Genomic DNA, 57671 nt, shown 5'->3' on the forward strand with positions numbered 1-57671 from the left:
GACGACGGCGGCCTTGAAGACCAGGTTGGTCTGGGTGGGCACGCCGATCGTGTAGATCGTGGTGGTCAGGGTCTGGATGACGAGGGCGCCGACCACCGTGCCGCCGACGGAGAACCGGCCGCCCAGAAGCGAGGTGCCGCCGATCACCACGGCGAGGATCGCGTCGAGCTCGATCCACAGGCCGGCGTTGTTGCCGTCGGCGGCCGAGGTGTTGGAACTGATCATCAGGCCCGCGATGCCCGCGCACAGCGCGCAGAACATGTACACCATGATCTTGATGCGCCGGGACCGGATGCCGACCAGGCGGCTGGCCTCGGCGTTGCCGCCGACCGCCTCGACCAGCAGTCCCAGAGCGGTGCGGCGGGTCAGCCCGACGGTGACGACGACGACCGCGGCCACCACGAAGATCGAGAACGGCAGCGTCAGCCAGTAGCCGCCGCCGATCAGCTTGTACGGCTCGCTGTTGATGGTGATGATCTGGCCGTCGGTGATCAGCTGGGCGACACCACGACCGGCGACCATGATGATCAGGGTGGCGATGATCGGCTGGATGCCCATCCTGGCCACCAGGAAGCCGTTCCACAGGCCGCAGACGACCGCGGCCAGCAGACCGAGGCCCATGGCGAGCAGTACTCCGGACAGGGCGCTCTGGTCGGACTGGTCGCTGATGTACGAGCAGGCCAGTGCTCCGGTGATGGCGACCACGGCGCCGACGGACAGGTCGATGCCGCCGGTGGCGATGACGAGGGTCATGCCGACCGCCACCAGGATGAGGGGCGATCCGAACAGCACGATCGAGACGAGGCTGCCGTAGAGGTGGCCGTCCGCCATGCGGATGGAGAAGAAGTCGGGCGTGAAGGGGACGTTGACGAGCAGCAGGAGGACAAGTACCGCCACCGGCCAGAACAGGTGGTGGCGGGTCAGCGCTCGCCATCGGGAAGAGGTGGTCACTGGTGCTCTCCGCTCGCGATGGTCTCCAGGATCCGGCTCGTGGTGATCTCGGGCCCGTTGGCGATCTGCGCCACCAGCCGGCGGTCGCGCAGCACTCCGATGGTGTGACTGAGCCGGAGGACCTCCTCCAGTTCGGCCGCGATGTACAGGACGGACATGCCGTCCTCGGAGAGGGAGACGACGAGCTTCTGGATCTCCGCCTTCGCGCCGATGTCGATGCCCCGCGTCGGCTCGTCGAGGATCAGCAGCTTCGGCTGGGTGATCAGCCAGCGGGCCAGGAGCACCTTCTGCTGGTTGCCGCCGCTGAGCTGGCCCACCCTGGCCTCGGGGTTGGCCGGGCGGATGTCGAGCGCCTTGATGTACTTGGCGACGAGTTCGTCGCGCTGGGCGACCGGGATGGGCCGGGTCCAGCCGCGCGAGGCCTGCAGGGCCAGGATGATGTTCTCCCGCACCGTGAGGTCGGGCACCAGGCCCTCGCTCTTGCGGTTCTCGGAGCAGAACGCGACTCCGGCGCCTATCGCGTCGTTGGGGGCGCTCATCGAGACCTGCCTGCCCTCGATGGACACCTTGCCGCTGTCCGGCTGGTCGGCGCCGAAGAGCAGCCGGGCGAGTTCGGTCCGGCCCGATCCGAGCAGGCCGGCGAGCCCGATCACCTCGCCCTTCCTGATCTCCAGGTCGAAGGGGGCGATGCCGCCGGTCCGGCCGAGGCCCTCCGCCCGGACCAGGGTCTCTCCCGCGTGGGAGTGCAGCTGCTGGTCGTGGAGTTCGTCCAGCTGGCCCATGGCCTTGCCGAGCATGAGCTGGACGAGCCCGACCTGGTCGAGGTCGCGCACCATGTGCTCACCGACCAGGGTGCCGTTGCGCAGGACGGTCATCCGGTCGCAGACCTCGTAGATCTGGTCGAGGAAGTGCGAGACGAACAGGATCGCGACGCCCTCGTCCTTCAACCGCCGCATCAGGGCGAACAGTTGGAGGACCTCGTCCCGGTCGAGGCTGGAGGTCGGCTCGTCGAGGATGAGCACCTTGGTGCCCGGCCCCTCTCCGTCGCCGGTGCCCAGCGACCTGACGATGGCGACCAGTTGCTGCACGGCCAGCGGGTACGAGGACAGCGGGGCGCTGACGTCGATGTCGAGTCCGAGCCGCTCCACCAGCCCGGCCGCCTGTCGGCGCAGCTGCTTCCACTGGATGCGGCCCATGCGGGTCGGTTCGCGTCCGATGAAGATGTTCTCCGCCACCGACAGGTTCGGGCAGAGGTTGACCTCCTGGTAGACCGTGCTGATGCCGGCCTGCTGCGCCTGGAGCGGGCTGGTGATCCGTACGGACCGGCCGTCCAGCGTGATCGTGCCGCCGTCCAGGGGGTGGACGCCCGTGAGCACCTTGATGAGGGTGGACTTGCCCGCCCCGTTCTCTCCCATCAGGGCGTGGATCTCACCGGGGAAGAGCCGGAAGTCGACGTCCGACAGAGCCCGTACCCCCGGAAACTCTTTGACTATGCCCGCCATTTCCAGGACGGGCCGAGGCTCTGCCATACGTCTCCTAGCGAGGGACCACCGGCTTTGTCCGGTGGGGGAATTCACGTGTCTGGTGTGTGGTGCGTTCTGCGTCTCGCGCTCTGCCCGTCGCGCCCTGGGTGTCGCCTTCGGTCCGCCCCGAAAGGGGCCGGTCCGCGATGGTCCGCAGGGCCGGCCGACCGAGGGTCCGGTCGGCCGGAGGCTCCCTGCCGCTGGGCGCGGTCGGTCAGTACTTGCGGGTCGGGAGCGCGGCCTTGGCCTGGTCCTGCATGAAGTCGCTCTCCTCGGTCTTGATCCAGCGCTCGACCTTCTCGCCGTCCTTGACCTTCTTCACGACGTCCATCAGCTGGGGGCCGAGCAGCGGGTTGCACTCGACGATGGCGTTGATCTTGCCCTCGGACATCGCGACGAAGCCGTCCTTCACGCCGTCGATGGAGACGATCAGGATGTCCGTGCCGGGCTTCTTGCCGGCCGCCTCGATGGCCTGGATGGCGCCGATGGCCATGTCGTCGTTGTGCGCGAAGAGCACGTTGACGTCCGGGTTGGACTGCAGGAAGGCCGCCATGACCTGCTTGCCGCCGGCGCGGGTGAAGTCACCGGTCTGGCTGACGACGATCTTCCAGTCGGCCTTGTGCTCGGCGTCCATGATCTCCTTGAAGCCCTTGGCGCGCTCGATCGCCGGGGCGGCGCCGGTGGTGCCCTCCAGCTGGGCGATCTTCACCGCGCCCTTGTGGCCGGCCTTCGTCAGGACCTTCTCGAGGATCTTGGCGGCGCGGCGGCCCTCGTCGGTGAAGTCGGAGCCGACCAGCGTGACGTACAGGGAGTCGTCGGAGGTCTCCACGGAGCGGTCGGTGAGGACCACCGGGATCTTCTTGGCCTTGGCCTCCTTCAGCACCGCGTCCCAGCCGGTGACGACCACCGGCGAGAAGGCTATGACGTCGACCCCCTGGGTGATGTAGCTGCGGATCGCGGAGATCTGGTTCTCCTGCTTCTGCTGGGCGTCGGAGAACTTGAGGTTGTAGCCCGCCTCCTTGGCGGCGTCCTTCACCGAGGTGGTGTTGGCGCTGCGCCAGCCGCTCTCCGAGCCGACCTGGGAGAAGCCGAGGGTGATCGTCTTGGCGCCGCCCGTGGAGGAGGAGCCGGTGGAGCTGTCGTCCTCCTTGGCGCAGGCAGCCAGGCCGCCCGCGGCTGCCACGCCGACCGCCGCGGTGAGGAAGTTTCGTCTGCTGAGCATGTTCTTCTCCTTTGAAGAGCCGGTCCGGGGACGGACCTGCTGGTACTCGATGGGACCGGCCACGCTGCGTCCAGCCTGTCGATCATCGTTCGATATGTCGGCCACACCGCTGGGCAGGTGCGTCCGACCGGTCGGTCAGAGGGTCAGAGGGGTGCGCGCTCCGACTGGGCGGTGTACGGGAACGTACTGGCGCGCACGACGAGTTGGGGTTCGATCGCGATCCGGGAGGCGGCTGGTGGCCGGCCCTCGATCAGATCGAGGAGCAGTGCGATGCCTTGCTTGCCCACCGCCTCGAAGTCCTGCCGGACGGTGGTGAGCGGAGGAGCGAAGAACTCCGACTCCGGGATGTCGTCGAAGCCGACCACCGCGACGTCCTGGGGAGTCCGGACCCCCGCCTCGCGCAGGGCCCGCAGCACCCCCAGTGCCATCTGGTCGTTGGCGACGAAGACGGCGGTCAGCCCCCGGCCCACCCAGCCGGCCAGTTCCTGGCCCGCACGATAGCCCGACAGCGGACTCCAGTCCCCGCGCAGCAGCATGGGCGGCTCGATGCCCTCCGCTTCGAGGGTCGACCGCCAGCCGGCGGCCCGGTCGGCCGCCTCCTGCCAGTCCTCGGGCCCGGCGAGGTGCCAGACCGTGCGGTGGCCGGCGGCCAGCAGATGGGCGGTGGCCAGCCGCGCCCCGAGCTGCTGGTCCACGCTGACGCTGGGGATGTCCACGCCCGGCCCGCTGCCCACGACCACCACCGGGAACGGGTGGCGGAGTTCGGCCAGAGCCTCCACCGCCGACCGCTGCGGGGCGATGGCGACCACTCCTTCCACCCCGCCCTCGCTGAGGTGGTCCAGGGCCTCGGACAGCTCCTCCACGGTCAGTCTGCGCAGGCTGACCGTCGAGACGAGATAGCCCTCGGCGCGTGCCGCCTCTTCGAGCGCGAACAGGGTACTGGCCGGCCCGTAGAGGGTGGTGTCGGAGGCGACCACACCCAGCGTCCGGGTGCGCCGGGTCACCAGGGCCCGTGCGGAGGAGTTGCGGCGATAGCCCATCTCCTCGATCGCCCGCAGCACGCGGTCCCGTGTCTGCTCCCGCACGTTGGGGTGATCCCCCAGCACGCGGGACACGGTCTGGTGGGACACGCCGGCCAGGCGCGCCACGTCGGCCATGGTGGGCGGCCGAAGCTGCGTATGGGTCACGGCCGCACCTCCTTGGCGCTCGTCCGCCGATAAGTCCTGTGGGGTGGATGGTTGATCCCGCGCCGCCGGCTTCACGCCGGGATTCCGGTGGCTCCGACGGCGGGGGAACGGAAGGCGAGTTGGGGCACTAGGGGCACAACGCTCGTAACTCCCGTGTTTCTCGACGGAAACCGACTGGTGAAGCGGAGGTCATTGTGAGCGCTAACAATTCATGGCGGTCAAGAGGGTTGCAGCGGATGGTCGTCACGGTTCCATAACGCGCCTGATGGCCATGACACATATGCCCTGGTCACAGGCCTGGAGGCAGGAGAGGGCGCCTGCGCCGAGCGAGACTCGACGACGGCCGCTACGGCGGGAACGAGCCGGCCCCGCACCCGCGCCGGGCGATGTGCGCGCCACCGGGACGCCGGCCGCGCCGCCCTGGACGGCCGTCCAGCGGCGCCACCGCCCGCTCAGCCGCCCGGCCGGAGCCCTACGAGCACCACCACAGGACGCGCTCGCACGTTTCCGACGGCGACGGCGACGGCGACGGTTTCGGGGACGAGGTCGGACGGTCGGGCGGAGCGGAGTCCGGATCCGAGTCCGGGTCCGGGTCCGACGGGGTCGTCGATCCGGCGGTCGGCCCGGAGGGGCCGGGGGTGGCCGACTGCGCTTCCCCGTCCGGGGTCGGCGTGGCCTTGTCGTCCTTCGAGGATTCCGACGCCGACGGGGAGGCGGAGGGGCTCGGGGAGGAGGACGCCCCGGCCCCGCCCGCGTCCGTCCTGTCGTCCAGCGGTCGCTCGGACGGGCTCGGCTCCGCCGTCGACCCGTCGACCTCGGACGACTCTCCCCCGGCCGCCGCGGGGTTGCTGGGGGACGAGAACCCCGGTGCGTCCACGCCGAGTTCGGCCAGGCTCAGGCCGCCCGCCGCCAGGACGAAGCCGACGCCGACCAGCACCACGCGCCTGCGGCGCCGGCGGTGGGCCGAGGCCTTGCGGTCACGACGACTCGCGTCGGGTGCGGCAGCCGCGCCTTCGGGACCCCTCCGACCACCCCGGCCCTGCTCACGGCGGCGCGCGGCGCGCCCCTGAGCCTCGTCGGCTTCGACCTCGGCTTCGGCCCCGTGATCGTCATGATCGCCTCGACGACCTGGAGCGTCCGGGTCGTCGCCGGGCGCCTCTCGCTCCGGCGCGCCCTGCGGGTACGCCTCCGTCGCGTACGACGGCTCGTACGGCTCCTGCCCGTACGGCTGCTGCTGCCCGTACGGGGTCTCCGGCTCGTACGGGTCGGGCTGATACGCGCGTAGCTGTTCGGCAGGTGCGCCGCACCCCGGGCAGGCGAGGGCGCCATTGAGGTGCCTTCGGCACGGGTGGCAGTAGTCCATGACGCGGGAAGACTAGGTTCCCGGAGCGTCACGTTCCCGGGCTCGGCTGTGAAAGTTGTGTGGGAAACCGCCAAACCGGCACGCCAACCCGAGTGACCTGTGACACACCGCCGGTTCCCGGCTTCCGGAAGGAGCGCCGAAACTGTCGAATCGTTACCCGTTCGACCCATTGACACCCCGCTCACGCCATCCTTACTGTCTGCCCAGCATTTCGAACATGTGACGAAATCTCGAACAGCGAAGGGTGATTTCCGTGCGCATCACTGGAATCAGCACGCACGTGGTCGGTACGCCATGGCGCAACCTGACCTACGTCCTGGTGCACACCGACGAGGGCATCACCGGTGTCGGAGAGACCCGGATGCTGGGCCACACCGACGCGTTGCTCGGCTATCTGAAGGAGGCCGAGGTCAACCATATTCTCGGCTCCGACCCGTTCGCTGTCGAGGACCTGACGCGCCGGATGAAGTACGGCGACTACGGGCGCGCCGGCGAGATCGTGATGTCCGGTATCGCCGTCGTCGAGATGGCCTGCTGGGACATCAAGGGCAAGGCCCTGGGCGTGCCCGTCTGGCAGCTCCTCGGCGGCAAGGTCACCGACAAGGTCAAGGCCTACGCCAACGGCTGGTACACCACCGAGCGGACTCCGGAGGCCTACCACAAGGCCGCCCAGGGGGTCATGGAGCGCGGGTACAAGGCGCTCAAGATCGACCCCTTCGGCACCGGACAGTTCGAGCTGGACCACCAGCAGAGCCTGTACGCCGTCTCCCTGATCGAGGCGGTGCGCGACGCCATCGGCCCGGACGCCGAGCTGATGCTGGAGATGCACGGCCGCTTCTCCCCCGCCACGGCCGTACGCCTCGCTCACGAGCTGGCGCCCTTCAAGCCCGCCTGGCTGGAGGAGCCCTGCCCGCCGGAGAACCTGAAGGCCCTGGAGAAGGTCGCCGCGAAGGTCGACATCCCCCTGGCCACCGGTGAGCGCATCCACGACCGCATCGAGTTCCGCGAGCTCTTCGAGAGCCAGGCCGTCGACATCATCCAGCCCGACGTCGGCCACATCGGCGGAATCTGGGAGACGCGCAAGCTGGCCGCGACCGCCGAGACGCACTACATGCTGGTCGCCCCGCACAACGTCGGCGGGCCGGTGCTGACCGCCGCCTCCCTCCAGGTCGGGTTCAGCTCCCCGAACTTCAAGATCCTCGAGCACTTCAACGACTTCGCGGACTCGGAGATCAAGAAGGTCGTCAAGGGAGCGCCCGAGGTGATCGACGGCTACTTCCACCTCTCCGACGCCCCCGGCCTCGGCGTCGAGCTGGACGTCGACGCGGCCGCCGAGTTCCCGCAGCAGCAGGCCCGCTTCGACCTCTGGGCCGAGGGCTGGGAGCAGCGCAAGCCGAAGGGCGGCAAGTGAGCAGCGCTGTCGTCATCGAGGGGCCGGGCGAGCACCGGCTCACCTCGCACGAGCCCCGGCAGCCGGGCGCGGGTGAGGCCCTGGTCCGCGTGCACGCCGTGGGCATCTGCGGCAGCGACCGCGAGGTCTACCAGGGCAACCGGCCCGAGGGTTACGTCCGTTACCCGCTGACCCCGGGACACGAGTGGTCCGGGACGGTCGAGGCGGTCGGCGCCGGGGTGCCGGACTCGCTGACCGGCCGCAAGGTCGTCGGTGAGGGCTTCCGCAACTGCCAGGTCTGCGACCGCTGTCACGCGGGCGAGACGACGCTGTGCACGGACGGGTACGAGGAGACCGGCTTCACCCAGCCGGGGGCGATGGCCGCCACCCTCACCCTGCCGGCCCGGCTGCTCCACGCCCTCCCGGACGACGCCGATCTCACCGCCGCCGCGCTGCTGGAGCCCGCCGCCTGTATCGCGGCCGCCGCGATCAAGGCGAACGCCCGGCCCGGCGAGCGGGTCGCGGTGGTCGGCACCGGGACGCTGGGCATGTTCGCCGTCCAGTTCCTGAAGGCGGGGTCCCCGGCCGAACTGCTCGTCGTCGGCACCCGGAGGGACCGGGAGGCCCTGTCACGGCAGTTCGGGGCCACCGACTTCCGTACCCGCGACCAGGAACTTCCCGGCGACTTCGACGTGGTGATCGAGACCGCCGGGTCCGCGTCCGCCGCGCGCACCTCCGCGGCGCTCCTCAGACGCGGTGGCCGGCTGGTCCTGACGGGCATCCCGGCGCCGGGCGCGGACGGTCTCGACCCCACCGACCTGGTCGTCCGGCAGCTGGAGGTGCACACCGTCTTCGGTGCGCCGCCGGACGCCTGGGCGCACACCGTGCGGGTCTTCGCCGCCGGTCTGCTGGACCCGGCACCGCTGGTCACCCACGAGCTGCCGCTCGCCGAGTTCTCGCAGGCCATCGATCTGGTGGGGTCCGGCGATCCGAAGGTGGGCAAGGTCCTGCTCCACCCCTAGTCGTACGCCGGTACGGAGGCGACCTGACGGCCTCCCTACCGGCGTACACCCAAGTCCCGCACGACTTGAGCCGCGAACCTCGTCCGATACACCGAACACGAAGGACAGCTTGTGACGACCGACGCCTCCGCCACGGCCCCCCGTCGACCCGGTGAGCAGGCGCTCACCACGCTCGGCCTGGGCGCGCCCGCGCTCGATCCCGCCGACGCCTCCGTCCACACCTTCCCCGGCGGCGGCCGCTGGCGCACCGAGGTCCCTTCGTGCGAGGGTCCCGAAGCGCTGGCCGTCATCCTCAAGGAAGCCTCGCGCCTCGACGTGCCGATCCACCGGATCAGCCAGGGCAGCGGCGTGTGGATGCTGAGCGACGCCGAGATCACCGAGATGGTCGAGGCCACCGCCGAGCGTGACATCGAGCTCTGCCTGTTCACCGGGCCGCGTGGCACCTGGGACATCGGCGGCTCCACCCGGACCGACTCGCGCGGCGGGGGCCTGAGGGCCCGCGGGCACGACGCCGTGGCCGGATGCGTCGAGGACGCCGTGCGGGCCACGGAGCTGGGCGTCAAGTGCCTCCTCGTGGCCGACGAGGGCGTGCTGTGGACGCTGCACCGGGCCCGCCAGGCCGGCCTCATCCCGGCCGACACCACGCTGAAGGTGTCGGCGCTCATCGGCCCCGTCAACCCGGCTGCGTACGCGGTGTACGAGCGGCTCGGCGCCGACTCGCTCAACGTGCCCAGTGATCTGACGCTGGATCACCTCACGGAGATCCGCCGGGTCTCCGGCGCCCCCATGGACATGTACATCGAGGCCCCCGACGACCTCGGCGGCTACATCCGGATGTACGAGGTCGCCGAGCTGATCCGGCGCGGTGCACCGCTGTACCTGAAGTTCGGCCTGTCCAAGGCCCCGGGGATCTACCCGTACGGCCACCACCTGCGCGATCTGGCCCTGTCCACGGCCCGTGAGCGGGTGCGGCGCGGCCGGCTGGCCCTCGACCTGCTGGCGCGGCACGGGGCGGACGCGGACATGGCTCCGCTCGGCTCCCGGCTGCCCGGCGAACTCAGCAGGTTCGACATCCAGTCATAACGTTACGGAAACCCCGCTTCACAGAAGACGACACAGGCGCGCAGAATCCCACACACCGCTTCTCGGTCTTTCCCCGGCCCCGTTCCCGGGGCGTCCTCCGCAGCGCGAGACCGACCCCCTGCACACACATCAAGGATGATGATCATGCGTAACCGCAGAGCCTCCCTCGCCGCCATAGCCGGAGCCGCCTCCCTCGCCCTGACGCTGACCGCCTGCGGGCAGTCCGGTGAGGGCGGCAGCGAAGCGTCCTCGGACGGCGCGAAGGGCGGCACCATCGGCATCGCGATGCCGACCAAGTCCTCCGAGCGCTGGATCACCGACGGCGCCAACGTCGAGAAGGACCTCAAGGCCAAGGGTTACAAGACCAAGCTGGTCTTCGGCGAGGACGACCCCGACCAGCAGGTCTCGCAGATCGAGAACCTGATCACGCAGGGCGTCAAGGCGCTGATCGTCGCGGCCATCGACAACAAGTCGCTGAACAACGTGCTCCAGCAGGCCGCCGACGCCAAGATCCCGGTCATCTCCTACGACCGCCTGATCCTCGGCACGAAGAACGTCGACTACTACGCGTCCTTCGACAACGAGAAGGTCGGCCAGCTCCAGGCCACCTACCTCGTCGACAAGCTGGGCGTGGCCGGCGGCAAGGGCCCCTTCAACATCGAGCTGTTCGCCGGCTCCAACGACGACAACAACACCAAGTACTTCTTCAACGGCGCGATGAAGGTGCTCCAGCCGTACATCGACAGCAAGAAGCTGGTGGTCAAGTCCGGCCAGACCGCGCTCACCAAGGTCACCACGCTGCGCTGGGACGGCGCCACCGCCCAGAAGCGCATGGAGGACATCCTCACCTCGACGTACACGAGCGGCCGGGTCGACGCGGTCCTCTCGCCCTACGACGGCATCTCCATCGGCATCCTCGCCGCGCTGAAGTCGGACGGCTACGGCGCCAAGAACAAGCCGCTGCCCGTCATCTCCGGCCAGGACGCCGAGCTGGCCTCGGTGAAGTCGATCATCGCCGGTGAGCAGTCGATGACCGTCTACAAGGACCTGCGCAAGCTCGCCCAGGTCGCCACGGACATGGTCGACGCCTCCCTCAACGGCAAGAAGCCCGAGATCAACGACACCAAGTCGTACGACAACGGCACCAAGGTCGTCCCCGCCTTCCTGCTGCAGCCGGTGAGCGTCGACAAGAGCAACTACGAGAAGGAACTCGTCCAGGGCGGCTACTACACGGCGGACCAGCTCAAGTAAGCGTCGGCCCTTAAGGATTGGAAGGCACGACCATGGCGGGACCCGTCCTGGAAATGCGCTCGATCGTCAAGACCTTTCCCGGCGTCAAAGCGCTGTCGGACGTCACACTGACCGTCCGCCAGGGCGAGGTCCACGCCATCTGCGGTGAGAACGGCGCCGGGAAGTCCACCTTGATGAAGGTGCTCTCCGGCGTCCACCCCCACGGCAGTTACGAGGGCGAGATCCTCTTCGAGGGAGAGACCGTCCGGTTCAAGGACATCCGGGCGAGCGAGCAGCACGGCATTGTGATCATCCACCAGGAGCTGGCGCTGTCGCCGTATCTCTCCCTGGCGGAGAACATCTTCCTCGGCAACGAGCACGCCAAGGGCGGGTTCGTCAACTGGCGGGAGACCCTGCGGCACGCCACCGAGCTGCTGCGCCGGGTCGGTCTGACCGACCACCCGGAAACCCGCGTCACCGACATCGGCGTGGGCAAGCAGCAGCTCGTGGAGATCGCGAAGGCGCTGTCGAAGAAGGTCAAGCTCCTCATCCTCGACGAGCCGACGGCGGCGCTGAACGACGAGGACAGTGACAAACTCCTCGACCTCATCCTGGAGTTGAAGAACCAGGGCATCACCTCGATCATCATCTCCCACAAGCTCAACGAGATCCGCAAGGTCGCCGACTCGGTGACGATCATCCGCGACGGGCACTCCATCGAGACGCTCGACGTGAAGTCGCCCGAGACGACCGAGGACCGGATCATCAGCGGCATGGTCGGCCGCGACCTCGACCACCGCTTCCCCGAGCGCACCCCGCACGAGGCGGAGAAGGACGCGGCCCCTGCCCTGGAGATCCGCGACTGGACCGTGCACCACCCGATCGACCAGCAGCGCAAGGTCGTCGACGACGTGTCCATCCAGGTGCGGCGCGGGGAGATCGTCGGAATCGCCGGCCTGATGGGCGCCGGACGCACCGAGCTGGCCATGAGCGTCTTCGGACGCTCCTACGGCCGGTACGCGGGCGGCACGGTCCTCAAGGACGGCAAGGAGATCCGTACGAAGACCGTCGCGGAGGCGGTCGACCACGGGATCGCCTACGTCACGGAGGACCGCAAGCACTACGGCCTCAACCTCATCGACACGATCAACCGCAACATCTCCCTGACCGCCCTGAGCAAGGTGGCCAGGCGCGGCGTCGTCGACGAGCAGGAGGAGCGGCAGGTCTCCGAGGGCTTCCGCAAGTCCATGAACATCAAGGCGCCCACCGTCTTCGAGCCGGTGGGCAAGCTGTCCGGCGGCAACCAGCAGAAGGTCGTCCTCAGCAAGTGGATCTTCGCCGGTCCCGATGTGCTGATCCTGGACGAGCCGACGCGCGGTATCGACGTCGGAGCCAAGTTCGAGATCTACACGGTGATCGACAAGCTGGCCGCCGAGGGCAAGGCGGTCGTCTTCATCTCCTCCGAGCTGCCGGAACTGCTCGGTATGTGCGACCGCATCTACACGATGGCCGCCGGACGGCTCACGGGCGAGTTCCCGCGGGCCGAGGCCACGCAGGAAGTGCTGATGCGCCAGATGACGAAGGACAAAGAGGTAACGCGATGAGCACGGACGTGACGGACAAGAGCCCGGCGGCCGCGCCGCCCGGGAAGGGCGGGGGCTCAGCCACCGGCGGCGGGATGCTCCAGCTGGTGGTGGACGGCCTGCGCCGCAACATGCGCCAGTACGGCATGCTGATCGCGCTCGGCCTGCTCGTGGTCCTCTTCCAGGTGTGGACCGACGGCGACCTGCTGCTGCCGCGCAACGTCTCCAACCTGGTCCTCCAGAACAGCTACATCCTGATCCTCGCGATCGGAATGATGCTGGTGATCATCGCGGGTCACATCGACCTGTCGGTCGGCTCGCTCACGGCCTTCACCGGCGCCTTCGCGGCCGTACTGACCGTGCAGCACGATCTGGCGTGGCCCCTCGCACTGGTGCTGTGCCTGGCCGTCGGCGCGGCGGCCGGCGCGGCGCAGGGCTTCCTGATCGCCTACCTCGGCATACCCTCCTTCATCGTCACCCTCGCGGGCATGCTGATGTTCCGCGGCCTGACGGAGATGCTCCTGAAGGGGCAGACCCTCGGCCCGTTCCCCGACGGCCTGCAGAAGATGGGTAACGGCTTCCTGCCGGAGGTCGGCCCGGACACCAACTACCACAACATCACGCTGCTGCTGGGCTTCGCCCTGCTGACCTTCGCGGTTCTCCAGGAGGTCCGGGACCGCAAGCGTCAGCAGGAGTTCGCGCTCGAAGTCGTGCCCAGGAACCTCTTCCTGCTCAAGCTCGTCGCCATCTCCGCCGCGATCCTCACGGTCACGATGCTGCTCGCCAGCTACAAGGGCGCGCCGATCATCCTGCTCATCCTCGGCATCCTGGTGGTCGGCTACGGCTACGTGATGCGCAACGCCGTCTTCGGCCGTCACATCTACGCCATCGGCGGCAACCTGCCGGCGGCGAAGCTGTCCGGCGTGAAGGACAAGAAGGTCACCTTCCTCGTCTTCCTGAACATGGGCGTGCTCGCGGCCGTGGCGGGTCTGGTGGTCGCCGCCCGTCTGAACGCGGCGTCGCCGAAGGCCGGCCTCAGCTTCGAACTGGAGGCGATCGCCTCGGCGTTCATCGGTGGCGCGTCCATGAGCGGCGGTGTCGGCACCATCCTCGGTGCCATCATCGGCGGTCTCGTCCTCGGTGTGCTGAACAACGGCATGAACCTCCTCAGCGTCGGCACCGACTGGCAGCAGGTCATCAAGGGCCTCGCCCTGCTGATCGCGGTCGGGTTCGACGTCTGGAACAAGCGCAAGTCCGGTTCCTGAGCCACCGGAACTCCCTGAGCGGCTGAACGGGCCCCGCCGGAAGGCGGGGCCCGTTCCGTGTTCCCCGTCGGCTCGCCGCGGTTGCCCGCCGGTTCTCCGGCGGTTGAACAGCGCCGCCCGAGTCTCCGTATGTAAGGACGGCCCGCGCTCCCCCGCGCGGGCCACCCACATGACGACGGGCCCGGTCGTCCCCGCCGGGTCCGCCCCATACGGAGGTTCCATGGCCGACAACGTCACCTCGTTGTTCCGCAGCACCGCCGCGCACAGCCCGTCGATGGCGGCGCTCACGCGGGAGGGCGGCGACGAGGCCGGCCCGGTGGACTTCTGCATCCCCTGCAACCCCTACTTCCCCACCCCGCAGATGTTCGACGACATGTCGGCGCGGCTGCGGGACATCATCACGTACTACCCGAGCAGCGCCGACACCATCACCGCCGAACTGTGCAGCCTGCTCCAGCTCCCGCCGCAGGCCGTCGCGATGGGCAACGGCTCCACCGAGCTGATCACCTGGATCGACCACCTGCTGGTGCGCGAGTCCCTCGCCGTCCCCGTCCCCACCTTCGGCCGCTGGACCGACCAGCCCATGGAGACCGGCAAGCGGGTCGACATGTTCCCGCTCCAGGAGTCCAGCGGCTTCGCCCTGGACCTCGCGCAGTACGCCGAGTTCATCCGCGCACGCGGCACCCGCGTCGCCGTCATCTGCAACCCCAACAACCCCGACGGCGGGTTCCTGCACAAGCACGCCATCGTGCAGTTCATGGACGCGATGGCCGACCTCGACCTGGTCATCATCGACGAGTCGTTCCTCGAGTTCGCCGATGCCGAGGTCGAGCCCTCGGTGGTCCAGGAGGCGATGCTGCGCCCCAACGTCATCGTCCTGCGCAGCCTCGGCAAGAACTTCGGCCTGCACGGCATCCGCTTCGGCTACCTCGTCGCCAACCCGGCCCTGGCCGGCCGCGTCCGCTCCATGCTGCCCAAGTGGAACCTCAACTCCTTCGCCGAGCACGTGGTGTTCATGCTGAAGGAGCACGGCCCCGAGTACGCGCAGAGCCTGATGCAGGTACGCCGCGACCGCCTCGACATGTCCAGCCAGCTCTCCTCCCTCCCCGGCCTCACCGTCTACCCCTCCCAGGGGAACTTCCTCTTCGTACGCCTCCCCGTGGGCGCCGAGGGAACCGTGGTCCGCGACCGGATGCTCACCGAGCACCGGATCCTGGTCCGCGAGTGCGGCAACAAGATCGGCTCCTCCAGCCGCTTCCTGCGGCTCGTGGTGCGCCCCCAGGTGGACGTGCGTCGCCTGGTGTCCGGCCTGGAACAGGTGCTCTACGGGACCAGGAGGGGAGCCGCCGTGCCCGAGCTGAACCACGGGAACAACTACAGTTCGGGCACGGCGGCGGTGGACCGGCTGGTCGGGGCGACGAACGGGGCGGGGCTGCAGGGGCTTGCGGCGCAGGCTCAGTCGATGGGGGGCGGAATGCCGATGCCGGCGCCTGCGCCTGCGCCTCAGATGCCGATGCCGGCTGCGGCGCAGGTGTTTCCGCAATCGGTTCCGGCGCCGACGCCTGCGCCCATGCCGGCGGCTGCGGCTTCGATGTCACCGGTGCCGCCGCCGATGCAGATGCCCATGCCGACGCCGATGGCCGCGCCCATGCCCGCGGCTCCGGCGGCGGCGATGGCGCCCCCGATGGCACCGGCGATGGCCGCACCGGCGGCCGGGCCGATGGGTGGGCCCGGCGGGCAGACCCCGCCGGGGGTGCCCGCCCGCGGTGGCCTCACGGCCGCGCAGGTGCGGGGCACGAACGGCCTCTCCCCGGCGGCGACGACAGGCTGGCCGAACGCCCAGAACTGGCCCAACCCGGCGGGAATGGGCCAGGCAGGCTGACCCGGCTGAGGCACACCCCTGGGGGCTCCGCCCCCAGACCACGGCCTTTGCCCACCCACCACCCGACCCGGTGGGATAGAAGGTGACGGTCACGGCACTTCCGCGAGGGTCACCTCTCGGCCTGCCGAGACGGGTGGTGGGGTGGGCATGGGGCCGGGGGTCCAGGGGGCGGAGCCCCCCCCCTGGACGGGGGAGGAACTCCGGGGAGTCAGGACGGGGTCAGGCGCCACTGCTGGCAGGTGTTGTTCAGCCACGTCCACTGGCGGACGTCCGCCGCGTCTGCCGTAGAGCAGTTCGCCACGTCGGCGACCTTTCCGCTGGCCTGGTTCACGATACGGACGTAGTCACTGTCCGTCGCCAGGAACCGGAACCGCTGGCACGTGTTGTTGAGCCACGACCACTGACGGAGGTCGGCCCCGTCGGCGGTGGAGCAGTCGGCCGTGTCCATGACCTTGCCGGTCGCCACGTTCACGAGCCGGCTCGTGTCGTCGCCCTGGTCCTCCAGGCGCCACCGCTGGTTCGCGCCTCCGTTGCAGGCGTACTGCTGCACGTTGGCCCCGTCGGCGGTCGAACTCCCAGCCACCTCAAGGCACTTCCCGCTGTTCCGGTTCCGCACGGTGTACGTCGTCGAGGCAGCCGACGGCTCACCCGAGGGCCCGGTCTGACTGGCGCCCAGACGGACCGGCGTACCGAGGTTCGGCGTACCGTCGGAGTTCCAGGTGAACTTCTGCGCACGGGCCGTACGCCCGTTGTCGCAGCCTTCCGACGCCGCGTCGTTGGCGTGGTAGACGATCCAGCTCTCGGTGCCGTCGGGTGAGGTGAAGAAGCCGTTGTGGCCGGGGCCGTAGACACTGTTGGCGTCGTTGCGCTGGAAGACGGGGGTGGACTTCTTCGTCCAGGCGGACGCCGACAGGGGGTCGCTGCCGGTGAGGGTCAGCTGGCCGAGTTTGTAGTCGGGGGTCCAGCAGCCGCTCGCGGAGTAGATGAGGAAGGTCCGCCCGCCCCGCTGGAGGATCTCGGGCCCCTCGTTGACCGAACCGCCGCTGGTCTCCCAGGAGTTCGTCGGTGTCGAGATCGTGGAGAAGCCGGTCGCCAGGGTGTACGGGTTGGACATCCGGGCCGCGACGAGGTTCTGTGTCCCGCCGCTCGCGCTGCCGAACAGGTAGAGCTGGCCGTTGATCGTCGCGACCGTCGGATCCAGCATCCAGGCGGAGTTGAGCTGGTTGCGGTAGGTGTAGGGCCCGAGGGGGTCGGAGCCCGCGCTCTCCAGGACGTGGGTGCGCTGGGTGGGGTTGTAGTCGGTGACGTTCTGCCCGGCGACGTAGTACAGGTACCAGCGGCCGTTGAGGAAGTGCAGCTCCGGTGCCCAGATGTTGCAGCAGCGGCTCGCCGCGTCACCCTGCCAGACCTCGATGCTGGGCGCGGTGGCGAGTCCGGCGAGGGTGGCGGACTTCCGGACGGTGATGACGCTCGTCCAACTCGTCGCCACCATGTAGTAGTTGCCGTCGTGGTAGGTGATCCAGGGGTCGGCTCCCTTCTGCGTCTTGACGGGGTTGGCGAAGGAGGCCGCGCTGGCGGTGGGCTGCCCGACGGACAGGGCGAGCAGCAGCGCGGCCAGCAGGGTCAGTAGGCGACGGGCCATCCGCTGCTCCAGTTCAGAAGGTTGATGCCGAGTTTGGGGGTGCCGTTGTCGTTGCCGTCGTAGTAGTGGTAGACGATCAGGTCGCCGTCGGTGTCCTTCATGATCGACTGACCGCCGGGGCCGATGTACCGCCCGTGCGACTCCAGGACCGGTGTGCCGCCGTTGTTCATGAGGGCGACGCCGTTCTTGTCGTAGTACGGCCCGGTGACACTGGTGGCGCGGCCGACCTTGACCTTGTAGGTGGAGCTGGTGCCGGCGCAGCAGGTGTCGTAGGAGGCGAAGAGGTAGTAGTAACCGTTTCGCTTGACGATGTACGGCGCTTCGACTGCCTTGGTCCCGGTCGGGCGGGAGGCGAGGGAGTAGCGGGTGGTGTTGCTCGACAGCTGTTTCCCGGTGCCGGGATCGATCTGGATCATCTTGAGGCCCGTCCACCAACTGCCGAAGGACAGCCACCACTTGCCGTTGTCGTCGACGAAGAGGTTGGGGTCGATGGCGTTGTAGTCACTGGAGGTGGTGGAGGTGTAGACGGTGCCCTGGTCGGTCCAGGAGCCGGGCAGTCCGGTGGTCGAAGAGGCCAGGCCGATGGCGGACTTGCTGGAGCCGAAGGTGGAGACGGCGTAGTACATGAGGTACTTGCCACCCTGGTACGAGATGTCGGGCGCCCAGGCCTCGGTCGTCCCGTACGAGGACCACCAGCTCGGCTTCGTGGAGAAGGCGTCGCCGCCCGCGCTGAACGCGATGCGGTCGGTGGAGGTGCGGTAGGAGAGGCCGCCGCCGGTGGCGTAGAGGAGGTAACGGCCGCCGGAGGTGCGGATCATCGTCGGGTCGTGCACGACCGTGGACCCGGTGACGGTACCGGGGTTGGGGTAGGCGGAGGCGGCCGAGGGGACGAGGGCGAGCAGGACCGCGGCGGGGAGGGAGAACAGTGCGGCTCGCCGGGAGGTACGGGGAGTGCGGGGGGTACGGCGGGTACGTGAGGTGCGGCTCATGCGGACGCTCCTTCAGTGGGGTTCACTGTCCGAAGTTTCGAACAGCAGTCGCGTCGTCGGACGGGACCGTAGGATCGAACCCCTCACGCGTCAATGGTCCGCGCAGAACCGAAACTATTGCGAGAGCGCTTGCGCAACCCTGGTCTCGCCGATCCCCTTGTCCGGCAGGTGACTTGACGGGCCGTCACTTTGCCCAACTGACAGCCTGCCGACAGGAACGCCCCCTACGGTGCCGTGCTCATGACAGACATCTCAGGAGTCACCCCGGAAGTCACCCCGGAAGTACCCCACCGCCCCGTCGGGCGCCGGGCCGTGCTGATCGCCACCGGCGCCACCGCCGCCACGCTGGCCGTGGGCGCGACCACCGCCGCCCCCGAGGCGCCGCCCACGCAGGACCCCGCCCCCGTGGCCGCGGCGGCCGTGTGCACCCTCACGAAGGAGATGACCGAAGGGCCCTACCACCTCGACGGACAGTACGTCCGCGCCGACATCACCGAAGGCAAGGCGGGCATCCCGCTGAAGCTGACCCTCACCGTCGTCGACGACGACACCTGCGCGCCGCTCGCCGACGCCCTGGTCGAGCTGTGGCACTCCGACGCGCTCGGCGAGTACTCCGGCTTCGTCGGCAACAACGGCCACGAGGGGCCCGACAGCGGCACCTTCCTGCGCGGCGCCGTACTCACCGACTCCCGCGGCGTCGCGGCGATCACGAGCATCTATCCGGGCTGGTACCGGGGCCGCTGCGTCCACATCCACGTCAAGGTCCACACGAACGTCACCCTGACCTCGGACGGCCACTTCACCGGCGGCCAGGAGATCCACACCGGCCAGCTGTTCTTCAGCGAGGCGATCACGAACGCGGTCGCACGCGTCTCCCCGTACTCGACGAACACGGTCACCCGCACCACCCTCGCCCAGGACTCCATCTACGACGAGGGCGGCGCCGCCTCGGGCCTCCTCACCCTCACCGCCCTGGGCACCACGACCTCCGCGGGCTACGCCGGGACGCTCACCCTGGGCGTCGAACGCTGACCACCGCGCCGGGCGCCGCCGGAGCCCCCGGTGGCCCCGGTCGGCCTGAGAGACAGGTCCGTGAGCCAGGTCTGTCTCCGAGCCGAACTCGTCGAACGGGGCGATGTCCTCGCCCCCGCACGCGCCCGCGGACCGGGAACGGGGTTCATGACCGGGAGAGGAGACCTAGCCCTGCCGGATCTCGGCCGGCGCCACTTCCAAGCCTTCGCGACGCAAGCGCTCACTCCCCCAGGCACCGAGCGGCCCGAGCGCTTGGTTGAGCGTGTGCCCGTGCTCGGTCAGGGAGTACTCCACCCGTGGTGGCACCTCCGCATAGACCTTCCGGTGCACGAGTCCGTCCGCCTCCATCTCACGCAGGTGCTGGGTCAGCATCTTCTCGCTCACTCCGGACAGAGCGCGGCGCAACTCCGCGAAACGGCGTACGGGATGGGCGTCGAGTTCCCACAGGATCAGCCCCTTCCACTTGCCGCTCACCACATCGAGCCCAGCGTCGATGCCGCAGATGTAAGGCCCGCATCTCGGCGACTTCGCCATCACCGATCCCCCTTACGAAAAGGTAAGTACCGCAGAAAATAGTAGGTACTTCCGAGGTTAGCGGCGCTGTCCGAGCATGGACGGGTGAACGAACAACAGAACCGCACCACCAGGCAGAACAGCCCTGTCACCGTGATCGGGCTCGGCCCGATGGGCCAGGCGATGGCCCGCACCCTCCTCACCGCCGGCCATCCGGTCACCGTCTGGAACCGCACCGCCGGCCGGGCCGACGGCGTCGTCGCCGACGGAGCGACGCTCGCGGCGACACCCGGCGAGGCGGTCGAAGCGAGTGACCTCGTGATCCTCAGCCTCACCGACTACCAGGCGATGTACGACATCCTCGACAGCGCCACCGCATCACTCGCCGGCCGGACGCTGGTCAACCTCAGCTCGGACACCCCCGAACGCACACGCGAGGCGGCGACCTGGGCGGCGGGCCACGACGCCGCCTTCCTCACCGGTGGTGTCATGGCCCCCGCCCCGATGGTCGGCACGGAGGCGGCCCAGGTCTACTACAGCGGCCCCGACGAGGTGATGGAGAAGCACCGGTCGGCGCTGGCACGGCTCGGCACGCCAAGGCATCTGGGCCGGGATCCGGGCCTCGCCCAGATGATGTACCAGGCCCATCTCGCGGTGTTCCTCACCACCCTGTCCGCCTTGATGCACGCCACCGCCATGCTCGGCAGCACAGGCATGAAGGCCGCGGAAGCACTGCCGGAGCTGCTCTCCTCCGCCGACTCGATCGGCGCCTTCCTGAGGGCCGGCGAAGAGGCCCCCGGCGCCGCGCTGGACGCCGGAGAGCACCCCGGAGACCTCAGCACGGCCGCCATGATGGGTGCGACATCCGACCACATCGTCGAGACCAGCACCTCGATCGGCCTCGACCTCGCACTCCCCCTGGCCGTGCAGGCTCACTATCGGCGCGTGATCGAGAACGGACACGGCCAGGACAACTGGACCCGCATCATCGACAGCATCCGGGAGCCGCGCTGACCGAACGCGGCACCGGTCCCGGTCAGGCACCTGCTCTCCGTGCGACGCCGAGCCGGCCGGGTACGTCCACCTCCGCGCGCACCGTCCTGCCCGGCGGCGGGTCACGGTCCAGCACCTCCCAGCACCTTCGAACTGGCCTGGTTCAAGAGCAGCTGCAGCAGCGCCTCCGGGGACGACTGCATCGAGGTCGCCCTCTCCTGGCGTAAGTCCAGCTACAGCAGCGGCGGTTCCGGCGACTGCGTAGAAGTCGCCACCCTCCCCCACGACATCCACGTCCGTGACTCCAAGGACAAGGACGGCCCCCAACTCGCCCTCTCCCCCCGCCGCCTGGGCCGAGTTCGTCGCTCACGCGGGGCAGTGACCACAGGGCCGCCCGCGACCTCCGCGGGCGGCCCCTCCGTCTCACTTGCCCGGACACTCCTTCCAGGCCATGTGGTAGACCGTGCTGATGTCGCCGTCGGTCGAGTCCATGGTCATGAAGCTGACCTTGCCCGGTGCGGAGCTGCCCGCGTTGACGCGCAGCTCGGTGTTGATGTTGAAATTGCGCTGGACGCCGCAGGGAGCCCACACGAGCTGTGCCCAGTCGGTGGTGTCGGTCGCCTGCCAGTTGTCGTTGTAGGCGCCGCTGATGGGATGGTTCTTGTACACCGTGCTCGACGAGCCCTGGAAGTAGTACGAGGCCCGCTGTATCGCGCTGGCACCCGGCTGGAGCAGGGCGAAGCCCCGGTAGTCCGCGCTGGCGATGGCGTACGTGAAGCCCTGCGGGACGTGGACGATCAGGTTGAGCTGGCAGTTCTTGCGGAACGCCGTGGGGTCGGAGTTGCCGCCGGCCTGAGCGAGGTAGTCGCTGTAGGTGACGGTGAAGGCGGTGTTGTCCTCGGAGACGGCGATGGCGGCGGTGCCCGCCGGGCAGCCGGAGCCGTTCACCGTGGCGATGTTGATGACGATCTTGTCCGGGGGCGGGTCGACGAACCCGGAGGACGGGTTGTGGGCGGGTATCGCGGAGGTGATGAGAGCGGCGACAGCACCGCTCAGAAGGAGCCCACCTGTCATGGTCTCTCCCTGGGTCGGGGGGTGGCTGCGCCCGGGGGGTCGGCACGTCAACTCTGTGAGGAATCAAGGGAGTTGATGTGAAGCCCCGGGGCGTTCGCATCGTAGGGAGGCCCCCGGGACCCGGCCAGGCCGAACTCCGGCCATTCACCTCGACCCGTTCACACCGGCGCTCCGGCATCCCCGGGTCAACCCTTTTCACCCTCGCCCCAACTCCCCTCTGTAATCATTCCTGTTCGACCCGTTGACACCCTTCACACTCCCTCCTAAGGTCACGCCAGCATTCCGACCATGTGACGAGATTTCGAACAACGGAAGGCAAGCGCTCTCCGGAGCACCGGAATCAGCGCTCACGTGGCCGGAATGCCGTGGCGCGGCCCGACGTACCTACAGGTGCACGCCGGCAGGGGCATCACGAGAGTCGACGAGACCCGGATGCCAGGCCGCACCGCCGCACGTGTCCCCAGTTCGTTCTGTCCAGCGCGCCCGGGATCCCCCTGGTACGACACCGGCGCGCCGGGACCCCCCTCAACGACGAGAAGAACAAGGAACGATCACCATGCGCACTCGAAGAGCCGCCCTCGGCACCATCGCCGGAGCCGTCTCCCTCGCCCTCACCCTGTCCGCCTGCGGCGAGACCGGCGAGAGCAGCTCCGGCTCCGGGGACGGCACCATCGGGATCGCCATGCCGACCCGGGCCTCCGAGCGCTGGCTCACCGACGGCAAGAGCGTCGTCAAGGACCTCGAGGCCAAGGGGTACCAGACCAAGCTGGTGTACGGCGACGACGACCCCAAGGCCCAGGTCGCGCAGGTCGCGGAGCTGGTCAAGCAGGGCGTCGACGCGCTGATCATCGCGGCCATCGACAACAAGTCGCTGAACGGCGTGCTCCAGCAGGCCGCCGACGCGGACATCCCGGTGATCTCCTACGACCGGCTCATCCTCGGCTCCGCGAACGTCGACTACTACGTCTCCTTCGACAACGAGCAGGTCGGCCGGCAGCAGGCCCGCTTCATCATCGAGCAACTCGGCCTGGAGGACGGCAAGGGCCCGTTCAACATCGAGCTGTTCGCCGGGTCTCCCGACGACAACAACACCAAGTACTTCTACGACGGCTCGATGCACCTCCTCCAGCCGTACCTGGACAGCAAGCAGCTGGTCGTCCGGTCCGACGAGACCTCGCTGGACAAGATCACCACACTGCGCTGGGACGGGCCGACCGCGCAGAAGCGTATGAACCGCATCCTGTCCAAGTCGTACAACGGCAAGACGGTCGACGCGGTCCTGTCGCCGTACGACGGCATCTCCCTGGGCGTCCTGTCCGCGCTCAAGTCGTACGGTTACGGCTCCGACGGCAAGCCCCTCCCGATCATCACCGGTCAGGACGCCGAGCTGGCCTCGGTGAAGTCGATCATCGCGGGCGAGCAGTCGCAGACCGTCTACAAGGACCTCCGCGAACTCGCCACGGTCGCCGCGAACATGGCCGACGACATCCTCAAGGGCAGGACACCGAGGATCAACAACAGAAGGGGCTACAAGAACGGCGTGAAGGACGTGCCCGCCTACCTGCTCCAGCCGGCGAGCGTCGACAAGAGCAACTACAGCTATGTCCTCGCCGGCTACTACACCGCCGAAGAACTGAAGTAGCGGTCACCGCCACTGGTCCTACGGGTTCTCCCAGGCCGCCGGTTCCGCCGCCAGGTCACGGACCGGAGCCGGGAGGGCGTCGGCGGCGATGTCGGCCACCGTGACGCCCTCCAGGATCCTGCGGACGTTGGCGCGCAGGGCGATCCACAGGGGCAGCAGGGGCTGGGCGGTGCCCGTGTACGTCAGGCCGGTCGGGCGTTCGCCGCGGACGGAGACGATCGGGCCGTCGACCGCGCGGATCACGTCAGCGACCGTGATCCGCGCGGGGTCGCGGGCGAGCCGGTAGCCGCCGCCTCCGCCGCGACGGCTCTCGACGATGCCGCCGCGCCGGAGGTCTCCGAGGATCCCCTCCAGGAACTTGTGCGGGATGCCCTGTTCGGCGGAGATCGTCTCCGCCTTCACCGGGTCGCCGCCGCCCTGCCGTACGGCCAGTTCCAGTACCGCCCGCACCGCGTAGTCCGCCCGTGCCGAGATCCTCATACCGACATTGTGGGGGCAGGCGGCACCGTCCGGTTCAGGCCAGCCGGATCACGTTCCAGGAGAGCGGTTCCAGCGTCGCCGTCAGCGTCCCGTCCGTGACCGCCGTACCGTCCACCGCGTGCGGGGCGACCCGCTCGGGGTCGTCGAGCGTGTTGCGGGCGTCCGGGTCGGCGTCGGCGAGCGCGCTGTGCTCGACCAGCCGCGAGACCCCCAGACCGGCCACGGCCACCTCCAGCGGCAGCGCCTCCGTGCGGCTCCGGTTGACCGCGAAGACCGTCACCGAGCCGTCCTCCGCGCGGACGGCGGTCGCGTGCAGCAGATCCGCCTCGCCGTACTTCCGCGTCTGGTACGTCGGTGAGTCCACCCGGACGTCGAGCACCTCGCCCCGCCCGTACCGCGACGCCTGCGCGAACGGGAAGAACGTCGTCTGGCGCCACGCCGCGCCGCCCGGCTCGGTCATGATCGGCGCGATGACGTTGACCAGCTGGGCCAGGCAGGCGACGGCGACACGGTCGGCGTGCCGCAGCAGGGCGATGAGGAGCGAGCCGAAGACGACCGCGTCCATGACGCTGTAGTTGTCCTCCAGCAGGCGGGGCGCCTCGGGCCAGTCGTCCTGCGCGAACGTCGTCGCCTGCTCCTGCCAGCGGGACATGTACCAGACGTTCCACTCGTCGAAGGAGAGGTTGATCTTCTTCTTCGACTTCAGGCGGGCGCCCACGTGATCGCAGGTGGCGACCACGTTCTCGATGAAGGACTCCATGTCGACGGCGGAGGCGAGGAAGGAGTCCACGTCGCCGTCGAGGGGCTCGTAGTAGGCGTGCAGGGAGATGTGGTCGACCAGGTCGTACGTCTCCGCCAGGACCGTCGCCTCCCACTCCGCGAACGTCGGCATCGACTGGCCCGAGCTGCCGCAGGCGACGAGTTCGACCCCGGGGTCCTGCTGGCGCATCGCGCGGGCGGTCTCGGCGGCGATCCGGCCGTACTCCTCCGCCGTCTTGTGGCCGGTCTGCCAGGGGCCGTCCATCTCGTTGCCGAGGCACCACAGCCGGATGCCGAAGGGGTCCTTGTCGCCGTGGGAGGCGCGCAGGTCCGAGAGCGCCGTGCCGGACGGGTGGTTGGCGTACTCCTGGAGTTCCAGGGCCTCGGCCACGCCGCGCGTGCCGAGGTTGACCGCCATCATCGGCTCGGCCTGCGGGCCGACCTTCTTCAGGAAGGCGATGTACTCGGAGAGACCGAAACGGTTCGTCTCCGTCGAGTGCCAGGCCAGGTCCAGACGGCGGGGGCGGCTCTCCGCCGGGCCGACGGAGTCCTCCCACTTGTAGCCCGAGACGAAGTTGCCGCCGGGGTAGCGGATCGCCGTGACGCCGAGTTCACGGACCAGGTCCAGGACGTCCTGCCGCAGGCCCGCCTCGTCGGCGGTGGCATGGCCCGGCTCGTGGATACCGGTGTAGACACAGCGTCCGAGGTGCTCCACGAAGGAGCCGAAGAGACGGGGGTTGACCTGGCCGACGGTGAAGGCGGGGTCGAGGGTGAAGCGGGCGGTGCGCATCTTTTCCTTCCGAGGGGGTGCGGTTCGTCTGCGAGGGGCCGGGGAGCCGCGGTCCGGTCGTCCGGGCTCCGCGTTCTCAGGAGACCTTGGGCCAGCCGTTCTTCGTCCAGACCAGCCGGTTGAGCCCCAGCTTGGGTGTGCCTTCGTCGCGGGCGTCGTAGTAGTGGTACGCCAGCCAGTCCTGGCCCCGGTCGCGGAAGACCGACTGGCCGCCCGTGCCGACGTACCTGCCGTGGCCCTCCAGGAGCAGGTCGCCGCCGCCCTCCAGCATCGGCGTGCCGGAGCTGTCGACGTACGGGCCGGTGATCGTCGTAGCCCTGCCGACCTTGATCTTGTAGGTGGAGTTCACGCCCGCGCAGCACGCGTCGTACGAGGCGAAGAGGTAGTAGTAGCGGCCGTGCCGGACGATGTACGGGCCCTCGACCGCGTACGGGGCGTCCGGGCGGGTCGCCAGGTGGTGGACGGTCGGGCCGGGTACGGCCTTCCCGGTGGCCGGGTTCAGCTCGACCATCCGGATGCCCGTCCAGTACGAGCCGAAGGACATCCACAGCCTGCCGTCGGCCTCGACGAGCGCCGGGTCGATGGCGTTCCAGGAGTCGGTCGTCTCGGAGGAGAGGACCTTGCCGTGGTCGGTCCAGGTACCGGGCAGGCCGGTGCGGGACGTGGCGACGCCGATCGCGGAGTGGTTGGTGCCCCAGGAGGAGACGGCGTAGTAGAGCCAGTAGCGGCCGGCGCGGTAGGAGAGGTCGGGCGCCCAGGGATCGCCGGTGTCGTTGTACTCGTACCACCAGCTCGGCGGCTCGGCGAAGGCGTTGCCCGCGTCGTCCCAGTGCTTGCCGTCCTTGGACAGGCGGGCGCCGATGACGCCGCCCGTCGAGTAGGCGACGTAGCCGCCGGCGCGCAGCCGGATGACCGTGGGGTCGTGGATGATCTGCTGGCCGGTGATGGGCCGCGGGTCGGGAGGGGCGGCGGCCTGTGCGGTCGCGGGGAGGGGGGTCAGGAGGGTGAGGAGGGCCGCGGCGAGTACCGCCGCGATGCTGAGGCGCTTCAACTGCGTAGCTCCTTCGGGGGAGTTACTGGCCGTTTTTTGCCGTTACCTGCCGTTGCCTGCCGTCACTGGCCCGCGAGGCCGGTGTGTGCGACACCTGCCACGATCTGGCGCTGGAAGAAGACGAAGACGATGATCAGCGGCAGGCCCGCCATGAGACCGCCGGCCATGAGCTGGGCCCACTGGATGCCGTAGGAGTTCATGACGGTCGCGATGCCGTTCGGCATGGTCATCAGGTCGGGGTTGTTGGTCACCATGTACGGCCACAGGAAGTTGTTCCACGAGGCGATGAAGGTGAAGATGCCGACCGCCGCCAGTGAGGGGCGGGAGAGCGGGACCACGATGGTGAAGAACACCCGCCAGCGACCGGCGCCGTCGATGAACGCCGCCTCCTCCAGTTCGCGCGGGATGCCCTGGAAGAACTTGTAGAGGATGTAGACCATCGCGGCGGGCGCGCACTGCGGAAGGATCATGCCCCAGTAGGTGTCGACCATGCCCATCTGCTGGACGGTGGTGAACAGCGGCACGCCGAGCACGGCCGGGGAGACCATCAGGCCCGCCATCACCACGCCCATGAGGAAACCCTTGCCGCGGAACTCCGTGCGGGCGAAGCCGTAGCCGGCGAGCGCGGCCACCAGGAGCACCACTGCCGTCACGCACACCGAGACGACGAGGGAGTTCACGAACCAGTTGGTGATGTTGCCGGACTCGAACATGGCCGACCACGCCTGGCCGGTCCAGTCCTTGGGCAGCCAGTGCGGCGGCACCTCGACGGCCTCGGTCTCCGCCTTCAGGGAGGTGAACACCGCCCAGACCAGCGGCGAGAGGAACACCATGGAGACGGCCGCGCCGAGCAGGGTGAGCACGATCTGGCTGGGCGACCAGGTCCTGCGGGTCGTGGCCCGTACCGGGGCGTCGGCCCGTGCGGCGGGCTGCGTGGCGGTCTGTGCGGCGGTGGTCATCGGCCGCCCTCCTCACGGTTGCGCAGCAGCCACATCCGCGCGAGGGCGACGGCCGCGATGAGCACGAAGAAGATGATGGAGATCGCGGAGGCGTAGCCCACGCGGTAGCTGGTGAAGCCCTCTTCGAGGGTGTACTGCACGAACGTGCGGGTCGATTCCTCGGGACCGGTGCCGAAGTCCATCATCACGACCGCCTGGTCGAAGACCTGGAGCGAGGCGAGGATCTGGAGCGCGATGACGAGCCCGGTGATGTTGCGCAGCATCGGCAGCGTGATGTGGACCATGCGGTGCCAGGCGTTCGCGCCGTCCAGTTTGGCGGCCTCGTAGAGGTGCGCGGGGATGCCCTGGAGCGCGGCGAGGTAGAGCAGGAAGCTGAAGCCGACCGTCCACCACAGGGTGCAGATGACGACGGCGAGCATGGCGTACGACTTGTCGGTCAGCCACGGCGTCTCGATGCCGAAGACGTAGTTGATCATTCCCGTGCCGGGGTTGAACAGCCACTGCCAGAGGTTGGCGGCGACCGTGGACGGCAGCAGGAACGGGGCGAAGAAGCAGAGCCGCCACAGCCACTTGGCGCGCTCGATGTGGTGGGCCAGCATCGCGAGGAGGAAGGCGAGCACGGTGATGCACGGCACGACGAGCAGCGTGAAGTAGCCGCTGTGGCCGAGCGCGTCCCACACCAGGGGGTCGTTGACGGCCTCGCGGTAGTTGTCGAGGCCGACGAAGCTCGTGCCGTCGCCGGAGATGTTGGCGTCCGTGAAGCTGAGGTACACGCCGCGCAGCAGCGGCCAGATCACGAAGAGCGCGAACAGCGCCAGGAACGGGGCGACGAACCAGCCGCCGTGCTGGAACCCCTGCCTGCGGCGGACGGTGGCGCTCAGCGCGACGGTCCTCGCGCGCGCCGGGCGGATGACGGTCTCTGCGCCGGTCGTCGTCATGCGACCGCACCTCCCTGCGCGGCGGTTCTGCCGTCCATGGGGTTCTTCGAGGCGAGCAGCTCGGCGAGCGTGCCCTTCATGCGGCGGGCGGCGGCGTCCGGCTTGGCGGAGCCCACCGTCGAGGAGACGACGATCGGGCCGACCCGCTGGGCCAGGATGCCGGTGGAGCCCGCGAACCAGACCTTCGGCTCGGTGGCCTGGTGGTCCATCGCCGTGACGTACTCGCTCTGCGGGTTCATCTTCCGGTACGCCGGCGTGGACAGGGTCGGTGTGTACGCCGGGATGTGTCCGCCGGCCGCCCACTGCCGGGCGTGCGTGACGACGTAGGCGGCGAGTTGGTGCGCGGCCTCGTCGGCGGCGCCGCCGCGGCCGGACTGGTGCGGCAGGACGAAGGCGTGCGACTCGGCGTGGGTGGCCTGCTTGCCGAAGACGGGCGGCAGCGGGGTCGCGCCGTAGTCGAGCTTCGCGGCGTCGAAGACCGGCACCGACCAGTTGCCCTCCCAGGCGAACGGGGCGCCGTTGACGACCTGTTCGGCGCCCGCTCCGCCGCCGAACGCGGGGTTGGTGTATCCGTCGGTCAGGTGCCGGCGCAGGAACTCCAAAACCTGGGTCGCCTTGTCGGTGTCGAAGGTGACCTCGGTGTTGGCGGCGTTGAACCAGGTGCCACCGAGCTGGGTGTAGAAGGCGACGAAGAACCACCACTGGAAGTTCTGGTCGTTGTGCCACATGCCGAGGGTCTGAAGCCCCTTCTCGGTGGCGCCCTTGGCCTCCTTCAGCACGGCGAACCACTCGTCGGTGGACGTCACGGGCACCATCCGCCCGTCGGCGCCCAGCAGGCCCGCCTTCTTCAGCACGTCCTTGCGGTAGAAGCAGAGCTGGACGTGGATGTCGAGCGGGAGGGCGTAGAGCTTGCCGTCGATGACGCCCCGCTTCCACAGGGCGGGGTTGAAGTCGGCCTCGCGCACGCCGTACTTGGCGAGCAGCCGTACGTCCCAGGGGTCCAGGAGGCGGCCGGGCGAGAAGCCGGTGACCCGGCCCATGTGCATGACGCCGAGGTCCGGTGCGCGGTTTCCCGCGGCGGCCATGGCGAGCTTGGTGTAGAAGGGGCTGCCCCACTGGAGGGTGGAGTCCTTGACGTCGATGCCGGGGTTGTCCTTACGGAAGGCGTCCAGCATCGCGATCATGTTGTATCCGTCGCCGCCGCTGAAGAGGTTCCAGTAGCGCACCCGGGTGTCCGCTCCGGAGGCGAGCGCGTCGGCCCCGGTTCCGAGTGCCGCGAAGCCGAAGCTGCCCGCGACGGTCAGGCCGCCGGCGGCGGCCAGAAGATGCCTGCGACTCAGGTCAGGTCGTCCCATGCCCTGCCCTTACTGTTCGGTATCTCGAATCTTGCCCGTAACTTCGAACGGGACCGTAAATTCGATGTGTCCTCGCGTCAATGGTTCTGACAGGACTCGCGGCAACCTTCGACAGTGAGTCTGATAGCGCTTTCTGTGAAGGCGCGCCGCTTCCTGTGAAGGTGGCGCGCCGGGCCCGCATCACGTGACGGGGACACGTCCGGCCGCGTAGCCTCGGATCGGCCGCCGCGGGGCGGTGGGAAAGGGGACCGGATGGACATCGCGGGCGTGCGCGGGACGGCTGCCCGGATCGCCTCGGCGCTGCGGCGCGCGAGGACCGGACCCGCCATGCGCCACCTGGCCGGCGAACTGTCCGCCGCGCTGCGGGCCCGGCCCCGGACCCCGGCCGGGGTGCGGGAGGTGTCCCAGGCGCTGTGCGAGGAGATGGCCGCGCTGCGTGGCGGGCGGCCCGTCGAACTGCGCTTCGAGCGATTCCCCGACGAGATCGAAGTGACCGGGCTGTGCGTCGAGTTCGAGGACTTCGACCTGGTCATCGTCGAGGAACGGGCCGAGGAGGTACAGCAACTCGTCATCCTCGGCCATGAGTTGTGGCACCTGCACGCAGGACACGACCACCGTCACACCACCGGCACGGCCGCCGCCCGCGCACTCGCCGTACGGCCGGCCTGGCGCGACGTCGCCCTCGCCGTCGCCGCCCGCAACGGCTCCCGCGCACAGGACGAGGGCCAGGCCGACGACTTCGGCCACCGGCTCGCGGCCACGCTACGGCCCCTGCTGTACGGCGGCGGCCACACCGCCGCCGCCCCCCTCGAACCCGTCCAACGGTCCCTCGGCTACCGGGGACGCGGAGGTGCGGACCGGCGATGAGCGACCTGGCCCCCGCGGCGGCCCGGCTGACCGAACCGCAGGCCTTCACACCGGGCGGCTTCGTCAACGAGTTCTACCCCTCCTTCTGGTGGATCCCGGCCGGCATCCTGGCGGCCGCCCTCGCCATCAAGCTGCCCAGCATCATCCGGCTCTGGACCGACCCGCTGCTGCGCGCGGTCGGCGGCCTGCTGGTGCTCGCCCTGTCGGTGTTCGTGTTCGTCGCGCCGTCGACGATCGCCTGGGTCAACCGGATCACGGGCGTGCCCAACATCTCCGGGCCCTGGGTGTACTCCCTGCTCACCGCGTTCTGCGGCTCGTGTCTGCTGCTGATCATCACCTGGCGCAACGGTCTGTCCGACCGCTCGCCCCGCACCCGCTCCGCCATGCGCTGGGTCCTCGGCACCTACGCCACCGTCATCGTCGCCCTGTGGGTGCTGTTCGCCCTCGCCGACATGCCCGAGGAACGACTGCGGGACCTCGACACCTACTACGCGAACACGCCGTACGCCCGCGAGATGATCGTGCTCTATCTGCTCGCGCACACCGTGGCCACGCTCATCACCAACGCGCTGATCTGGAACTGGGTACGCGCCGACGGACTGGACTCCCTGCTCCGCTGGGGACTGAAGTTCCTCGGCGTGGGCTACGCCCTCCAGTTGGTCTTCGACGCGGCCAAACTGAGTGCCGTGGGCGGCCGTTGGGCGGGGCGGAACCTGGACTGGCTGAGCACGGCCGTGGCGCCGCCGCTGGCCTGCCTGTCCGCCATCCTGATCGCCGTCGGTTTCATCCTTCCGCACACCGGCCAGTACCTCCACGACCGCCGGCAGGTCCGGAACGCCGTACGCGAACTCCGGCCGCTGTACCAGCTGATGAAGGCGGGCAGCGGCGGCGGAGTCCCCCGCGTCCTGCGCGCCACGCCCGAGCTGCGCCTGATCCGCCGGGAGACGTTCATCCGCGACGGGCTGCTGTCCCTGTCCCGGTTCGTCGACGAGGACCTGCGCGGACGCTCGTACGACGCCGCCCTCGCCCTCGGCCACCCGCCGGACCGGGCGAAGGCGCTGGCCGCCGCGGTGACCGTGCTGGACGCGGCGGACGCCAGGAGCCACGGGCGGGAACGCGACACCTCCGGCTCCGGCGAGGCCGACACGACCGATCTGCTGCGGGACATCGGGGCCGTGTCGCGTGCCCTGCGGCAGCCGGACGTGGTGCGGGCGGTGCGGGAGCGGGCTGCGGCCGCGGCGGACGGGGGCCGGGCGGGTGCCCCCGTGGGCCAAGGGGGCACCGAGCGCTAGCGGGGGCGGCCCGTCGTCGGCACTCGCGGACGGCGTGCGCGCGCCTCCTCCACCCGGTGTTCACCGACCCCGCACACCCGCCGACAAAGGCCGGAACTCGTGGGCGGGACGCGGGCCGTTCCGGACGGGGGACGGGGGCCGGGCGCCGGAGAGCGGGGATTTTCGGCCACGGGTGTCGCGACGCCTCACCCCGTTCACCCGTTACAGCCGCTTCCTCCCCGCCGAGTTCGCGCCGAATTCTCCCGTCCGCGAGGGCCGAGGTAGCTGAACCGGCACAGGTCTTGGCATATTGCACGCACCGAAACACCCGCGCAGCCACGGGGAGAACCGTGCGTACGAACAGGGAGATGCGTCGCCTCGCCGACACGCTCATCGCTCCCATCCGGGTGCCGGTCCCGGCCGAGCCCGATGTCCTGTTCGACGCGGTCGTTGAGGCGGCCGCGCGCTGGCGGGGCCGCGAGATCGTCGTGCACCGGGCGGTGTTCCCGCCGCACACCGCCAGCGGGCTCTGGCTGGAGGGCGAGAACCACGACGACGTCGTCGTCGACGAACGGGCCGCCGTCTGGCACCAGATCGTCATCTTCTGCCACGAGGTGTGGCACATGCACCGCCGCCAGGCCGACGCCGACCCCGGCGCCGCCCCGGCCGCCGCCGCCCGCACCGACTTCACCCTCTCCGACGAGCAGGAGGCCGACCGCTTCGGCATGCTGATGGGCCGTCGACTGCGCACCTGGCTGGAGGCCTCCGCCGACTCCGTGTACGCCGACCGCGGCGACGACACCCAGGACATCGCCGGACGCATCGGCGCGGCCCTCAACTACCGAGGGACCCGAAGATGAACGGCCTGCCCCACTACCTCAGCGCCGCCGCCCTCTGGCTCGGCCTGCTGGCGCGGGCCCCCGATCTGCTGCGCCACCGGCACGACCCCTACCTGCGGTCCATCTGCGCGGTGCTGGGCCTGGCCGGGCTCTGCTTCTTCCTCGGGGCACCGCCCACGGTCGGCACCGTCAACCGGCTCAGCGGGGTGCCCAACCTGGCCGCGCCGCTGACGTACGCCGCGATCACCGGGTACAGCGCCGCCTCCCAGGTGCTGATCGTGCACTGGCGGGGCGGACCGCGCGTGCGCCGGACCGCCCGGCGCTGGATCCTGGCGTACACGCTCGTCGTCCTCGGCATCGCCGCGATGTTCGTCCTCGGCGACGCGCCCGAGGAGCGGCGCACCGACCTCGACACCTACTACGCCAACACGCCCTACCTCCGCGAGATGATCCTGCTCTACCTGCTCGGGCATCTCGGTGCCGCCGGCGTCACCACCGTCTCCGCCCTGCGCTGGGCCCGTGAGGTGCGCGGCCGGCTGCGGACGGGCCTCGTCACGCTCGGCCTCGGCGCGCTGTGCGGGATCGTGTACAGCCTGGCCAGGCTCGCCGCCGTGGCCGCCCGCTGGACCGGCCACGACTGGTCCACCCTGGTCACCGATGCCTCCCCGGCGGCGGCCGGACTCGGCGCGCTCCTGACGGTCGTCGGCGTCCTCGTCCCGCTCGCCGGCCCCCGGCTGACGGAGTGGCGGCGGACCCTGCGCACCTACGCCCGCCTCGAACCCCTGGAACGCGAACTGGACGGTGTCCTCACCCGCCACGCCCTGCGGCTGCCCCCGCCCCGCTGGGCCCGGCCGGCCACCCGGCTGGTGTGGCGCCGGACCAGCATCCACAACGCGCTGACCCACCTGGACGCCTACGTCGACCGCGCGTTGTACGACGTGACGCTGCGGGCCGCCGTGCGCCGTACCGGTGATGCGGAGCGGGCCGCCGCGACGGCCTGGGCGACCGTCATCGCGGCGGCCGTCCGACGGGAGGCACACGCCGGGCCGGACAGTGGTGGTGGTGTCAGCGGCGGCGGTGCCGGTGGCCCTGGGGAGTCCGACTGGTTCCTGGAGCGGGCGACGGATCCGGCCGCGCTGGTGCGCATCGCCGACGCGCTGGCCGGCGAACCGCTCGTCCGGGCCGCCGTACCGGAGACCGTGGCGGAAGAGGGGCCGGAAGCCGCGTCGGTCGCGGCCGAGGGGCGGTCGACCGCGTGAGCCTCGTCGTCTACCTCGCCGGCGCCGTCCTCCTGCTCTCCGCCGCCGTGCTGTTCCGCCGGCCCCGGCCGGCCGCGCCCAACCCCCTCGCCGCGTCCACCTGCGTCGCCATCACCCTCGGCGCGCTCGTCTTCGTCTGCTCCGCGCCGGTCACCCTGGCCGCCGTCAACGACCTCACCGGCATCCCCAACTTCGGCGCCCCGCTGACGTACGGCATGCTCTCGGCGTACAGCTGCTCGCTGCTGATCCTGCTCGCCTACTGGCGGGGCGGGCCGCCCGAGCGGGTACGGCGGCAGGTGCTGCGCCGCATCGCCGTGTACGGGCCGCTGATCGTGACCTTGATCGTGCTGTTCACCCTCGCCGACGCGCCCACCGAGCGGCTCACCGACCTCGACACGTACTACGCGAACACGCCGTACATGCGCGAGATGATCGTGCTGTACCTGCTCGGGCACACCGCCGCCATCGTCGCGATGGCCGTCGTCTGCCTGAAATGGGCGCGCGAGGTCACCGGACTGCTGCGGACCGGGCTGCTGCTGATCCTCGTCGGCGCGCTGCTCGACCTGATCGGCTTCCAGCTGGCCAAGTACACGGCCGTCGTCGCCCGTTGGACCGGGCACGACCTCGACTTCCTCTCCACGAACGTCGCCCCGCCGATGGCCGCCCTCGCCGCGCTCCTCTTCTCCGCCGGGTACGTCCTGCCACGGCTGCTGCCCGCGGCCGTCGCGCACGGGTGCGGGTTCCGGGACCACCGGCGGCTGCGACCGCTGTGGACCCGCGTGGGATTCGTGTCGGTGGCGCCCAAGCCGCCCGTGTCCTGGTGGCGGCTGCCCGCGGAACGACTGCACTGGCGGGAGGTCGCCATCCACGACGCGCTGCTCGCCCTCGCCCCCTACTTCGACGACCGGGTACGGTCGCGAGCGCTCGCCGCCGCCCTCGGTGAGGGCCGTACCGCGCACGAGGCGCGGGTCGCCGCGGAGGCCGCCATGCTCGCCGAGGCCGCCCGGCGGGCCGCCGCGCGGGAGGCGCCGTGCGAGACACCGAGCACCCACCGGCTGCACGCCACCGAGGTGTCCGGTGCCGCCGGACTGGTCGAGCTGGCCCAGGCACTGGCCCGAACCCCCGCCCCGGACACGGTCGGTGAAGGTACGGTGAATGCCGTCCACGGCGGCTGAAAGTCGGCCTTCGTGATGTCCGCCTGCCTGTTGTCCGCCCGTCTGCCTGTCTGCCTGCCTGTCTGCCTTCGTGGCCGAGTACGAGGAGCCCCATGTCCCGTAGAGCTGTCGTCATCGGTGCCGGCCTGGCGGGCATGCTGGCCGCGGCGGCCCTGTCCAGCGTCGTGGACGAGGTGATCGTGCTGGAACGGGACGACCTGCCCGACGGGCCGGAACACCGCAAGGGCCTGCCGCAGGGCCGGCACGCCCACCTCCTCATGGCCGGCGGGCTCGCCGCCATGGAGGACCTCGTGCCGGGCGTCGGCATGCGCAAGCATCTGCTCGCCGCCGGGGCCCGCGAGATATCCCTCAGCTCCGGCATGATCGCCCTCACTCCCGAAGGCTGGTTCCGGCGCTGGCGCCACGAGGGCCCCCGGATGATGACCTGTAGCCGGGCGCTGCTCGACTGGGCGGTCCGGGACGCCGTACTGGCCAACACCGGGGCCCAGGTCCGCACGGGTCAGGCGCTGGCCCTCACCGGTGACGCGCGGCGTGTCACGGGCGTACGGGTCTCCACTCCCGACGGGGACGAGGTGATCGACGCCGCGTTCGTGGTCGACGCGAGCGGGCGCGGGTCGCGGGTCGTCAACTGGCTGTCCGGGCTGGGCATTTCCGGTGTCCGGGAGAAGACGGTCGACGCGGGGCTCGTCAACGCCACCCGGATCTACCGCACCCCCGAAGGGGCCGGCCGGTTCCCGCTCACCATCATCCAGGCCAACCCCTATCAGGGGCTGCCCGGACGCAGCGGCATGGTGCTGCCCATCGAGGGCGACCGGTGGATGGTCAGCCTCGCCGGGACGCGGGGCGGGGGCGAACCGCCGTCCGACCCGGACGGGTTCCTCCGGTACACCCTCGATCTGCCGCACCCCCTGGTCGGGCAGCTGATCTCCGGCGCCGAGCCGCTCACCGACATCCACGTCAGCCGCAGCACCAGCAACCAGCGGCGGTACCTGGAGAAGGTGCGGGAGTGGCCCGAAGGGTTCGTCGCCCTCGGTGACGCGCTGGCCACCTTCAACCCGGCGTACGGGCAGGGCATGTCGGTGGCCGCGCTCGGCGCGCAGGTGCTGAGCCGGGAACTGCGGCAGGGCGGGGTCGGCTCGGCCGGGCTCGCGCGGCGGGTGCAGCGGGGGGCCGCGTCGTCGGTCGAGGCGGCCTGGACCATGGCGGTCAGCCAGGACGTCTGGTTCCCCGGGACGCGGGGCGGCGCCCCGACCGTCGCCGACCGGCTGGTCACCCGGTTCACCCGGCGGGTGATCCGGACGGCCACCGGATCGTACGGCGCGGCGTCGGCACTGTGGGACGTCACCGGCCTCACGGCGGGGCCGGAGCGGCTGCTGCGTCCGTCGGCCCTCCTGGCCACCCTGAACGGACCCTCGCTGCCGGCCGCGGCGGGGCCGCCGTTGACCGAGGCGGAGCGGGGCGTCCTGCGAGGTCTTTAATCGGTGTCCGCTGGGCTGTGTGCTCCCTAGGGTGAAGCCCGATGACACTCCTACATGCTCATGACTATGGGGGCGATGGCCCGCAACTGGTTCTCCTGCACGGTTACGGACGGTCGCTGACCGACTGGAACGCCGCGGCCGCCCTGCTCACCGCCGGGCACCGCGTGCTCGCCGTCGACCTTCCCGGGCACGGCCGCTCTCCCGACATCTCCCCGTGGACCCTCCCCGCCGTGGTGGGGCACATCGCGGACACCCTCGACGCGCACGGCGTGCCGGAGGCCGTTGTGGTGGGCCACTCCCTCGGCGGCATGGTCGCGGTCGAGTACGCCCGCGCCGACCCCGACCGTGCCCGGGCCCGCGCCGCCGTGAATCTCGACGGCTTCTGGTGGGGGCGCGCGTACCCCGGCGCCGAACGGCTGAGTGAAGGGCTGCTGGCCTCGGCCGGGGCCATCGCGCCACCCGAGTACATCCAGCAGCAGGTCGTCCACTCCGCCCGGCTCGGCATTCCCGCCGACCTCGCGGAGGCCTCCGCCCGCACGGCCGCCCGCCCGTTGCCCGACGGCACGTGGCAGACCCTGCCGGAGCGGGCGACGGCGCTGGAGATCGTCGACGAACTCCACACGCTCGGCGCGCTCGGTGTCACCGGATGGCTGGACGGGGTCGACCGCCCGCTGCTGGTGGTCCAGGCCGGCCGACGGCCACCGCCCGCACCGGGTATGGAGTGGTTCGCCGAATTCAGCACCCGGTTCGCAGAAGGCGTCTCCGACGAACTGGCCGCACTCACCCGCACCCGGCCGACGCTCACCGTCAACCGAATCGACGCCGCCCACCCCATGCACATGGAAACCCCCGCGGCGGTGGCAGCGCTGGTAGCGGAGTTCGCACGAGGCCTTCCCGACTGAGAAGGGCGGGGGCGGGGGCCACACCCCCCGCCGCCGTCTGCGGCGTGCGCGCCTCCCCCAATGCCTTGAAGGGCCTGGGGGACCCCCAGGGCGCTGGGGTTCCCCCTCTGGGGAGGCACCCCGTCAGCGCCGGGCTGCGCGACCCACCCCCGGCGCCAACCGCCCTCAGCCGGTGAACGCCGGTTGGGCCACGCCCTTCCCCGCGTCGGGGACGACCAGGAGCGAGCCCGACAGGGGGTGGGGGCCCTCCAGGCCCACCCGGGCGGTGGTGACGTAGAGATCCGTCAGGTCGGCGCCGCCGAACGCGCAGGCCGTCACCAGCGGGGTCGGCAGCTCGATCACCCGGTCCAGCGCCCCCGCAGGGGTGTACCGGCGTACCGCTCCGCCCTCCCACAGCGCCACCCAGACACACCCGTCCGCGTCGACCGTCAGCCCGTCGGGGAAGCCCGCGCCGTCCTCGATCTGGACGAAGGGGCGACGGTTCGTCACCCGTCCGTCGGCGTGGTCGAAGACGTCGACGCGGCGGGTCGGGGAGTCGATGTAGTACATCAGCGTGCCGGAAGGGCTCCAGCCCGTCCCGTTGCTCACCGCGACGTCATCGAGGATCACGGAGACCGAACCGTCCCCGGTGACACGGGACAGGGAGCCCCCGCCCGGCGCCTCGTCGTACCGCATCGTGCCGGCCCAGAGCGAGCCGTCGGGCGCGACCGCCGCGTCGTTGGCGCGGCGGCCGGGGACCGGCTCGTGGTGGAGCCAGCGGAAGCTCCCGTCCTCGTCCAGGAGGCCCACGCCGTCCCGGAGGTTGAGGACCAGGCCGCCGCCCGCTCGGGGCTTGGCCGCGCCCACGTGCTGGTCGGTGACCCGGACCGTGCGGCGGCCCGTGGAGGGGTCGTAGGTGTGCAGGCGCGAGCCGAGGATGTCGAGCCAGAGGAGGCGGCCGGTGGCCGGGTCCCAGGTGGGGCCCTCGCCGAGGGCGGCCTCCGCGCGGACGGCGACGTCGAACACGTTCGTCATGCCACGCTCCGGTAGCCCAGTTGTTCGGACAGTTCGGCCGCGCCCTTGGCGGCGAGCTGCTCCAGCTCGATGCGGCGCTCGTCACTCCAGCGGATCATGGGGACGGAGATCGACAGCGCGGCCACGACCCGGCCGGTGCGGTCGCGCACCGGGGCCGCCACACAGCTGACGTCCGGGTTCGACTCGCGGTTCTCCACCGCGATGCCCCGCTCCCGGATCTCCGCCAGGGCCTCGCGCAGCGCGCCCGGCTCGGTGATGCTGTTGGGCGTCATCGCGACCAGGTCCGCGTCGTCGGGGACCCGCGCGGTCAGCTCGGCGTCGGGGAGGGAGGCGAGCAGCATCTTGCCCACGGAGGTGCAGTGCGCGGGGAGGCGACGGCCCGCCGCCGACACCATGCGGACGGCGTGCGTGGAGTCGACCTTGGCGATGTAGATGACGTCCGTGCCCTCCAGGATGGCCACGTGGACCGTCTCGTCGCAGGTCTCGGCGACGGTACGGGCGACCTGCTGGCCCTCGGCGGCCAGGTCGAGCTGCTCGGCGTACCGGCTGCCGAGCTGGTAGGGCCGTACGCCGAGGCGGTAGCGTCCGGGCTGTCCGGGGACGGTGACGATGTACGACCGGGCGGCGAGCGTGGTGACCAGCTCGTGCACGGTGGTGCGCGGCAGCTGGAGCCGGCGCACTATGTCGGGGGCGGAGAGCGTCCCGTCCCCGTCGAGGAAGAGCTCGAGAATGTCGAGAGCCCGGGTAACGGCAGGTACGAGTCGTCCCACGGCCGGCCCCCTCCCTTGGTTCGTTTCAGGCCTGCGTTCGAAATTTCAACAGACGATCGGCATGACGAACACAGGCTAGCCACATAGCGAGGCGCCGGGCAATGGCCGCGGAGGGGATGCGTGCGGGCGCGCCGCCGATCGGCCACCGGTCGGCCGCGGGTTGACCGCTGACCGACAACCTCACGGCGAACGGATCGACGGCCCCTCGACGGCCCTCTCGACGGCTCATCGACGGCCCCCTCGATGGCCGCCTCGACGGCTCATCGACGGCTCATAGCCCGGTTCTCCGTGCGGCCGCCTCCCGGTGGGCGACCATGGTCCGCATGCCGTCCGACACGCGCCCCGCCGGCCGCCCCTTCACGCCCGTCGACTTCCAGCTGGTGCTGCTGCGCCGCATGGCCGACCACAATCCGGACCTGGTGGAGGACGCCCGCCGTGAGCTGGGCGCCTCGCTCGCCGACATGCGCGAGGCCAACAAGCGTTGGCAGGCGATGGTCCGCTCGCCGCGCGGCCGGGGCGCCGCCGCCCGGTACCGCTCCGTCCTCGGCGCCCCCGAGTCGCAGTCGGCGCGCCGCATCGGCGACCTGGACTGCGAGGCCCGGCTGTGGCCGCTCCCCCTCTGGCCCGGCCTCCGCTTCGAGGTGCTCCTCGCCCCGAACGGCGCCGTCTGGAACGAATGGCTCGTCCGCGCGCCGGGTGCCCCGGCCCCCGCTCTCCGCACCCTCGACGACCTCACCCCCTGGTCCTGCACGGTCGACGAGGCCGCCCGCGCCTTCGCCCCCGCCCGGCCCCTGGAGGGCTCGGCGCCCACCCGCTGGGGCCTGGCCTTCGCCGCTCCGGACGGGGCGGGGGTGCGGCGGGAGGTGGTCGCCGAGTTCACCTGGGGGTTGTTGCAGCGGACGGCGGTGCGGGGGTAGGCGCCGCCGTCCGCGAAGCCCCGGAAACTGGGAAACCGGCTACAGAGAAGCCGCCGCGATGATCGCCTCAGCCACCCGCGGCACCGACTCCGGGTGCAGAAACAGGAAGAGGTTCGGTTCCACAAGTTCCAGCTCCATCACCCGCGGTCGGCCATCGTCGCCGTCCACCAGGTCCACCCGCGCGTACAGCAGCTCGGGCGCGTCCGGTACGGCGGCCAACGCCCGCTCCGCCACGTCGAGTTCGGCAGCCGTGGGGGTCCAGGGCTCCAGCCCCGGATGAGCGACCTTGGTCGCGTCGAAAGCGGTTCCGGGAGCAAGCACGGCCCGCTTGCGACTGGCGTGCAGCAGACTCCCCCCGAAGAACTGGAGGGCCCGCTCCCCTCCGGTGTCGATGCTCCGCACATACGGCTGGACCATCGCCGTCAGCCCTTCCTCGTGCATGCGCGCGAGATGGCGTACGGCGGTGTCGTGCTGGTCGGGGGTGTAGCGCGCGGCGTAGCGGGCGCCCGCGCCGGAGGTGGGCTTGACGACGTACTCGTGGCCGTCGGGGAGGTCGGCCGGGTCACCGGGGGCGAGGTAGCGGGTGGGGACGACGGGTACGCCTGCCGCGGCCAGCTCACCGAGATAGCGCTTGTCCGTGTTCCAGCGCACGACGGCGGCCGGGTTCGCCAGGCGGGTCGCCTTGGCGCAGCGCCCCGCCCACGCGGTGAACTCGGCCGCGCGCCAGCTGTAGTCCCAGGTCGAGCGGATCAGGGCGAGGTCGTAGGAGGCCCAGTCGACGTCGGCGTCGTCCCAGCACACGGCCTCCGCCCCGGCCCCGGCCTCCTCCAGGGCCCGCACCAGAACCGGCAGGTCACGGTCCTTGCTGGGCTCCGGGCGGGGGTCATAGGTGACAAGGGCGACTCGGGGCACGGCGGGGCTCCATTCTCGTGGACGACGTCCGGTGACAGCTCGTGACATGACGTCTCGTGGCGCGCACGAACCCGCAGGCTAACCGTCGCCCCCGCAACCGCGGCAACCCGTTTGACCTTCCCCTTCGGGGAAGCCCCAGCATCGGTGGCGGAACGGCGGAACGGACACGAGAACCGGAGCGCGCATGCACATGCTGACGATCGGCGCCTTCGCGAAGGCCTCCCGGCTGTCGCCGAAGGCACTGCGGCTCTACGACGAGCTGGAGCTGCTGCGGCCCGCGAGGGTCGACCCGGACACCGGTTACCGCTATTACACGACCGGCCAGCTGGAGCAGGCGCGGCTGGTGGCGTGGCTGCGGCGGCTCGGGATGCCCCTGGCACGGATCCGCGAGGTGTGCGCGCTCGCCCCCGCGGCCGCCGCCGCCGAGATCCGCGCCTACTGGGCGCGGGTCGAGGCGGAGACGGCCGTACGGCGTGATCTCGCGGCCTTCCTCGTGGACCAGTTGTCGCAGACACCCGAGATGTCCAGGAAGGACACCACCATGCTGGAACTTCGTCACTCCGCCCATTCGGACCGGGGCCGGGTCCGCCCGGAGAACCAGGACACGGCGTACGCCGGCGGCAGGCTGCTCGCGGTCGCCGACGGCTTCGGACCGGCGGGCGCCCCCGCCAGCGGCGCGGCCGTGGAGGCCCTGCGCTTCCTGGACACCGAGGAGGCGCCGGCGGGAGACGTCCTCAACCTCCTGGAGGACGCCGTGCGCGGCGCGAACGACGCGGTGCGGGACGCCGCGGACGGCGCGGGCGACGCCGGTACGACCCTGACGGCGCTGGTGTGGACGGGCTCCCGCCTCGCCCTGGTCCATATCGGGGACTCCCGCGCGTATCTCCTGCGCGACGGCGCCCTCTTCCTCATCACCCACGACCACACCGTCGTCCAGTCGATGATCGACGAGGGCCGGCTGACCGCCGGGGAGGCCGGCGCCCACCCGCAGCGCGCCCTCCTCCTCAGGGCCCTGCCCGGCCCCACGCCCCCGAACGCGGAGCTGCGCCTGCACGACGCCCACCCCGGCGACCGTTACCTCCTGTGCTCCGACGGCCTGTCGACGGTCGTCCCCGAACCCCGTCTCCGCGCCCTCCTCACCGAGACCCCGTCCCCCGCCGACACGGTCCTCGCCCTGGTCGCCGAGGCGAACGGCGCGGGCGGCCCGGACAACGTGAGCTGTGTCGTGGCCGACGTGTGTCGAAGTGACGGGCGTCAACCTCCGGAACCGGCGGGTCGGGCCGGTCATGGGGTAGGAACGACGTGTCGTCCCCTGCCCGAGGAGTGTTCCGGTGTCCTCTCTCTTCCCGGCCCTGACGGACCCGCCGTCGGGCCCCCGGTCCGATCCGCCGTCCGACCGTGTGGCGATGCGGTTCGGTGACCGGTTCCTGACGTACGCGGAACTCGCCGGTGCGGCGGGCTCCCTGATGGGCCGGCTGCCGGGCGGCGGCGGGCGGGTCGCCGTATGGGCGACGCCCGCGCTGGAGACGGCCGTGGCCGTCGTGGCGGCGCTGGAGGCCGGGGTTCCGGTGGTGCCGCTCAACCCGAGGTCCGGGGAGAAGGAACTCGGGCACATCCTGTCCGACAGCGCGCCCGCGCTCATCCTGGCCGCGCCCGGGGACGAACTCCCCTCCGCCGTACGTGACCTGCCGCGCGTCGACGTGGACGTGCGGGCCACCGGCGGACGGCTCCCCGACCGAGCCCCCGTGGGCGACGAGGACCCCGCCCTCGTCGTCTACACCTCCGGCACCACCGGCCCGCCGAAGGGCGCGGTCATCCCCCGGCGGGCGGTCGCGGCGACGCTCGACGCGCTCGCCGACGCCTGGGGGTGGACCGGCGAGGACGTGCTCGTCCACGGGCTGCCGCTGTTCCATGTGCACGGGCTGGTGCTGGGCGTCCTGGGGCCGCTGCGGCGCGGAGGATCCGTGCGGCATCTGGGGCGGTTCTCCGCCGAGGGGGTGGCCCGGGAGCTGAACAGCGGCGCGACCATGCTGTTCGGGGTGCCGACCATGTACCACCGGCTCGCCGAGACCCTCCCCGACGACCCCGGCCTCGCCAAGGCTCTCGGCCGGGCCCGGCTGCTCGTCTCCGGCTCCGCCGCGCTGCCCGTGCACGACCACGAACGGATCACCGCGGCGACCGGGCAGCGGGTGATCGAGCGGTACGGCATGACGGAGACGCTGATGAACACCTCCGTGCGCGCCGACGGGGAACCCCGCGCGGGCACGGTCGGGCTGCCGCTGCCGGGCGTGGAGCTGCGGCTCGTGGAGGAGGACGGGACGCCCCTGACGGCGTACGACGGGGAGAGCGTGGGGGAGATCCAGGTGCGCGGGCCGAACCTGTTCACCGGGTACCTCAACCGGCCGGACGCCACGGCCGGGGCGTTCACGGCCGACGGGTGGTTCCGGACCGGGGACATGGCGGTCCGCGACGGTGACGGTTACGTCCGGATCGTGGGGCGCAAGGCCACCGACCTGATCAAGAGCGGCGGCTACAAGATCGGCGCCGGTGAGATCGAGAACGCGCTGCTGGAGCATCCGGGGGTGCGGGAGGCCGCCGTCACCGGCGAGCCGGACGCCGACCTCGGGGAGCGGATCGTGGCGTGGATCGTGCCGCAGGACCGGCAATCGCCGCCGTCCAAGGGCGAGTTGGCCGACCATGTGGCCATGCGGCTCGCTCCGCACAAGCGGCCCCGCGTGGTGCGGTATCTCGACGTGCTGCCCCGCAACGACATGGGGAAGATCATGAAGCGGGCGCTGCCCTCATGAGCGGCCCCCTTCGGCTCTCCGCGCGCGAGATCCTCGCCCTCGTCTGCGACTCCTTCGACGAACTCCCCTGTCCGGACGGAGCGTCGGCACCGGACGGGCCCCTCTCCTGGCCCGGCTACGGCGCCTCCCGCGCCCGTGCGGGCGAACGGACCGGGGAGACGGAGTCCGTGGTCTGCGGCACCGGCGATGTCGAGGGCACCCGGGCCGTGCTGATCGCGTTCGAGTTCGGTTTCCTGGGCGGCTCGCTGGGCGAACGCACCGGCGACCGGCTGGAGGCGGCGTACACCTATGCCCGTGAACACCGGCTGCCCGTCGTCCCGTTGGTCGCCACGGGCGGCTCCCGGATGCAGGAGGGCATGCTGGCCCTCACCCAACTCCAGCGCGTCGCGCGGCAGTCGGCGCTGACCCGGCAGGCCGGGCTGGCACAGGTCGCCGTGTTGCGCGACCCGACGACGGGCGGCGGCTGGGCGACCCTGGGCGCGGGCGCCGACGTGGTGCTCGCGCTGCCGGGCGCGCAGGTCGGCTTCGCCGGGTCGCGGGTACGGCCGCCCGACGCGGACCCGGCCGCGTACACCGCCGAGGCGCAGGTCGCGGCGGGGTCGGCGGACGCCGTCGTGGAGCCGGGGGAGCTTCGGGAGGCGCTGGGGCGGTGGCTGCGGCTGCTGAGCCGCCCGTCGGAGGAACCCGCGCCGGTTCCCCGTGCCCTCGGTGCGGAGGATCTGCCGGCCACCGGCTGGGACGCCGTCCGGCGTGCCCGGTCGCCGCGACGCCCGCGCGCCGACGCCTACTTGGACGCCTACTTCACCGTGCGCGCCGCGATCGGCGGCGACCGCTGCGGCGGCACCGATCCGGACGGCATGCGGTGCGGCTTCGGCGAGCATCAGGGTCGCAGCGTCGCGTACGCCGCCCAGACGGGGGCCGCGACCCGGCCCGCCGGCTACCGCACCGCCACCCGGCTGATCCGGCTCGCGGACCGGCTCGGCATCCCGGTGCTGACCCTGGTGGACACACCGGGCGCGGCCAACGACGCCGAGGCGGAGCGGCAGGGCGCGGGCGCGGCGATCGCCGGACTGTTCGGCGCGGTGGCCACCGCGCGGACGCCCGTCACCACGCTGGTGATCGGCGAGGGCGGTTCCGGGGGCGCGCTGGCGCTGGCCGCGCCCGGCCGCACCTGGGCCACCCCGGACAGCTATTTCTCGGTGATCGCCCCGGAGTCGGCCGCCGCGATCCTGAAGCGGCCGCCCGAGGAGGTCGAGGCGACGGCCGGGCAACTCCGCATCCGGCCGCAGGACCTGGCGGAGCTGGGGGTCGTGCGCACGGACCTGCCGTGAGGCGTGCCGACGCCCCGGGAGGCGGTGCATGGACGTCGTGGCCGGTTTCCGACAACGCCGGCGGGCGGTGGAAGCGGGGACAGGACAATCTCACGTACCGTCCGTAACAATGGCGGCGCACAGAGCCGCGGTTCGAGGAGTACGACGGGGGCGTCATGGCAGCAGTGGTGGAGTTCAAGACGGACGACGGCGCCGTGGTCGCCGTCGAGGCCGTCGAGGAACAGCGGCCCGGTTCCCGGCTGGTGGCCCGGGGCGACGGCACCGTGCAGGCGGCCCGTACCTTCGAGGGCGCCCTGGAGGGCGTGCGCTCGGCCGCGGAGTCGGCGTTGCGGGTCTTCCGCGACGGCGCGCTGCGGCCCGACGGCGTGGAGATCGAGTTCGGGGTGAAGCTGGCGGCCGAGACGGGCGCGATCATCGCCAAGGGCACCGCGGAGGGCCACCTGATCGTCAGGCTCACCTGGTCCCCGCCGGCGGACCGGCCGCAGGACACCGCACCGGCCCCGCAGCCGGAGTCCTCCTCCCCTCCACCCCAGACCCCTTCCCCTCGGCCGGATGCCGCTTCGCGCTCCCCTCGCCCGGAGCCTTCCGGCGCCTCATGAGAAGCGCCGAGTGGCAGGCCCGGATCGAGTGCGCCGGACAGGTCGTCGGGGCCGGCTTCCTGGTCACCCCGCGCAAGGTCCTGACCTGCGCCCATGTCGTGCACGAGGGGCCGGCGGAGGCGCTGGCGGTGACCTTCACGGAGCGGCCCGGCTCGGCGCCCGTCCCGGCCCGGGTCGTGGCCGAGGGCGGCTGGGCCGGCGGCGCCACCGACCTCGGCGACCTCGCCGTACTGGAACTCGCCCACGAGGTGGACATCGCCCCGGCGGCGCTCGCGCCCGTCGACACCGCGTACGGCCGGCAGCCGCGCAAGCTCGTCGTGTACGGCTTCCCGCTCGGCTTCGACGAGGGCACGCTCGCCGAATACCGGGTCACCGCGCCGCAGTTGATCAACCAGGAGTGGATGCAGCTGGAGGCCTGGCAGCCGGACGGGCAGCCGCTCGAACCGGGGTTCAGCGGTGCCGCCGTCACCCTCGTCGAAACGGGAGAGGTGGTCGGCATGGTCACGGCCGCGGCCGGGACGCGGGGCGTGCGCAACGGGCGGATGATGCCCACCGAGGTGCTGGCCCGCCACTGGCCCGATCTCGCCGGGCTCGTCCCCACCTCCGACCACCGCACCGCCGACCGCGCCCGGCTCCGGGAACTGGTCGAGCGGGCGGTCCGCGCCGGCCTGGACTGCGACCCCGTACGGCTCTACCGGGCCGCCGCCGGGCCGCTGGACCCCGAACCGCCGCCGGAGGGCTTCGACTCGCTGCGCTCGGCCGCGCTGTTCGTGCTGTGCGAGATCGACGGCGAGGACGCGGCAGGCACCGTCTCCCGCTTCACCGAACACGTGGAGGCGCTGTTCCGGGCCCCCGTGGAGACGCCCGCCGCGCCCGAGTGGTCGCCCATCCTCGTCGACCTCCGGCACAGCGGCGCGGGCGACGGCCAGGTCCGCGTCGAGGTGTCGGCGTACAGCGGGGGCCGTCGGCATCCGGTCGGGTCCGACACCGTCCCGCAGTCCCGGCTGCACGCCTATGTGCAGGAGCGGATCGAGGCGGCCTTCGGGTATCTGACGCCGGGTTCCGACGAGTTGATCGCGTTCGCGCTGCCCCGCGACTGGATCGACCTGCCCGTGGACCGCTGGGCGAGCGCGCCCGACGACGACACCCCGCTCGGCTGCGTGTATCCCCTGGTGGTCACCGACCAGGCGCGGCGGCGAGCGGGCGCCCGGCATCAGCTGACCCGCTCCTGGAACCGGCTCGACTCCGCGCCCGGCGCCCAACTGCACCGGGTGGAGTGCGGCACACCCGAGGAGCCGCGCCGGCTGCGGGTACGGCTGCGGCAGTCCGACGCCTGTCTCGCCGGTTTCGGCACCGCACCGGCCGCGCCCCGCACCCGCCCCCACTTCGACACCACGCTCACCGCACCCGCCCCGGTCGTCGTCTGGTCCCGGGGCGGCTGCGACAGCGGCCCCGAGGAGCCCTGCGCGGGCGGCGCCGACTGCACGGGCAAGAGTTTCCTGGACCAGCTCGACACCTGCGTGTCCGGTGTCCCGCCCGCCGAACTCCCGCGCAGAATCCTGGAGTTGCGCGAGGAGGCGGACGCCGAGGACGAGCACTGGGCGCGTGACATCCAACTGCTGTGGGACGACCCGCGCGTCTTCACCGACCCGCACGGCGAGACGGGGGCGGCGCACGTCCGATCGCCCGTGGCCTGACCGCCCGCGGCCGGACTCCCAGACCCGCACGCCCGCGCACCCTCACGCCCGCGCACCCTCGCACCCTCGCACCCGCAGCCGAGTTCACCGCACGGAGAGATCCCGCATGCCCCACTGGTCCGTCTACACCGGGAACAGCGAGCCGCACGACGGCATCGACGACCTGCCCGCGCCGCCGCCCTGGCGGGCGTTCGACGGCGAGCCCGTCCTGCCCCAGCCCCGGGACACCGACGACCGGGCCGCCGTCTCCCCCGACCGCGCGCACCGCGCCCGCACCTACGTGGCCGCCCCCGAGACCGTCCAGCTCGTCAACGCCGCACTCGTCCTGCGCCGCCCGCTGCTGGTCACCGGCCCGCCCGGCACCGGAAAGTCCTCCCTGGCCTACGCGGTGGCGCGCGAACTGCGGCTCGGCCCGGTCCTGCGCTGGAACATCACCAGCCGCTCCACCCTCTCCGACGGGCTCTACCAGTACGACCCGCTGTCCCGGCTGTACGCGGCCCGGCGGGCGGCGTGGCGGGCGGGAGACGCGAGGCCCGAGGGTGCGGCGCCGGGGACCGGCGGACCCGGGGGCGGCCCGCCGGCGAACGCCGACGTCGAGGAACACCTGCGTCTCGGCCCCCTCGGCACGGCCCTGCTGCCCTACGGCCGTCCCCGCGTCCTCCTGGTCGACGAGATCGACAAGAGCGACCTCGACCTGCCCAACGACCTGCTGAACGTGCTGGAGGAGGGCCAGTACGAGATCCCCGAACTGATGCGTGCCGCCCGCCACATCACCGAGGGCGCCACCGCCGAGGTCCTCGCCGACGACACGGACGCGCCGGTCACGGTCAGCCGCGGCCGGGTGCGCTGCCGCGCCTTCCCGTTCGTGGTGCTGACCAGCAACGGCGAGCGCGAGTTCCCGCCCGCCTTCCTGCGCCGCTGCGTCCGCCTGCGGCTGCGCCGCCCGGACCGTGAGCAGCTCACCGAGATCGTCCGCGCCCACCTCGACACCCCGGCGGGCGACGCGGAACATCTCATCAACCGCTTTCTGACCCGCGCCGCCGCCGGCGAACTCGCCACCGACCAGCTGCTGAACGCCCTCTACCTCACGGGCGTCGCAGGCCTGGACGCGGACTCCCGCGACGCGCTGGCGGACGAGCTGATGCCCTATCTGAGCGCGACGGCGGACGGCGATGGCTTCTGACGGCCCACCGGTATCCGAGGAGAAGCCGGTTCCTGAGAGGACCCCGCAGGAGCGCGACGGTACGGCCGTCGGGCGGCTCGCCGCGCTCCTGACAGCTGCCGCGGGGACCGCCCCGACCCCGCGCGAGCTGGCGGAACTGCTGTGGCTGGCAGGCCAGCCGGAGGGAGACCGGTCTGAGGGCGCTGGGCCGGAGAGCCGGAGACTCACTCCGCCCGCCCCCGCGCCGCCGCCAGGGCAGGGCGAGGTCACCGCCCCCGCCCCTTCCCCGGCCGAACCGCCGCCCCCACGCCTCCCGGCCCCTCCCCCGGCCCCGACCGGCCGCGTCCCCCTGCACCTGCCGTCCGCGACCCCGCCGCCCCGAGGCGAACAGGGCGCCGACGGCACTCCCCTGCTCGCCCCCGCTCCCCCGATGCTCCCCCGCCCCCTCGCCCTCCAACGCGCCTTACGCCCGCTGAAGCGCACGGTGCCGGCAGCCCGCGCCCGGCTCCTGGACGAGCGGGCGACGGCCGACCGCATCGCCCGGCTCGGCGCGCACCCGGACGTCTGGCTGCCCGTGCTGCGCCCGGCGCGCGAGCGCTGGCTGCGCCTCGCCCTCGTGCACGACACCGGCCCGACCATGCCGGTCTGGCGCCCCCTCGTGCGCGAACTGCACACCGTGCTGGCCCAGTCGGGCATCTTCCGCACGGTCACGCTCCACCCCGCCGGTCCCGACGGCCGCGCCGGACACGTGCCCGACCCGGCCGACGGACGCACCCTCACCCTGGTCGTCAGCGACTGCATGGGCCCGCAATGGCGCCCCGGCCCGGCGGGCACCCGCTGGTACGCCACCCTGCGGCACTGGGCGTCCCGGATGCCACTGGCCGTCGTACAGCCGCTGCCGGAACACCTGTGGCCCACCACGGCGCTCCCCGCCGAGCCCGGCGTCCTGTCCTCCCCCGGCGCGGCGGCCCCGCCCGCCGCCCTCACCTTCGCCCCCTACGACCCCGACGCCACCCGGCCGCACCCCACCGCGTTCCCCCTGCCGGTCCTGGAACCGGGCGCCCCCTGGCTCGCCCACTGGGCGGCGCTGGTGGCCGGCCCCGGCGGCGCGCGCACCCCGGGCGCGGCGGCCTGGCTGTCCCCGGCGCCGCCCGAGCAGGACCGGGCCGCCGATCCGGCGCGACTGCCCGCCCAGGACCTGGTCCTGCGGTTCCGCGCCACCGCCACCCCCGAGGCCTTCCGCCTCGCCGGGCACCTGGCCCTGGCCGACCCTTCCGTTCCGGTGATGCGTCTGGTGCAGCGCGCGGTCGAGCGCGACCCGCGCCCGCAGCATCTCGCCGAGGTGATCCTCAGCGGCATGCTCACCGCGGTCCCGGGCCCGCCCGGCTCGTACGCCTTCCGCCCCGGAGTCGGCGAACTGCTCCAGCGCACCCTCCCCCGCACCGCGCGCGGCCGCATCCGTGACCTGCTGGAACGGATGGGCCGCCTCATCGACGAACGGGCAGGCCTCGCCACGGGCGAGTTCCGCGCGCGGACCGGCACCGGGAGCGGAGGGACGGCGTTCGCGACGGTCAGCGAGGAGACGGTACGGCGGCTGGGCACGGGCGCCGAGGACGCCGTACGGCAGGAACAGGAACACGAGCGGGCGCAGCAGCGGACCGGCCCGGAGTCGGTGAGCGGCGGCCGGGACACCACGGCCCGGCCCACCCTCCTCTTCGAGACCGACACCGATCTCGGCTCCCGGCCAGAGGCGCGGATCAGCCTCGAGTACGCCGTCCACCAGGTTCTGTCCCGCGGCGGTCTGACGCCGCAGCAGTACGAGGTGCTGGTACGGCCCGACGGCTACCGCGTCCGCGTCGACCCCGACGTCTTCCTGCTGCCGGTCCTGGCGGCGGCCCTGCGCTGGCTGCCCGGCCCCCTCACCGACCGGGCGGAGGCACCGCGGCTGCGGGTGACGTTCCAGGACGGTTCCCGGGACGGGCAGGAAGCCGCGCCCCCTTCCCCGTCCCCGCAGGCGTCCGCCCCGGTGCTGGTCCTCGTCCCGCCCACCCTCTACGAGGCCTTCGCCGACAGTTCCGCCGCCGCCGGGCCGCACCGCTTCCGCCCGCTGTACGGCGCCGCCCCCGACGCCCCGCCACGGGCCTGGTACTGCCCGCTGCCCGCTCCGCGTGCCGAGGAGGAGCGGGATCTGGTGCGCGGGCCCTTCATCGCCAGGGCCCCGGAGCGGCCGGGCACACCCGTGCCGGGCCGGTCCGCCGTCGTGCACCTGTGGTCCGGAGGCCCGCTCACCCTCCTCGACCCGGCCGGCCCGCACCTCGGACGGCCGACGCGGCCGATGACGTACTACGAGGTCGACCTCACCCCGCAGCACGCCACCCGCCCGGTGTCGCTGCCCAGTTCGGGCAAGGGCGAGTTCGTGGGGACCGCCGAACTGACCTGGTGGGTAGAGGACCCGGTGGCCTTCGTGCGGGCGGAGATCACGCGGGTCGCGGACCGGCTCCTCGCCCGCCTGCTGGAGGCGGCGCCGCGTATCACCCGCCATCACTCGCCGCGCCGCGCGGCCGGGGCGCAGCGCGCGCTCGACACGCAGTTGGGCAGGTGGCCGGTGCCGGGTCTCGCGGTGCGCTGCACGGTGCGGCTGGCCCCGGAGTGGGCGCCCCCGCCCGAGCCGCCGTCGGCCGGCCCGGCGACGGCGTCCTCGCCGACCGGGCTCCTCGCCGGCGCCGGCGCCGTGCTGCTCGGCTTCGACGGTCCGGTGACCCGGCTGTTCACGGCGTCGGCGGCACGCAAGGCCGCACTGGATCTGCTGGCGGTCGCCGCCGCTCAGCGCGACCCGCGGGACACGCGGGACACGCGGGACACACGGGACACACGGGACACGTCAGAGGTTCCGGCGGCGCGGGAGGCGCTCACGCATCCGCTGGACGTGCTGCGCGTCTACGCCCGCGACCGGTTCGGACCGCTGCTCCGAGCCCGCCTGGACGCACTGGAACTGGCGGCCGTCCCGCACGCGCCGACCACCCACAACGCCGTCGCCCTGGTACGCGCGCTGCACGAGTCGGGGCGGCGGGTGGCCGTGGTGACGGACGTGTGCGAGGAGGCCGTACACCGCTATGTGGAGCCGTACCGGCTGCCGTTGGACGGGGTCCACGGGCGCGGCCCGCATCCGGCGCCGCTCATGCCCGACCCCGAGTGTCTGCTGCGGGCTCTGCGGTCCCTGGGCGTCGGGGCGGACGCCGGTGTGCTGATCGGGTCCACGGTGGCGGAGCTGACCGCCGCCCAGCAGGCGGGCCTGCGCTTCGTCGGCCTCGCGCGCAATCCGACCGTGGAGCAGGACCTGCGGGCGGCGGGGTGCGAGGTGACCGTGCGGTCGCTGACGGAGGTGCTGGAGGCGGCGCGGGCCCTGTAGACGTCCGCCGGCGGACGCCGGACTCCGGCCGAACCCCCATTCGGCGGCGCCCCGCCCGGCCCCCTCCAGCGGGCGTCCGTCCGCCCGCCCCCGCACGATGCGAAGGAGGTCGCCACCCGGCGGCCGCCACGGTCTGCGCTCTCGGGAGGACCTGCCATGACCGCCAGTCTGGAGCAGCTGCGCCGCTGCCACTTCGCCGTCGACCTCGGCGCGGCGCGGACGCGGGTGTACGTCAAGGGGGCCGGCCTCGTCGTCGACCAGCCGTCCGCCGCCGCCGTGAACACCCGCACCGGGGCGCTGATCGCCGTCGGCGAGTTCGCCGAGAAGATGACCGGCCGCACCCCGCACTACATTCGCGTCGTCCGCCCGGTCTCCGGTGGCACGGTCGTCGACATCGAGATGGCCCAGCGCATGCTGCGGCACCTGATCGGCGACAAGATCCGCCGCCAGTTGCGTCGAAAGCCGTTTCTGCGGGCCGCCGCCTGCACCCCGCACGACGCCGACCCGCTGGCCCAGCGCGCGGCCATCGAGACGCTCGTCGGGCTCGGCGCCCGGCGCGTCGAACTCGTCGACACCCTCATCGCCGCCGCCGTCGGCTGCGGGCTGCCCGTGGAACGGCCCGAAGCCACCATGATCATGGTGTGCGGGGCGGCCGCCACCCAGGTCGCCGTCCTCTCCCTCGGCTCCATCGTGACAGCCGAACGCATCCCGGTCGGCGGCGAGGCCGTGGACCACGCGATCGTCCAGCACCTGCGCCACGAACACGAGTTGATGCTCCCGAGCCAGTCCGTACGGCCGCTGCAACTGGCCCTGTCCGGCAACGGCCTCACCCCGCAGGGCCCGGCCTCCACGGAGATCCACGGCCGGGACGTCGCCACCGGCCTGGCCCGGTCCGTCCAGGTCGACACCGCGGCCGTACGGGACGCCATCGAGACCCCGTTGACGGCCGTCCTGGACGGCATCGGACGGGTGCTGCGGGACTGCCCGCCCGACCTGGTCGCCGACCTGGTCGACCGCGGGATCATGATGGTCGGCGGCTCCGCCCTGCTGCCCGGTTTCGACCAGATGCTCCGCGAGGCCACCGGCATGCCGGTGCACATCGCCGAACGACCCGACATCTGCGCCGCCCAGGGCCTGGGCGCGATGCTGGAGGGGCGGATCGCGCCGATCACGCTCCAGCCGATCGCCACCGCCTGACGGCCCGCCACCCCTGCCGCTGCCCCTACTGCCGCCGCTTCTCCCGCCGCTCCCCGTCGCTCCCCGCCGCCCCCGCGCCGGGCGGAGCGGGTGCGCTCCGGAGCCCGAACCGGTACGCCCCCTCCGGAGAAGTACGTGCCAGACCCCGCGAGCCCGCCCTGATCCGGACGACGGGAATGTGACGACCGGCCCTAGGGGCGCACGCCCAGCTTCCACACCATCCCCGCGACGGCGTCGGTGTTGACGTCCAAGGCCTCCCGGTCGATGTTGGCGGGGGTGTCACAGGCCAGGTGATAGCACTTGTCCATGGCCTCTCCCGCGGTGCCGCCCCACTTCGCGGCCTGCTCCGGGGTCTTGATCTCCGCGGAGCCGGTGAAGATGCCGCCGACCGCGACGCCCTCGGCCAGGAACGGCTCGTGGTCGCTGCGTCCGTCGAGCGCGGTGGTGGGCTCGGTGGGGATGCCCTTGGCGGTGAAGTACCGGTGGAAGTGCCGGGCGATCTCGGGGCTGTGGTCGTAGACGAAGTACCCGTGGTTCGGTGAGCCGATCATGTCGAAGTTCAGATAGGCGGTGATCTTCGACAGTTCGGCCGCCGGCAGGGTGTCCACGTAGTGCGTGGACCCGATGTACGTCTCCTCCTCCGTGCCCCAGAAGGCGAAGCGGAGGCGCTGGGAGGGAGTGACCTTCTTCGCGGACACCGTGAGCGCGGTCTCGAGGATGGCCGCCACACTGGAACCGTTGTCGTTGATTCCGGGGCTCGTGTCCACCGAGTCGAGGTGCGCCCCAACCATCAGGACCTGTCCGGAACGGCCGCCGCGGGGCCAGTCGGCAATCAGGTTCCAGCTTTTCTCTCCGGCGAACCGGAATTCCTGGAGCGCGGTGGTGAATCCGGCTGCGTCGAGCTTCTCCCTGACATAGTCGACGGATGCCTGATAACCGGTCGCGCCATGCGCCCGGTTGCCGTTGTTCGCGCCGGAGATCTTCTGGAGCGCGTCGAGGTGCCGCATCACCTTGGCGACGGCGATGTCGGGTGCCGACCCTGCCTGAACAGTCTCTTCGGCATGGACACCGGCCGCCCCGAAAAGCAGGAAGGACACCGTGGAGACGGCGACGACGGGGCGTAACCGCTTGAAAGGCACTGTTGATTCCCTCCGTCGGCGGGTCCTCGACATATTCGATCAAGAGGCTCCGTGATCGTTCCGAACAATTCCACGGCACGGTACCGACGGTAGTCGCTTACACAACCGGAAGGAAGCGGCCTCCATTTTCCGCCAGGATGGAAAATCCGCTTCACGGCCGGGAGGCCTCGGGAGGTCACCCGCGGAGGGATACCGGGAGCGGCGGCCCGGCAGGAATTCATGGCGCATTACCTACGGCCCGGACGCCACCCGCGAACCACCCCCGGCGGGCCGACGGGCCCGCCGTCGGAGGCCGCCGGGAACAATCCGGCACGGGGTGCCATGAGGGGCATCGGAAGGCCGGTGAAGGCGGGAGCGCGACCGGACCGGTCCGCGCCCAGGCCTGCCACACCCGCCGCGCGTTCGGCCGGCCGTGGCCGGGTGGACGGGCCGTTTTCCGTCTGCCCGCGTCGTCCACCGGCAGTCCCGGTTCGGCGGAGGGGTGGTGAGCAAGTCCCGCCGACGCGTGCCCGCGACGAGCACCGGCTCTCAGCGCCACCACCCCCGGGCCGCGGACCGCGGATGTTACCTGTGGGAAACCTTGACGATCACTGTGGTGGGTGCCACGATTCCGGCGCCGCCATGTTTACGTAAACATCGGATCGCCACAGTGGCTGATGTTTGCGTAAACATCCCGAGGCCGCCAGAGACCGAGCCCCCCACGCCGTCGAACAGAGCCGCCTCCCCGACCCGAAAGGCCAGGCCGATGCGCACCATCCCCGCCGGCACCCGCCGGACCCCCCGCCTGCGAGCCGCCCTCCTCGCCCTGCTGATCGCGGGGGCGGGCACCAGCCTCTCCGGCGCCCCCGCCCAGGCCGCCCCGCGCATGGACACCAGCCAGTTCAAGGGCGTCAACTGGGCCGACCCACGGGACAACTTCGCCGACGACCCGGTCGTCCTGTCGGGCCTGTCGCTCTCCGACAGCTACGCCCAGACCTACACCAAGTCGAGCCGGGTGATATCGGCGTTCCGCGCCAACCTCGGTGCCAACACCGTGCGGCTGCCGATCAACCCGTACACGGTGAACGGCACCTACTGGAAGTCGTACCGAGCGGTCATCGACGCGGCCTCGGCCAAGGGCTTCAAGGTCATCCTGTCGTACTGGGAGGGCACCGGCCCCCGCAAGGACGGCTTCATCGACGACCAGGCCACCTACTGGCCCATGTGGAACACGGTCGTAAAGGCTTACAAGAACGACCGGAACGTGTACTTCGAACCGATGAACGAGCCGCACGGCTACACCGACACCGAGTGGGCCGACCTCGCCGCGAAGTGGCTCGACACCTACTCCTCGGTCCCCCGCAACCGGGTCTTCGTCAGCGGCGCCGGCTACAACGACCACGTCACCACCGTCTGCGCCGACCCGCGCCTGAAGGGCACCTACCTCTCCCTGCACCACTACGGGTTCTGGAAGGAGTACGCCACCTACGACCAGTGGGTGGCCGACCTCAAGGTGCGCATCGGCGACTGTGCGAACCGGACCGTCGCCGACGAGTTCGGCGCCCACATGACGACCGGCTTCGACTACAACAAGCCGGCGCCGGACAACAACTTCGTGAACTACATGCAGGCCGTCACCGACACCTTCCGCGAGCTGAAGATGGGGTCGGTCTACTGGCCGGGACTGCGCACCGGTGACACGTACTCCCTCCAGACCCTGACCGGCGACCCGGCCCGCCCCTGGCTGGCGACCACCAACCAGTCCGGCGCGGACCGCCTCGCCTGGGCGTGGGGCCGCGGCAAGGCCGTCCGCCCCTGACCCGCGCCGCGTCTCGCCGCTCACACGCGTGAGCGCGCCCGGGGAAGGGACCCGCATCCTTCCCCGGGCGCGCTCACGCACCTCGAACGCCTCCGCACGTGTACCAACCTCCGAACGACTCCGAAGGGCGGAAGTGAGGGAAACCCTGACCGTCCGCCGGGGCTGGGCTAGCCTCTTCTTCTCTTGAGGCGAACTGACGTACGTCGAAAACCACTTCGGGGAAACTCCGTGTCAGATCAGCGGCCGTCGCCATCGGATCCGGCGACGAGCGAGGCCACCGCGCTGCGGCAGGCCGGGGCCTCACCCCTGCGTCCGGGCGACCCCGGACAGGTCGGCCCCTACGTGCCGTTGGCCCTGCTGGGCAGCGGCGGCATGGGGCGCGTCTACCTGGCTCGTCCGGTCGACGACAGCCCCGGCCTGGTCGCCGTGAAGGTGATCCGGCCGGAGTACGCGGAGGACCCCCGGTTCCGGCGCCGGTTCGAACGAGAGGCGGCCGTGCACGCCAGGCTGCGCACGCCGCACGCGCCGAAACTGTGTGGAACCGGTTTCCGGGACGAACTGCTGTGGATGGCCACCGAGTACCTCCCCGGACCCGACCTCGCGGAGTCCGTACGGGAGGACGGCGCCCTCGCCACCGCCACGGTCTGGCAGGTGGCGGATCAACTCGCGCGGGCCCTGTGCGAACTGGCCGCCGCCGGCATCGTCCACCGCGACCTCAAACCGTCCAACGTGCTGCTCACCGTCCGCGGCGCGCACGTCATCGACTTCGGCATCTCCAAGGCGGTGGACGCGAGTTCGATCACCGGCACGGGCAACCGGGTGGGAACGCCCGCCTACATGTCCCCGGAGCACCTCAGGACGGGCCACTCCGACACGGCGTCCGACGTGTTCTCGCTGGCGGGGACGCTGGTCTTCGCGGCGTCCGGGCGTGCCCCGTTCGGCGACGGCACCGGTGTCGACGTCATGCACCGGGTGGCCTTCGAGGAGCCCAACCAGGAACTGCTCGCCGAGATCTCCTCGGCGGACCCGGCGCTCGGCGCGCTGCTGTCGGCCTGCCTGGCCAAGGAGCCCGAGCAGCGCCCCACCCCGCCCGAACTCCTCGAAACGGCGGTGCGCCACGCCGGCCCGCCCGGCTGGCCCGACCCACTGGGCAGCAGGGTGCTGGCCCGGCAGCGGGCGTACGAGGTGCTGTTCCGCCTCCCGGCAGAGC

General features: G+C 71.4%; 47 protein-coding genes and 2 pseudogenes (2 of these 49 running past the window's edge). 30 read left to right on the plus strand and 19 right to left on the minus strand.

Features of this window, described 5'->3' with window-relative positions:
- From ACFWJX_RS21445 to ACFWJX_RS21465, 5 genes are all read right to left on the minus strand, one after another.
- A protein-coding gene (locus ACFWJX_RS21445) for an ABC transporter permease (RefSeq protein WP_383245438.1) crosses the window boundary here: on the minus strand, window positions 1-951 show its 5' portion. The gene continues 147 nt to the left of window position 1, outside the view; the window shows 951 of its 1098 coding nt (coding positions 1-951); the start codon lies at window positions 949-951; its stop codon lies off the left edge, out of view.
- Window positions 948-2480: a sugar ABC transporter ATP-binding protein gene (locus tag ACFWJX_RS21450; protein WP_383245441.1), complete on the minus strand. Its 1533-nt coding sequence runs from the start codon at window positions 2478-2480 to the stop codon at window positions 948-950. The genes ACFWJX_RS21445 and ACFWJX_RS21450 overlap by 4 nt, the downstream gene beginning before the upstream one ends.
- Window positions 2481-2688: 208 nt before the next feature.
- Entirely contained in the window at window positions 2689-3696 is a 1008-nt protein-coding gene (locus ACFWJX_RS21455) for an ABC transporter substrate-binding protein (protein ID WP_383245444.1), read from the minus strand.
- A 143-nt stretch (window positions 3697-3839) separates the two neighbouring features.
- Window positions 3840-4883 carry a LacI family DNA-binding transcriptional regulator gene (locus ACFWJX_RS21460; RefSeq protein WP_383245447.1) on the minus strand — a complete coding sequence of 348 codons (1044 nt, stop codon included), beginning with the start codon at window positions 4881-4883 and terminating at the stop codon, window positions 3840-3842.
- Window positions 4884-5355: 472 nt separating this feature from the next.
- Window positions 5356-5823: a hypothetical protein gene (locus ACFWJX_RS21465; protein WP_383245449.1), complete on the minus strand. Its 468-nt coding sequence runs from the start codon at window positions 5821-5823 to the stop codon at window positions 5356-5358.
- 18 nt (window positions 5824-5841) lie between these two features.
- Here ACFWJX_RS21465 and ACFWJX_RS21470 point away from each other — a divergent pair, with 18 nt between their 5' ends.
- The 8 genes from ACFWJX_RS21470 (at window position 5842) to ACFWJX_RS21505 (ending at window position 15701) form a co-directional block, all read left to right on the plus strand.
- Window positions 5842-6168, plus strand: coding sequence for a hypothetical protein (locus ACFWJX_RS21470; RefSeq protein WP_383245452.1), 327 nt, complete (start codon window positions 5842-5844; stop codon window positions 6166-6168).
- A gap of 331 nt (window positions 6169-6499) precedes the next feature.
- Window positions 6500-7657 (plus strand): mandelate racemase/muconate lactonizing enzyme family protein, encoded by a 1158-nt coding sequence (locus tag ACFWJX_RS21475; protein WP_383245455.1) that lies wholly within the window; start codon window positions 6500-6502, stop codon window positions 7655-7657.
- On the plus strand, window positions 7654-8658 hold the full coding sequence (locus tag ACFWJX_RS21480) for a zinc-binding dehydrogenase (RefSeq protein WP_383245457.1): 1005 nt from the start codon (window positions 7654-7656) through the stop codon (window positions 8656-8658). The genes ACFWJX_RS21475 and ACFWJX_RS21480 overlap by 4 nt, the downstream gene beginning before the upstream one ends.
- A 111-nt stretch (window positions 8659-8769) precedes the next feature.
- Complete coding sequence (locus tag ACFWJX_RS21485) at window positions 8770-9741, plus strand: hypothetical protein (protein WP_383245459.1); 972 nt, start codon at window positions 8770-8772, stop codon at window positions 9739-9741.
- Between the two features lie 144 nt (window positions 9742-9885).
- Complete coding sequence (gene chvE, locus ACFWJX_RS21490) at window positions 9886-10992, plus strand: multiple monosaccharide ABC transporter substrate-binding protein (RefSeq protein ID WP_383245462.1); 1107 nt, start codon at window positions 9886-9888, stop codon at window positions 10990-10992.
- Window positions 10993-11024: 32 nt separating this feature from the next.
- Complete coding sequence (mmsA, locus tag ACFWJX_RS21495; RefSeq protein ID WP_383245464.1) at window positions 11025-12575, plus strand: multiple monosaccharide ABC transporter ATP-binding protein; 1551 nt, start codon at window positions 11025-11027, stop codon at window positions 12573-12575.
- Window positions 12572-13819: a multiple monosaccharide ABC transporter permease gene (mmsB, locus tag ACFWJX_RS21500; protein ID WP_383245467.1), complete on the plus strand. Its 1248-nt coding sequence runs from the start codon at window positions 12572-12574 to the stop codon at window positions 13817-13819. The genes mmsA and mmsB overlap by 4 nt, the downstream gene beginning before the upstream one ends.
- Before the next feature lie 220 nt (window positions 13820-14039).
- A complete protein-coding gene (locus ACFWJX_RS21505; protein WP_383245470.1) occupies window positions 14040-15701 on the plus strand; it encodes a pyridoxal phosphate-dependent aminotransferase in 1662 nt (553 codons plus the stop codon).
- Window positions 15702-15909: 208 nt separating this feature from the next.
- Here ACFWJX_RS21505 and ACFWJX_RS21510 read toward each other — a convergent pair whose 3' ends face one another.
- Both ACFWJX_RS21510 and ACFWJX_RS21515 read right to left on the minus strand, forming a co-directional pair.
- A complete protein-coding gene (locus ACFWJX_RS21510; protein ID WP_383245472.1) occupies window positions 15910-17343 on the minus strand; it encodes a family 43 glycosylhydrolase in 1434 nt (477 codons plus the stop codon).
- A complete protein-coding gene (locus ACFWJX_RS21515) occupies window positions 17325-18332 on the minus strand; it encodes an arabinan endo-1,5-alpha-L-arabinosidase (RefSeq protein WP_383245475.1) in 1008 nt (335 codons plus the stop codon). Before ACFWJX_RS21515 ends, ACFWJX_RS21510 begins: the two co-directional genes overlap by 19 nt.
- Before the next feature lie 240 nt (window positions 18333-18572).
- Here ACFWJX_RS21515 and ACFWJX_RS21520 point away from each other — a divergent pair, with 240 nt between their 5' ends.
- Window positions 18573-19364, plus strand: coding sequence for an intradiol ring-cleavage dioxygenase (locus ACFWJX_RS21520; protein WP_383245477.1), 792 nt, complete (start codon window positions 18573-18575; stop codon window positions 19362-19364).
- 165 nt (window positions 19365-19529) lie between these two features.
- Here the strand turns inward: ACFWJX_RS21520 and ACFWJX_RS21525 are convergent, their stop codons facing one another.
- Window positions 19530-19898 carry a winged helix-turn-helix transcriptional regulator gene (locus ACFWJX_RS21525; RefSeq protein WP_383245480.1) on the minus strand — a complete coding sequence of 123 codons (369 nt, stop codon included), beginning with the start codon at window positions 19896-19898 and terminating at the stop codon, window positions 19530-19532.
- Window positions 19899-19982: 84 nt separating this feature from the next.
- Between ACFWJX_RS21525 and ACFWJX_RS21530 the strand changes: the two genes are divergently transcribed.
- Window positions 19983-20891: an NAD(P)-dependent oxidoreductase gene (locus ACFWJX_RS21530; RefSeq protein WP_383245483.1), complete on the plus strand. Its 909-nt coding sequence runs from the start codon at window positions 19983-19985 to the stop codon at window positions 20889-20891.
- A gap of 132 nt (window positions 20892-21023) precedes the next feature.
- A pseudogene (locus ACFWJX_RS21535) lies at window positions 21024-21252 on the plus strand (DUF397 domain-containing protein).
- A 41-nt stretch (window positions 21253-21293) separates the two neighbouring features.
- On the opposite strand, the gene ACFWJX_RS21540 reads toward ACFWJX_RS21535, so the two are convergent.
- Window positions 21294-21944 (minus strand): DUF4360 domain-containing protein, encoded by a 651-nt coding sequence (locus ACFWJX_RS21540; RefSeq protein ID WP_383245485.1) that lies wholly within the window; start codon window positions 21942-21944, stop codon window positions 21294-21296.
- A gap of 556 nt (window positions 21945-22500) precedes the next feature.
- Between ACFWJX_RS21540 and chvE (ACFWJX_RS21545) the strand changes: the two genes are divergently transcribed.
- Complete coding sequence (chvE, locus tag ACFWJX_RS21545; RefSeq protein WP_383245488.1) at window positions 22501-23586, plus strand: multiple monosaccharide ABC transporter substrate-binding protein; 1086 nt, start codon at window positions 22501-22503, stop codon at window positions 23584-23586.
- Window positions 23587-23604: 18 nt separating this feature from the next.
- Here the strand turns inward: chvE (ACFWJX_RS21545) and ACFWJX_RS21550 are convergent, their stop codons facing one another.
- From ACFWJX_RS21550 to ACFWJX_RS21575, 6 genes are all read right to left on the minus strand, one after another.
- Complete coding sequence (locus ACFWJX_RS21550) at window positions 23605-24066, minus strand: RrF2 family transcriptional regulator (RefSeq protein ID WP_383245491.1); 462 nt, start codon at window positions 24064-24066, stop codon at window positions 23605-23607.
- Window positions 24067-24100: 34 nt separating this feature from the next.
- Complete coding sequence (locus ACFWJX_RS21555; RefSeq protein ID WP_383245494.1) at window positions 24101-25615, minus strand: alpha-N-arabinofuranosidase; 1515 nt, start codon at window positions 25613-25615, stop codon at window positions 24101-24103.
- A 76-nt stretch (window positions 25616-25691) separates the two neighbouring features.
- Entirely contained in the window at window positions 25692-26666 is a 975-nt protein-coding gene (locus tag ACFWJX_RS21560) for an arabinan endo-1,5-alpha-L-arabinosidase (RefSeq protein WP_383245497.1), read from the minus strand.
- Between the two features lie 62 nt (window positions 26667-26728).
- The gene (locus ACFWJX_RS21565) at window positions 26729-27625 is read right to left on the minus strand and encodes a carbohydrate ABC transporter permease (protein ID WP_383245500.1); all 897 of its coding nucleotides are present in this window, start codon (window positions 27623-27625) and stop codon (window positions 26729-26731) included.
- Window positions 27622-28563 carry a carbohydrate ABC transporter permease gene (locus ACFWJX_RS21570; RefSeq protein WP_383245503.1) on the minus strand — a complete coding sequence of 314 codons (942 nt, stop codon included), beginning with the start codon at window positions 28561-28563 and terminating at the stop codon, window positions 27622-27624. Before ACFWJX_RS21570 ends, ACFWJX_RS21565 begins: the two co-directional genes overlap by 4 nt.
- On the minus strand, window positions 28560-29918 hold the full coding sequence (locus tag ACFWJX_RS21575; RefSeq protein WP_383245506.1) for an extracellular solute-binding protein: 1359 nt from the start codon (window positions 29916-29918) through the stop codon (window positions 28560-28562). Before ACFWJX_RS21575 ends, ACFWJX_RS21570 begins: the two co-directional genes overlap by 4 nt.
- A 252-nt stretch (window positions 29919-30170) precedes the next feature.
- On the opposite strand from ACFWJX_RS21575, the gene ACFWJX_RS21580 reads away from it, so the two are divergent.
- From ACFWJX_RS21580 to ACFWJX_RS21610, 7 genes are all read left to right on the plus strand, one after another.
- Window positions 30171-30785 carry a toxin-antitoxin system, toxin component family protein gene (locus ACFWJX_RS21580; protein ID WP_383245509.1) on the plus strand — a complete coding sequence of 205 codons (615 nt, stop codon included), beginning with the start codon at window positions 30171-30173 and terminating at the stop codon, window positions 30783-30785.
- Window positions 30782-32077 carry an MAB_1171c family putative transporter gene (locus ACFWJX_RS21585; RefSeq protein ID WP_383245511.1) on the plus strand — a complete coding sequence of 432 codons (1296 nt, stop codon included), beginning with the start codon at window positions 30782-30784 and terminating at the stop codon, window positions 32075-32077. Before ACFWJX_RS21580 ends, ACFWJX_RS21585 begins: the two co-directional genes overlap by 4 nt.
- 329 nt (window positions 32078-32406) lie before the next feature.
- Complete coding sequence (locus ACFWJX_RS21590) at window positions 32407-32916, plus strand: toxin (RefSeq protein ID WP_383245513.1); 510 nt, start codon at window positions 32407-32409, stop codon at window positions 32914-32916.
- Window positions 32913-34154: an MAB_1171c family putative transporter gene (locus ACFWJX_RS21595; RefSeq protein ID WP_383245516.1), complete on the plus strand. Its 1242-nt coding sequence runs from the start codon at window positions 32913-32915 to the stop codon at window positions 34152-34154. The genes ACFWJX_RS21590 and ACFWJX_RS21595 overlap by 4 nt, the downstream gene beginning before the upstream one ends.
- Window positions 34151-35329: an MAB_1171c family putative transporter gene (locus ACFWJX_RS21600; protein WP_383245519.1), complete on the plus strand. Its 1179-nt coding sequence runs from the start codon at window positions 34151-34153 to the stop codon at window positions 35327-35329. Before ACFWJX_RS21595 ends, ACFWJX_RS21600 begins: the two co-directional genes overlap by 4 nt.
- Before the next feature lie 92 nt (window positions 35330-35421).
- Window positions 35422-36807 (plus strand): NAD(P)/FAD-dependent oxidoreductase, encoded by a 1386-nt coding sequence (locus ACFWJX_RS21605; protein WP_383245521.1) that lies wholly within the window; start codon window positions 35422-35424, stop codon window positions 36805-36807.
- Between the two features lie 41 nt (window positions 36808-36848).
- Window positions 36849-37709: an alpha/beta fold hydrolase gene (locus tag ACFWJX_RS21610; protein WP_383245524.1), complete on the plus strand. Its 861-nt coding sequence runs from the start codon at window positions 36849-36851 to the stop codon at window positions 37707-37709.
- 165 nt (window positions 37710-37874) lie between these two features.
- On the opposite strand, the gene ACFWJX_RS21615 is transcribed toward ACFWJX_RS21610, so the two are convergent.
- Both ACFWJX_RS21615 and ACFWJX_RS21620 read right to left on the minus strand, forming a co-directional pair.
- Window positions 37875-38723, minus strand: coding sequence for an SMP-30/gluconolactonase/LRE family protein (locus tag ACFWJX_RS21615; protein ID WP_383245527.1), 849 nt, complete (start codon window positions 38721-38723; stop codon window positions 37875-37877).
- Window positions 38720-39493 carry an IclR family transcriptional regulator gene (locus ACFWJX_RS21620; protein WP_383245529.1) on the minus strand — a complete coding sequence of 258 codons (774 nt, stop codon included), beginning with the start codon at window positions 39491-39493 and terminating at the stop codon, window positions 38720-38722. Before ACFWJX_RS21620 ends, ACFWJX_RS21615 begins: the two co-directional genes overlap by 4 nt.
- A gap of 314 nt (window positions 39494-39807) precedes the next feature.
- Between ACFWJX_RS21620 and ACFWJX_RS21625 the strand changes: the two genes are divergently transcribed.
- Complete coding sequence (locus ACFWJX_RS21625) at window positions 39808-40410, plus strand: hypothetical protein (protein WP_383245532.1); 603 nt, start codon at window positions 39808-39810, stop codon at window positions 40408-40410.
- Window positions 40411-40449: 39 nt separating this feature from the next.
- Here ACFWJX_RS21625 and ACFWJX_RS21630 read toward each other — a convergent pair whose 3' ends face one another.
- Complete coding sequence (locus ACFWJX_RS21630) at window positions 40450-41322, minus strand: RimK family alpha-L-glutamate ligase (RefSeq protein WP_383245535.1); 873 nt, start codon at window positions 41320-41322, stop codon at window positions 40450-40452.
- A 184-nt stretch (window positions 41323-41506) separates the two neighbouring features.
- On the opposite strand from ACFWJX_RS21630, the pseudogene ACFWJX_RS21635 reads away from it, so the two are divergent.
- From ACFWJX_RS21635 to ACFWJX_RS21670, 8 genes and pseudogenes are all read left to right on the plus strand, one after another.
- Window positions 41507-42559 (plus strand): annotated as a pseudogene (locus ACFWJX_RS21635) (MerR family transcriptional regulator); the annotation flags it as partial.
- 94 nt (window positions 42560-42653) lie between these two features.
- A complete protein-coding gene (locus tag ACFWJX_RS21640) occupies window positions 42654-44129 on the plus strand; it encodes an acyl-CoA synthetase (RefSeq protein ID WP_383245537.1) in 1476 nt (491 codons plus the stop codon).
- Window positions 44126-45460 (plus strand): carboxyl transferase domain-containing protein, encoded by a 1335-nt coding sequence (locus ACFWJX_RS21645; protein ID WP_383245540.1) that lies wholly within the window; start codon window positions 44126-44128, stop codon window positions 45458-45460. The genes ACFWJX_RS21640 and ACFWJX_RS21645 overlap by 4 nt, the downstream gene beginning before the upstream one ends.
- 155 nt (window positions 45461-45615) lie before the next feature.
- The gene (locus ACFWJX_RS21650) at window positions 45616-46059 is read left to right on the plus strand and encodes a CU044_2847 family protein (RefSeq protein ID WP_383245543.1); all 444 of its coding nucleotides are present in this window, start codon (window positions 45616-45618) and stop codon (window positions 46057-46059) included.
- Window positions 46056-47756, plus strand: a complete 1701-nt coding sequence (locus tag ACFWJX_RS21655; RefSeq protein ID WP_383245546.1) for a trypsin-like peptidase domain-containing protein — start codon at window positions 46056-46058, stop codon at window positions 47754-47756. Before ACFWJX_RS21650 ends, ACFWJX_RS21655 begins: the two co-directional genes overlap by 4 nt.
- Before the next feature lie 106 nt (window positions 47757-47862).
- Window positions 47863-48939 (plus strand): AAA family ATPase, encoded by a 1077-nt coding sequence (locus tag ACFWJX_RS21660; RefSeq protein ID WP_383245548.1) that lies wholly within the window; start codon window positions 47863-47865, stop codon window positions 48937-48939.
- The gene (locus ACFWJX_RS21665; protein WP_383245551.1) at window positions 48929-52327 is read left to right on the plus strand and encodes an SAV_2336 N-terminal domain-related protein; all 3399 of its coding nucleotides are present in this window, start codon (window positions 48929-48931) and stop codon (window positions 52325-52327) included. The genes ACFWJX_RS21660 and ACFWJX_RS21665 overlap by 11 nt, the downstream gene beginning before the upstream one ends.
- A 156-nt stretch (window positions 52328-52483) precedes the next feature.
- Window positions 52484-53524 (plus strand): rod shape-determining protein, encoded by a 1041-nt coding sequence (locus ACFWJX_RS21670; RefSeq protein WP_383245553.1) that lies wholly within the window; start codon window positions 52484-52486, stop codon window positions 53522-53524.
- A 191-nt stretch (window positions 53525-53715) separates the two neighbouring features.
- Here the strand turns inward: ACFWJX_RS21670 and ACFWJX_RS21675 are convergent, their stop codons facing one another.
- Window positions 53716-54663: a M28 family metallopeptidase gene (locus ACFWJX_RS21675; RefSeq protein ID WP_383245555.1), complete on the minus strand. Its 948-nt coding sequence runs from the start codon at window positions 54661-54663 to the stop codon at window positions 53716-53718.
- A gap of 745 nt (window positions 54664-55408) precedes the next feature.
- Here ACFWJX_RS21675 and ACFWJX_RS21680 point away from each other — a divergent pair.
- Window positions 55409-56461 (plus strand): glycoside hydrolase family 5 protein, encoded by a 1053-nt coding sequence (locus tag ACFWJX_RS21680; RefSeq protein ID WP_383245558.1) that lies wholly within the window; start codon window positions 55409-55411, stop codon window positions 56459-56461.
- 228 nt (window positions 56462-56689) lie between these two features.
- On the plus strand, window positions 56690-57671 hold the 5' portion of the coding sequence (locus ACFWJX_RS21685) for a protein kinase (RefSeq protein ID WP_383245560.1). Its footprint extends 737 nt past the window's final position; 982 of the gene's 1719 nt are visible here — the first part of the coding sequence; the start codon lies at window positions 56690-56692; the stop codon falls past the right edge of the window.

The organism is Streptomyces sp. NPDC058335 (assembly GCF_042723915.1).
Classification (GTDB): Bacteria; Actinomycetota; Actinomycetes; order Streptomycetales; family Streptomycetaceae; genus Streptomyces.

Coding starts and splice junctions, on each gene's coding strand:
- ACFWJX_RS21450 (WP_383245441.1), bottom strand. CDS start 2,480: ATGGCAGAGCCTCGGCCCGTCCTGGAAATGGCGGGCATAGTCAAAGAG.
- ACFWJX_RS21455 (WP_383245444.1), bottom strand. CDS start 3,696: ATGCTCAGCAGACGAAACTTCCTCACCGCGGCGGTCGGCGTGGCAGCC.
- chvE (WP_383245462.1), top strand. CDS start 9,886: ATGCGTAACCGCAGAGCCTCCCTCGCCGCCATAGCCGGAGCCGCCTCC.
- mmsA (WP_383245464.1), top strand. CDS start 11,025: ATGGCGGGACCCGTCCTGGAAATGCGCTCGATCGTCAAGACCTTTCCC.
- mmsB (WP_383245467.1), top strand. CDS start 12,572: ATGAGCACGGACGTGACGGACAAGAGCCCGGCGGCCGCGCCGCCCGGG.
- ACFWJX_RS21505 (WP_383245470.1), top strand. CDS start 14,040: ATGGCCGACAACGTCACCTCGTTGTTCCGCAGCACCGCCGCGCACAGC.
- ACFWJX_RS21510 (WP_383245472.1), bottom strand. CDS start 17,343: ATGGCCCGTCGCCTACTGACCCTGCTGGCCGCGCTGCTGCTCGCCCTG.
- ACFWJX_RS21515 (WP_383245475.1), bottom strand. CDS start 18,332: ATGAGCCGCACCTCACGTACCCGCCGTACCCCCCGCACTCCCCGTACC.
- ACFWJX_RS21520 (WP_383245477.1), top strand. CDS start 18,573: ATGACAGACATCTCAGGAGTCACCCCGGAAGTCACCCCGGAAGTACCC.
- ACFWJX_RS21525 (WP_383245480.1), bottom strand. CDS start 19,898: ATGGCGAAGTCGCCGAGATGCGGGCCTTACATCTGCGGCATCGACGCT.
- ACFWJX_RS21540 (WP_383245485.1), bottom strand. CDS start 21,944: ATGACAGGTGGGCTCCTTCTGAGCGGTGCTGTCGCCGCTCTCATCACC.
- chvE (WP_383245488.1), top strand. CDS start 22,501: ATGCGCACTCGAAGAGCCGCCCTCGGCACCATCGCCGGAGCCGTCTCC.
- ACFWJX_RS21550 (WP_383245491.1), bottom strand. CDS start 24,066: ATGAGGATCTCGGCACGGGCGGACTACGCGGTGCGGGCGGTACTGGAA.
- ACFWJX_RS21555 (WP_383245494.1), bottom strand. CDS start 25,615: ATGCGCACCGCCCGCTTCACCCTCGACCCCGCCTTCACCGTCGGCCAG.
- ACFWJX_RS21565 (WP_383245500.1), bottom strand. CDS start 27,625: ATGACCACCGCCGCACAGACCGCCACGCAGCCCGCCGCACGGGCCGAC.
- ACFWJX_RS21570 (WP_383245503.1), bottom strand. CDS start 28,563: ATGACGACGACCGGCGCAGAGACCGTCATCCGCCCGGCGCGCGCGAGG.
- ACFWJX_RS21575 (WP_383245506.1), bottom strand. CDS start 29,918: ATGGGACGACCTGACCTGAGTCGCAGGCATCTTCTGGCCGCCGCCGGC.
- ACFWJX_RS21580 (WP_383245509.1), top strand. CDS start 30,171: ATGGACATCGCGGGCGTGCGCGGGACGGCTGCCCGGATCGCCTCGGCG.
- ACFWJX_RS21585 (WP_383245511.1), top strand. CDS start 30,782: ATGAGCGACCTGGCCCCCGCGGCGGCCCGGCTGACCGAACCGCAGGCC.
- ACFWJX_RS21595 (WP_383245516.1), top strand. CDS start 32,913: ATGAACGGCCTGCCCCACTACCTCAGCGCCGCCGCCCTCTGGCTCGGC.
- ACFWJX_RS21605 (WP_383245521.1), top strand. CDS start 35,422: ATGTCCCGTAGAGCTGTCGTCATCGGTGCCGGCCTGGCGGGCATGCTG.
- ACFWJX_RS21610 (WP_383245524.1), top strand. CDS start 36,849: ATGACACTCCTACATGCTCATGACTATGGGGGCGATGGCCCGCAACTG.
- ACFWJX_RS21615 (WP_383245527.1), bottom strand. CDS start 38,723: ATGACGAACGTGTTCGACGTCGCCGTCCGCGCGGAGGCCGCCCTCGGC.
- ACFWJX_RS21625 (WP_383245532.1), top strand. CDS start 39,808: ATGGTCCGCATGCCGTCCGACACGCGCCCCGCCGGCCGCCCCTTCACG.
- ACFWJX_RS21645 (WP_383245540.1), top strand. CDS start 44,126: ATGAGCGGCCCCCTTCGGCTCTCCGCGCGCGAGATCCTCGCCCTCGTC.
- ACFWJX_RS21650 (WP_383245543.1), top strand. CDS start 45,616: ATGGCAGCAGTGGTGGAGTTCAAGACGGACGACGGCGCCGTGGTCGCC.
- ACFWJX_RS21655 (WP_383245546.1), top strand. CDS start 46,056: ATGAGAAGCGCCGAGTGGCAGGCCCGGATCGAGTGCGCCGGACAGGTC.
- ACFWJX_RS21660 (WP_383245548.1), top strand. CDS start 47,863: ATGCCCCACTGGTCCGTCTACACCGGGAACAGCGAGCCGCACGACGGC.
- ACFWJX_RS21665 (WP_383245551.1), top strand. CDS start 48,929: ATGGCTTCTGACGGCCCACCGGTATCCGAGGAGAAGCCGGTTCCTGAG.
- ACFWJX_RS21670 (WP_383245553.1), top strand. CDS start 52,484: ATGACCGCCAGTCTGGAGCAGCTGCGCCGCTGCCACTTCGCCGTCGAC.
- ACFWJX_RS21680 (WP_383245558.1), top strand. CDS start 55,409: ATGCGCACCATCCCCGCCGGCACCCGCCGGACCCCCCGCCTGCGAGCC.